Origin of the sequence: Gracilibacillus marinus (assembly GCF_042651725.1) — a bacterium.
In the GTDB taxonomy this organism is placed as follows: domain Bacteria; phylum Bacillota; class Bacilli; order Bacillales; family Amphibacillaceae; genus Gracilibacillus; species Gracilibacillus marinus.
This window is the reverse complement of sequence record NZ_JBHSDV010000001.1, coordinates 294,157-351,827: the sequence shown is the minus strand read 5'-3', so window position 1 is coordinate 351,827 and position 57,671 is coordinate 294,157. Positions and strand designations below refer to the sequence as shown.

General features: G+C 36.0%; 53 protein-coding genes (2 of these 53 only partly in view). 10 read left to right on the top strand and 43 right to left on the bottom strand.

What is annotated here, in order from left to right:
- The 19 genes from ACFOZ1_RS01660 to ACFOZ1_RS01570 form a co-directional block, all read right to left on the bottom strand.
- A protein-coding gene (locus ACFOZ1_RS01660; RefSeq protein ID WP_390195164.1) for a TIGR01440 family protein crosses the window boundary here: on the bottom strand, positions 1–221 show its 5' portion. It extends 322 nt beyond the left edge of the window; the window shows 221 of its 543 coding nt (coding positions 1–221); its start codon is at positions 219–221; the stop codon falls past the left edge of the window.
- Positions 222–251: 30 nt separating this feature from the next.
- Positions 252–692: a ribose 5-phosphate isomerase B gene (gene rpiB, locus ACFOZ1_RS01655; RefSeq protein WP_390195162.1), complete on the bottom strand. Its 441-nt coding sequence runs from the start codon at positions 690–692 to the stop codon at positions 252–254.
- Between the two features lie 35 nt (positions 693–727).
- On the bottom strand, positions 728–2,026 hold the full coding sequence (locus ACFOZ1_RS01650) for a methyl-accepting chemotaxis protein (RefSeq protein ID WP_390195161.1): 1,299 nt from the start codon (positions 2,024–2,026) through the stop codon (positions 728–730).
- A gap of 24 nt (positions 2,027–2,050) precedes the next feature.
- Positions 2,051–2,614, bottom strand: coding sequence for a low molecular weight protein arginine phosphatase (locus ACFOZ1_RS01645; protein WP_390195159.1), 564 nt, complete (start codon positions 2,612–2,614; stop codon positions 2,051–2,053).
- A 75-nt stretch (positions 2,615–2,689) separates the two neighbouring features.
- Positions 2,690–3,241 (bottom strand): manganese efflux pump MntP, encoded by a 552-nt coding sequence (locus tag ACFOZ1_RS01640; protein ID WP_390195157.1) that lies wholly within the window; start codon positions 3,239–3,241, stop codon positions 2,690–2,692.
- A 73-nt stretch (positions 3,242–3,314) separates the two neighbouring features.
- Positions 3,315–4,322 carry an L-threonylcarbamoyladenylate synthase gene (locus tag ACFOZ1_RS01635; protein ID WP_390195156.1) on the bottom strand — a complete coding sequence of 336 codons (1,008 nt, stop codon included), beginning with the start codon at positions 4,320–4,322 and terminating at the stop codon, positions 3,315–3,317.
- Positions 4,323–4,548: 226 nt separating this feature from the next.
- A complete protein-coding gene (locus tag ACFOZ1_RS01630) occupies positions 4,549–4,971 on the bottom strand; it encodes a hypothetical protein (RefSeq protein ID WP_390195155.1) in 423 nt (140 codons plus the stop codon).
- 70 nt (positions 4,972–5,041) lie between these two features.
- Positions 5,042–5,644: a stage II sporulation protein R gene (gene spoIIR, locus ACFOZ1_RS01625; RefSeq protein ID WP_390195154.1), complete on the bottom strand. Its 603-nt coding sequence runs from the start codon at positions 5,642–5,644 to the stop codon at positions 5,042–5,044.
- Positions 5,645–5,712: 68 nt separating this feature from the next.
- Complete coding sequence (gene prmC, locus ACFOZ1_RS01620; RefSeq protein ID WP_390195153.1) at positions 5,713–6,567, bottom strand: peptide chain release factor N(5)-glutamine methyltransferase; 855 nt, start codon at positions 6,565–6,567, stop codon at positions 5,713–5,715.
- A 2-nt stretch (positions 6,568–6,569) separates the two neighbouring features.
- On the bottom strand, positions 6,570–7,640 hold the full coding sequence (prfA, locus tag ACFOZ1_RS01615) for a peptide chain release factor 1 (protein WP_390195152.1): 1,071 nt from the start codon (positions 7,638–7,640) through the stop codon (positions 6,570–6,572).
- Between the two features lie 87 nt (positions 7,641–7,727).
- Positions 7,728–8,300 carry a thymidine kinase gene (locus tag ACFOZ1_RS01610; protein ID WP_390195150.1) on the bottom strand — a complete coding sequence of 191 codons (573 nt, stop codon included), beginning with the start codon at positions 8,298–8,300 and terminating at the stop codon, positions 7,728–7,730.
- A 121-nt stretch (positions 8,301–8,421) separates the two neighbouring features.
- On the bottom strand, positions 8,422–8,667 hold the full coding sequence (locus ACFOZ1_RS01605; RefSeq protein WP_390195149.1) for a type B 50S ribosomal protein L31: 246 nt from the start codon (positions 8,665–8,667) through the stop codon (positions 8,422–8,424).
- A 117-nt stretch (positions 8,668–8,784) separates the two neighbouring features.
- Positions 8,785–10,068, bottom strand: coding sequence for a transcription termination factor Rho (gene rho / locus ACFOZ1_RS01600; RefSeq protein WP_390195147.1), 1,284 nt, complete (start codon positions 10,066–10,068; stop codon positions 8,785–8,787).
- A 461-nt stretch (positions 10,069–10,529) separates the two neighbouring features.
- Positions 10,530–11,816 (bottom strand): UDP-N-acetylglucosamine 1-carboxyvinyltransferase, encoded by a 1,287-nt coding sequence (locus tag ACFOZ1_RS01595; protein WP_390195145.1) that lies wholly within the window; start codon positions 11,814–11,816, stop codon positions 10,530–10,532.
- A 256-nt stretch (positions 11,817–12,072) separates the two neighbouring features.
- Positions 12,073–12,927, bottom strand: a complete 855-nt coding sequence (locus ACFOZ1_RS01590; protein ID WP_390195143.1) for a class II fructose-bisphosphate aldolase — start codon at positions 12,925–12,927, stop codon at positions 12,073–12,075.
- Between the two features lie 200 nt (positions 12,928–13,127).
- Entirely contained in the window at positions 13,128–13,484 is a 357-nt protein-coding gene (locus ACFOZ1_RS01585) for a response regulator (RefSeq protein WP_390195141.1), read from the bottom strand.
- Positions 13,485–14,269: 785 nt separating this feature from the next.
- Positions 14,270–15,868 carry a CTP synthase gene (locus ACFOZ1_RS01580; protein WP_390195139.1) on the bottom strand — a complete coding sequence of 533 codons (1,599 nt, stop codon included), beginning with the start codon at positions 15,866–15,868 and terminating at the stop codon, positions 14,270–14,272.
- A gap of 425 nt (positions 15,869–16,293) precedes the next feature.
- Complete coding sequence (rpoE, locus tag ACFOZ1_RS01575; protein ID WP_390195137.1) at positions 16,294–16,860, bottom strand: DNA-directed RNA polymerase subunit delta; 567 nt, start codon at positions 16,858–16,860, stop codon at positions 16,294–16,296.
- A 205-nt stretch (positions 16,861–17,065) separates the two neighbouring features.
- Positions 17,066–17,653 (bottom strand): P-loop nucleotide/nucleoside kinase family protein, encoded by a 588-nt coding sequence (locus ACFOZ1_RS01570; RefSeq protein WP_390195135.1) that lies wholly within the window; start codon positions 17,651–17,653, stop codon positions 17,066–17,068.
- Positions 17,654–17,805: 152 nt separating this feature from the next.
- On the opposite strand from ACFOZ1_RS01570, the gene ACFOZ1_RS01565 reads away from it, so the two are divergent.
- A complete protein-coding gene (locus ACFOZ1_RS01565; protein WP_390195133.1) occupies positions 17,806–18,957 on the top strand; it encodes a phospholipase D-like domain-containing protein in 1,152 nt (383 codons plus the stop codon).
- 2 nt (positions 18,958–18,959) lie between these two features.
- Here the strand turns inward: ACFOZ1_RS01565 and ACFOZ1_RS01560 are convergent, their stop codons facing one another.
- From ACFOZ1_RS01560 to speE, 6 genes are all read right to left on the bottom strand, one after another.
- Positions 18,960–19,751: a GNAT family N-acetyltransferase gene (locus tag ACFOZ1_RS01560; RefSeq protein ID WP_390195131.1), complete on the bottom strand. Its 792-nt coding sequence runs from the start codon at positions 19,749–19,751 to the stop codon at positions 18,960–18,962.
- A gap of 173 nt (positions 19,752–19,924) precedes the next feature.
- On the bottom strand, positions 19,925–21,592 hold the full coding sequence (gene argS, locus ACFOZ1_RS01555; RefSeq protein WP_390195129.1) for an arginine--tRNA ligase: 1,668 nt from the start codon (positions 21,590–21,592) through the stop codon (positions 19,925–19,927).
- A gap of 341 nt (positions 21,593–21,933) precedes the next feature.
- A complete protein-coding gene (locus ACFOZ1_RS01550) occupies positions 21,934–22,374 on the bottom strand; it encodes a YwiB family protein (protein ID WP_390195127.1) in 441 nt (146 codons plus the stop codon).
- A 15-nt stretch (positions 22,375–22,389) separates the two neighbouring features.
- Positions 22,390–23,439, bottom strand: coding sequence for an AimR family lysis-lysogeny pheromone receptor (locus ACFOZ1_RS01545; protein ID WP_390195125.1), 1,050 nt, complete (start codon positions 23,437–23,439; stop codon positions 22,390–22,392).
- A 121-nt stretch (positions 23,440–23,560) separates the two neighbouring features.
- On the bottom strand, positions 23,561–24,436 hold the full coding sequence (speB, locus tag ACFOZ1_RS01540) for an agmatinase (protein WP_390195123.1): 876 nt from the start codon (positions 24,434–24,436) through the stop codon (positions 23,561–23,563).
- Positions 24,437–24,451: 15 nt separating this feature from the next.
- Positions 24,452–25,279: a spermidine synthase gene (speE, locus tag ACFOZ1_RS01535; RefSeq protein ID WP_390195121.1), complete on the bottom strand. Its 828-nt coding sequence runs from the start codon at positions 25,277–25,279 to the stop codon at positions 24,452–24,454.
- 168 nt (positions 25,280–25,447) lie between these two features.
- On the opposite strand from speE, the gene ACFOZ1_RS01530 reads away from it, so the two are divergent.
- Complete coding sequence (locus ACFOZ1_RS01530; RefSeq protein WP_390195119.1) at positions 25,448–27,568, top strand: transglycosylase domain-containing protein; 2,121 nt, start codon at positions 25,448–25,450, stop codon at positions 27,566–27,568.
- Positions 27,569–27,708: 140 nt separating this feature from the next.
- Here ACFOZ1_RS01530 and ACFOZ1_RS01525 read toward each other — a convergent pair whose 3' ends face one another.
- Complete coding sequence (locus tag ACFOZ1_RS01525; protein ID WP_390195117.1) at positions 27,709–28,233, bottom strand: YwhD family protein; 525 nt, start codon at positions 28,231–28,233, stop codon at positions 27,709–27,711.
- Positions 28,234–28,355: 122 nt separating this feature from the next.
- On the opposite strand from ACFOZ1_RS01525, the gene ACFOZ1_RS01520 reads away from it, so the two are divergent.
- A complete protein-coding gene (locus tag ACFOZ1_RS01520) occupies positions 28,356–28,538 on the top strand; it encodes a 2-hydroxymuconate tautomerase (protein WP_390195115.1) in 183 nt (60 codons plus the stop codon).
- Positions 28,539–28,592: 54 nt separating this feature from the next.
- Positions 28,593–28,793 carry a DUF4083 family protein gene (locus tag ACFOZ1_RS01515; RefSeq protein WP_390195113.1) on the top strand — a complete coding sequence of 67 codons (201 nt, stop codon included), beginning with the start codon at positions 28,593–28,595 and terminating at the stop codon, positions 28,791–28,793.
- A 2-nt stretch (positions 28,794–28,795) separates the two neighbouring features.
- Here the strand turns inward: ACFOZ1_RS01515 and ACFOZ1_RS01510 are convergent, their stop codons facing one another.
- Both ACFOZ1_RS01510 and ACFOZ1_RS01505 read right to left on the bottom strand, forming a co-directional pair.
- Entirely contained in the window at positions 28,796–29,293 is a 498-nt protein-coding gene (locus ACFOZ1_RS01510) for a YwgA family protein (protein WP_390195111.1), read from the bottom strand.
- Between the two features lie 18 nt (positions 29,294–29,311).
- Positions 29,312–30,613 (bottom strand): HD domain-containing protein, encoded by a 1,302-nt coding sequence (locus ACFOZ1_RS01505; protein ID WP_390195109.1) that lies wholly within the window; start codon positions 30,611–30,613, stop codon positions 29,312–29,314.
- A 76-nt stretch (positions 30,614–30,689) separates the two neighbouring features.
- On the opposite strand from ACFOZ1_RS01505, the gene ACFOZ1_RS01500 reads away from it, so the two are divergent.
- A complete protein-coding gene (locus ACFOZ1_RS01500) occupies positions 30,690–31,511 on the top strand; it encodes a lipoate--protein ligase family protein (protein ID WP_390195107.1) in 822 nt (273 codons plus the stop codon).
- A 100-nt stretch (positions 31,512–31,611) separates the two neighbouring features.
- On the opposite strand, the gene ACFOZ1_RS01495 is transcribed toward ACFOZ1_RS01500, so the two are convergent.
- The 3 genes from ACFOZ1_RS01495 to pta form a co-directional block, all read right to left on the bottom strand.
- Positions 31,612–36,873, bottom strand: a complete 5,262-nt coding sequence (locus tag ACFOZ1_RS01495) for a family 43 glycosylhydrolase (protein ID WP_390195105.1) — start codon at positions 36,871–36,873, stop codon at positions 31,612–31,614.
- Between the two features lie 455 nt (positions 36,874–37,328).
- Positions 37,329–38,438 carry an o-succinylbenzoate synthase gene (gene menC, locus ACFOZ1_RS01490; RefSeq protein WP_390195104.1) on the bottom strand — a complete coding sequence of 370 codons (1,110 nt, stop codon included), beginning with the start codon at positions 38,436–38,438 and terminating at the stop codon, positions 37,329–37,331.
- 78 nt (positions 38,439–38,516) lie between these two features.
- The gene (pta, locus tag ACFOZ1_RS01485) at positions 38,517–39,488 is read right to left on the bottom strand and encodes a phosphate acetyltransferase (protein WP_390195102.1); all 972 of its coding nucleotides are present in this window, start codon (positions 39,486–39,488) and stop codon (positions 38,517–38,519) included.
- 231 nt (positions 39,489–39,719) lie between these two features.
- Between pta and hemQ the strand changes: the two genes are divergently transcribed.
- The 3 genes from hemQ (at position 39,720) to ACFOZ1_RS01470 (ending at position 41,644) form a co-directional block, all read left to right on the top strand.
- Positions 39,720–40,466: a hydrogen peroxide-dependent heme synthase gene (hemQ, locus tag ACFOZ1_RS01480; protein WP_390195100.1), complete on the top strand. Its 747-nt coding sequence runs from the start codon at positions 39,720–39,722 to the stop codon at positions 40,464–40,466.
- Between the two features lie 166 nt (positions 40,467–40,632).
- Positions 40,633–41,055 (top strand): spore coat protein GerQ, encoded by a 423-nt coding sequence (gene gerQ / locus ACFOZ1_RS01475; protein ID WP_390195098.1) that lies wholly within the window; start codon positions 40,633–40,635, stop codon positions 41,053–41,055.
- A gap of 334 nt (positions 41,056–41,389) precedes the next feature.
- The gene (locus ACFOZ1_RS01470; protein ID WP_390195096.1) at positions 41,390–41,644 is read left to right on the top strand and encodes a hypothetical protein; all 255 of its coding nucleotides are present in this window, start codon (positions 41,390–41,392) and stop codon (positions 41,642–41,644) included.
- Between the two features lie 10 nt (positions 41,645–41,654).
- Here the strand turns inward: ACFOZ1_RS01470 and ACFOZ1_RS01465 are convergent, their stop codons facing one another.
- The 5 genes from ACFOZ1_RS01465 to ACFOZ1_RS01445 all read right to left on the bottom strand — a co-directional run bounded on the left by ACFOZ1_RS01465 (position 41,655) and on the right by ACFOZ1_RS01445 (position 46,338).
- Positions 41,655–42,023, bottom strand: a complete 369-nt coding sequence (locus tag ACFOZ1_RS01465) for a DUF423 domain-containing protein (RefSeq protein WP_390195094.1) — start codon at positions 42,021–42,023, stop codon at positions 41,655–41,657.
- A gap of 12 nt (positions 42,024–42,035) precedes the next feature.
- On the bottom strand, positions 42,036–42,302 hold the full coding sequence (locus ACFOZ1_RS01460; protein ID WP_390195092.1) for a DUF5327 family protein: 267 nt from the start codon (positions 42,300–42,302) through the stop codon (positions 42,036–42,038).
- A 42-nt stretch (positions 42,303–42,344) separates the two neighbouring features.
- The gene (locus ACFOZ1_RS01455) at positions 42,345–43,685 is read right to left on the bottom strand and encodes a sodium-dependent transporter (RefSeq protein ID WP_390195090.1); all 1,341 of its coding nucleotides are present in this window, start codon (positions 43,683–43,685) and stop codon (positions 42,345–42,347) included.
- 183 nt (positions 43,686–43,868) lie between these two features.
- A complete protein-coding gene (locus ACFOZ1_RS01450; protein WP_390195089.1) occupies positions 43,869–44,894 on the bottom strand; it encodes an acyltransferase family protein in 1,026 nt (341 codons plus the stop codon).
- Between the two features lie 211 nt (positions 44,895–45,105).
- The gene (locus tag ACFOZ1_RS01445; RefSeq protein WP_390195087.1) at positions 45,106–46,338 is read right to left on the bottom strand and encodes an aminopeptidase; all 1,233 of its coding nucleotides are present in this window, start codon (positions 46,336–46,338) and stop codon (positions 45,106–45,108) included.
- A 130-nt stretch (positions 46,339–46,468) separates the two neighbouring features.
- On the opposite strand from ACFOZ1_RS01445, the gene ACFOZ1_RS01440 reads away from it, so the two are divergent.
- Positions 46,469–49,519, top strand: a complete 3,051-nt coding sequence (locus ACFOZ1_RS01440) for an efflux RND transporter permease subunit (protein ID WP_390195085.1) — start codon at positions 46,469–46,471, stop codon at positions 49,517–49,519.
- 57 nt (positions 49,520–49,576) lie between these two features.
- Here ACFOZ1_RS01440 and ACFOZ1_RS01435 read toward each other — a convergent pair whose 3' ends face one another.
- The 4 genes from ACFOZ1_RS01435 to ACFOZ1_RS01420 all read right to left on the bottom strand — a co-directional run bounded on the left by ACFOZ1_RS01435 (position 49,577) and on the right by ACFOZ1_RS01420 (position 54,453).
- A complete protein-coding gene (locus ACFOZ1_RS01435; protein WP_390195084.1) occupies positions 49,577–50,971 on the bottom strand; it encodes an L-cystine transporter in 1,395 nt (464 codons plus the stop codon).
- A gap of 157 nt (positions 50,972–51,128) precedes the next feature.
- Positions 51,129–51,584: an OsmC family protein gene (locus tag ACFOZ1_RS01430; RefSeq protein ID WP_390195082.1), complete on the bottom strand. Its 456-nt coding sequence runs from the start codon at positions 51,582–51,584 to the stop codon at positions 51,129–51,131.
- A 51-nt stretch (positions 51,585–51,635) separates the two neighbouring features.
- Positions 51,636–52,451, bottom strand: a complete 816-nt coding sequence (locus ACFOZ1_RS01425) for a TerC family protein (RefSeq protein WP_390198011.1) — start codon at positions 52,449–52,451, stop codon at positions 51,636–51,638.
- Between the two features lie 283 nt (positions 52,452–52,734).
- Complete coding sequence (locus tag ACFOZ1_RS01420) at positions 52,735–54,453, bottom strand: phospho-sugar mutase (RefSeq protein ID WP_390195081.1); 1,719 nt, start codon at positions 54,451–54,453, stop codon at positions 52,735–52,737.
- Positions 54,454–54,572: 119 nt separating this feature from the next.
- On the opposite strand from ACFOZ1_RS01420, the gene ACFOZ1_RS01415 reads away from it, so the two are divergent.
- Positions 54,573–55,664, top strand: a complete 1,092-nt coding sequence (locus tag ACFOZ1_RS01415) for an AI-2E family transporter (RefSeq protein WP_390195079.1) — start codon at positions 54,573–54,575, stop codon at positions 55,662–55,664.
- A 77-nt stretch (positions 55,665–55,741) separates the two neighbouring features.
- Here the strand turns inward: ACFOZ1_RS01415 and ACFOZ1_RS01410 are convergent, their stop codons facing one another.
- From ACFOZ1_RS01410 to ACFOZ1_RS01400, 3 genes are all read right to left on the bottom strand, one after another.
- Positions 55,742–56,257, bottom strand: coding sequence for a GNAT family N-acetyltransferase (locus ACFOZ1_RS01410; RefSeq protein WP_390195077.1), 516 nt, complete (start codon positions 56,255–56,257; stop codon positions 55,742–55,744).
- 181 nt (positions 56,258–56,438) lie between these two features.
- Complete coding sequence (gene dctP / locus ACFOZ1_RS01405) at positions 56,439–57,554, bottom strand: TRAP transporter substrate-binding protein DctP (protein ID WP_390195075.1); 1,116 nt, start codon at positions 57,552–57,554, stop codon at positions 56,439–56,441.
- Between the two features lie 69 nt (positions 57,555–57,623).
- Positions 57,624–57,671, bottom strand: partial view of a TRAP transporter large permease gene (locus ACFOZ1_RS01400; protein ID WP_390195073.1) — the 3' portion only. It continues 1,227 nt past the right edge of the window; 48 of the gene's 1,275 nt are visible here — the last part of the coding sequence; its start codon lies beyond the right edge, outside the window; it ends in the stop codon at positions 57,624–57,626.

Here is a 57,671-nt window from a genome sequence, read left to right as displayed (position 1 = left end):
CATTGAAAAGCAAGTGATACACCTGTTTTTACAGATAAACGAACAAGTTCATTATAAATCACCGCAGCTATCTCTTCGCTACCTGCAGTTCCGATTTTTTCTCCTGCTACTTCACTTGTCGAACAACCTACAACAAAAATGTGCTCCTCAGAAAGGATACCGAGATTGATCCATTCATTTACAATTTGTGACATATCTTGCTTTAATTGTTCTAATTCCAATGTGAGCCACCCTTTCCTAGCACGAACTTCTTATTTATTTTCGTAATCCGCTACTTTTCCGATACGATTCTGATGGCGACCACCTTCAAATTCCGTACCTAACCATGTACGCACAATTTCACGCGCAAGTCCTGGGCCAATCACACGTTCACCCATTGTAATCATATTGGAATCATTATGTTCACGAGTCGCCTTCGCGCTGAAAAGGTCATGTACAAGCGCTGCACGAATGCCTTTTACCTTGTTTGCTGCAATACTCATTCCGATTCCTGTCCCGCAAATTAAAATACCGCGATCAAATTCTCCACTTGCTACGCGCTCTGCTGCTGGGATTCCGTAATCAGGATAATCGACAGAATCTGCACAATTACAACCAATATCTTCATACTCTACTTGCAATTCTTCTAATAGTGATGCAATTTCTTTGGATAAATTTATACCACCATGATCTGAAGCTAAAATAACTTTCATTATTTGATGATCTCCTTTACGAAAAAAAGTATTGTTTAGTTAAGCTTAAATTGTGCGATTTGTTTTTTCAAGTTTTGCGATTGATTTTCTAAATTAATTGCTAAATTTTCTAAATTCTCGGCAAAATTCGCCTGTTCTTCAATCGTTGCTAGAATTTCTTCAGCACCAGCTGATGTTTCTTCAGCAATTGCCGCCACATTTTGTGATTTTGCTTGTGTTGATTCAATTTCTTTTACTTGTTGGTCAACTAAAGAGGAAATTTCACCAATTACATCTGCTACGACATGGACAGAATCCGCCATATTTGTAATGACAGTCGTCGTTTCCTTACCTTTTTGCACTTCTTCTTGGGTCTTTGTTACTTGTGTATTAATATTACCAACAACAAGTTCGACATCTTGTTGCATCGCTTTTATTAAATCAGAAATACTTTGCACTGCTTGTGAACTTTGGTCTGCTAATTTTCTTACTTCTTCTGCAACTACAGCAAATCCTTTTCCTTCTTCTCCAGCTCTAGATGCCTCAATCGATGCATTCAATGCAAGTAAGTTTGTTTGCTCACTAATGTTTCCAACAAGTGAAATGACATTTTCCACTTCTTTTGCTTTTTGTGACAAGCGATTGACATCATTTAATGCATTTTCTTGGTTTTTAGCGATTTGAGCAATACCATCCACTAACCCATTAATCACTTGATTCGATTCCTCTAATTGGCGAACCATATCATTCGATTTTGTTTTTGATTCATTCGCTTTCGCGTCTACTTGTGTAGCAAATTGTGACGATGTATCAATCGATTCTGCTGTTTGTTGAATGGCTTCAGATGTTTCTTCTGCACCTTGTGAAATTTGACCTATTGTATCTTCTAATGCATCTATTTGCTGCTTCGATTTTACTACCGCTTCTTTCATAGTATGTACGGAGTGTGTCGTTTCATCTGCATGCTTGTCAATCCCGACTAATACCGCTTTCAATTGCTCCACCATTTTTTGAAAAGCGATGGTTAGCTCACTAATCTCATCACCTTTTGACCTTGGTGTCTCGATTTCTTGATTTAAATTTCCTTCTGCTACACTTTGCGCCACATTTTTTAACTTAATTAACGGTTTAGTTATTAAACCAGCGGCAACAAATGCAAGAACTCCTGACCAAAATATCCCTAAAAATAGTGTAATCAATACAAACGTAACTTCTGATACCCCTAAAATTGGTTTGATTACATCTTGTAAGACATAAATAAACACACCACTTGTTGTATAAGTAATAAGTGCTAGCAGCGTCGTAAAGATTACCAATCTTACTCGTAGACTTAATCCCTTCTTGCTTTTCTCCATTATGTACCTCCTGTATATGACAAATTATCTATTGCTATTGTCCAACTTTTTGACTAATTTATCAAGATATTTCTCTAATTCGTCATAAGTTTGTTCATATACAGTGATATCTGCACCATAAGGATCACTAATATCTGTATCTTGAATTGCTTCTTCCAATTCATAAATCTTAAGCATCCATTCTTTTTGTGCTTCTGAATTAGAAGTTAACTTTAGTTCTTCTAATTTTGCATATGCCTCTTTTAGTTGTTGCCATGTCTCTTCATATGCTTCATTTGTATATTCTTTTAATGTAAAAATTTTGCTTGATGCATTTGGAAATTGTTGTTTCAATAGATCACGATGTCCTTTTGTCATTGTTAGGAGTAAATCTGCCCAGTCGACTAAATGGTTGTCCACTTGTTGCGAAAAGTGCTTCTGCTCGTATCCTTTATTTCTTAATACCGCAGCAGTCCCTTCAGATGCTGGAAAGCCATCCGCTGCCATTATTCCAGCAGACTTCACTTCATGTGTGCTTTTAGATTTCATGATTACTTCTGCCATTGGACTTCGGCACGTATTTCCTGTACAAACAAATAATAATTTCATTTTTGAATTGTTCCTCCAATATGTTAGAAAAAAATACCCATTTACTCTATTATAGCATAGAAAAGTTGTCCATTATTAGAATAAAACAAGTAATCCTAATCCACACAATATGACGCCACCAATCACTTCACTATATGTCCCAAGTAAATGATGTGTTTTCCTGCCAATTAGTAATGCCGTCCATGTAAAAACAGTACTAAAGATTCCGAATAGACTAATCGCAAGTGCTGTTGCAATTCCTGACATACCTAGAGATAAACCAATCGAAAAGCTATCTAGACTTACCGTAAATGCAAAAACAAACAAGCCGAGTCCTACAGGTGCAAGTAATTGATTGTCTTTTTGATGTAATGTATGAATAATCATTTGTATCCCAATACCAATTAACAATAGTCCTGCACCAATCATTGCAATGCCTTCAATTTTTACAGATATATAGGAACCAAGTAAAATACCAATAAACGGCATCAAAATATGAAAAATCCCTACAGTTAATCCAATGAGTGCGATTCGTTTCAGTCGAATTGCTTGCATCCCAATTCCTAATCCGACTGAGAATGCATCCATCGATAATGCAAATGCCATCATTAAAATAGACATAAATTCCCCTAAAGGCAATGAAGTCAAATCAAAAACCCCCTATACTTGTGGACATGCTTCTTCTTATGCATATGCACATATAGCGGGTTATATGTTAGATTTATTCCTTTATCTCGCCAGTTGCGGCTTTCGTCAGACGATTCATGATTGCTTGACCAATTCCTTCTGTCGTAAAGGATTCAGCAAGGATAATATCCACATCTTTTTGTTTAAAATGACGCAATGCATCATATAAATGTGTTGCCACTTCAGGTAAATTTGTGACAGAACCACATCGATACACTTGTGGTGCTACTACTTGTTCTGCTAACTCTGCACTTGCGATCACAGCCACACGTTTTCCCTCATTTGTTAATTCATCAATGCGCGATTGAATAAATCCAACTTTTCCTTTTATTAAATATAAAGGTACTTCAGGTTCATAGTGGTTATATTTCATGCCTGGTGATTTAGGTTGGTCTTTTTCTATAATCTTTTTGTTTGCTACTTGACCTACGACCGCTTCAATTTGTTCTTGCGTAATACCACCTGGACGTAAAATAACAGGTAAAGGACCTGTAGCATCCACTACAGTCGATTCAATTCCAACACCTGTTGCTCCCCCATCAATGATTCCTTTAATGCGTGATTGTAAATCCTCAATGACATGGGCCGCTTTCGTTGGACTTGGTTTTCCTGATAAATTTGCACTTGGAGCTGCAATTGGTTTCTTTGCTGTCTCGATAAATTTCCGTGCGATTGGATGATTCGGAATTCTAATTGCAACGGTATTTAGTCCTGCAGTCACAGTTGGTGCTATTTTTCCATTACTTTTTAAAATAATCGTAAATGGGCCTGGCATAAATGCATCGATTAACTTGTGAGCAATTTGCGGAATATCCTCTACATATTTTGCAATTTGCTCTTTTGAATCCATATGTACAATCAGCGGATTGTCTGATGGTCGTCCTTTTGCTTCATAAATCATTCTTACTGCCTGTTCATTTGTCGCATCTGCACCTAATCCGTAAACTGTTTCTGTAGGAAATGCGATTAATTCACCTGCAACAAGATGTGCTGCCGCTTCTTGTAGTGCTTCTTCGTTTGCTTGATAGATGGTTGTTTTCATTTTCAATCCCTCAACTATTTGATTTCTGTATTCTATTATGGAGAGATTTTGTTCATTGTGCAAGCATTTGAGCACATATACACAACTTATGCACATTATCCACATATGTAAATCCTTTTATTTCGGGATTTTTATTTATTATCCACAAGTGTCAAGGGCGAAAAACACACTTATACACATACTTATACACAAATTATACTCATTTTGTTAATAACTTAGTGATTTATCAACATGTTTTACTGAATTCATCATGATGTAATCTTATACTTATCCACCATTGTCCACTTTCCATATTTGTCGGTGCTCTATCTGTCTGTGTATAACCTAATTGACTGACTAAATCTGTGACTAACTGTGACTTACTATGTATAAATAATTGATTCGCACCATATTCTTTTACTAATTCTTCTGCCAATTGAATGAGTGTCATCGGGAATGTGAGTGGCATTCCTTGTTTCATCACAAATGCACGCAGCCAGTAACTATTTTTGTCCACAGGAAATAAAGAAAAGAATGCAACAGGTACTTTGTTGTCATAGACAAAATAACCAAATTGCTTCATCTGTATATCATCTGTTAACCCAATTTCTTGACCAAAGAATGCTTGAAATTGTTCCATCGTTATCTTATTTGTTGCTGCTACTTGCAAATCTATCACCTCATCAAAAAGAATATATAGTATATTCTATGAAACAAATGATAGATTTAGTACGATTTTTTCAAATCCATGATTTAAACCATTCTACAAGAAAGAATGTGTATGTTACTTCTTCTTCCTCCTCCTCTACTTCTTCTTGTTCATCCGCTTCTTTCTCTTCTTCATCTACGGTTGTTCCAAAGGAGAAATCTAGGAAACATAATGGTGGGAAGACCACACACCACCAATTTGAGCCATCTCCTTCGCCTAATGTCACAAGAATTGCTTCATATTCCCCTTCTGGATATAAGTAGTTTCCATAGAGTTTTGCTGGAAATGTGACATTTTTATTGTATTCTACTGTATATGTATAATCCGATTGGTTTTCTACTAACACGTTATCCACAATTTGTTCAAGTACATCCACCCTTGATGCAATCAGTGCTCTTGCATCTTCTATTTGATCCATCTTTTCGACCCATTTCGTTACTTCTTCATTTATCGCATCACGCACTTGGTGTTTTAATGTTTGATCTTCTTCCGTATCACTATTTGCTAAAATCCGTAATCGAATCGCCTCATCAGGGATTACCTGTACATCCATTGATGATTCGCTTGTTACCTTTTGTGGAAAAAAACCAATAATAAGAAAAATAAGTCCTAGAAATAAAATAAGCTTTTTCATTGTACACCCTCCTGTAATCTTCGCTAGTCACAGTGTGGACAATTTCAAAAGCTTTTAAACTAGTAATCTTATTTTTGTGGATAATTTTTCATCCACACGATTCTGTCTTTTTTATTGATATCTTTGATTATCTTCACATCACTTTGAGGAAAATGGTGCTTCAATAACTGTGCGACAGCTTCACCTTGTTGATGACCTATCTCAAAAAGAATCCATCCATCCTCTGCTAACACATCTTTTGCCTGCAAAACAATTTCTTCGTATGCCGCTAATCCATGATGGTCTGCAAATAATGCAAGTGCAGGGTCAAAGTTTATCACTGTATCTGATAATGTTTCTTTGTCTTCATATGGAATATATGGGGGATTGGATACAAGAATATCTACGACTATTTCATTTTTTTGTAATGGTTCTAAAAAGCTTCCCTGATAAAAAGTCACTGGCGCTTGATGGATACGGGCATTTTCCTTTGCTACAGTTAAAGCTTCTGGAGATACATCTACTGCATGTACATGACATTGCTCCAATTCTTTTGCGATCGTTACCGCAATGACACCACTACCTGTACCTATATCTGCAATAATCGGCTTTTCTTTACTTTGAGCTGCTTCTATTGCGTACTGCACTAATTCTTCTGTCTCTTGTCTCGGGATAAGCACATGGTTATTTACACAGAATTCTCTGCCATAGAAATACTCGATTCCCGTCAAATGTTGGACAGGAACACCTGTCTCTGCATGTCGCTTCACTTTTTCTTGAAACGATTGTAATATTTGCTCGTCAAGCTCTTCCCTTAAGCTTGTAAGGAGCTTTGTCTTGTTCCAATTTAATTCATGTAATAAAACAATTTCTGCAATCCGATGTTCTCTACCTGCTTCTTCTAAAAAAGAAGAAGCCCACTTAAGAGCTTCATAAATTGTCATCATTATTCCCCGATTTGTTCCATTTTCTTTGTTTGTTCTTCGATAATTAGTGCATCAATTACTTCTGCTAGCTTACCTTCCAATATTTGATCTAGCTTCTGGATGGTCAAGCCAATTCGGTGATCTGTTACACGGTTTTGTGGGAAATTATATGTGCGAATACGTTCCGAACGATCTCCTGTTCCAACAGCTGATTTTCTTGTTTGGTCATATTCTGCTTGCGCTTCTTGTTGGAATTTGTCATAAATACGCGCACGCAATACTTTCATTGCTTTTTCTTTGTTTTTAATTTGTGACTTTTCGTCTTGAATCGATACGACGATACCTGTTGGCATGTGTGTTAATCGAACAGCTGACATTGTCGTGTTGACACTCTGTCCACCAGGTCCACTTGATGCAAAAGTATCGACACGAATATCTTTTTCATGAATATCTACTTCCACTTCTTCTGCTTCCGGCATAACTACAACCGTTGCAGTAGATGTATGAATACGGCCACCAGATTCTGTTTCAGGCACACGTTGGACACGATGTGCACCATTTTCGAATTTTAATTTCGAGAATGCGCCTTTTCCGTTGATCATAAAAATGATTTCTTTATATCCACCAACACCTGTACTACTTGAATCCATAATATCAATTTTCCAGCCTTCTGATTCTGCAAAACGAGAGTACATACGGAATAAGTCTGCTGCAAATAATGCCGCTTCATCTCCACCTGCTGCACCACGAACTTCCATAATAACGTTCTTGTCATCATTCGGATCTTTTGGAAGTAATAATATCTTCATCTCTGCTTCTAATTCTTCTTTACGATCAGATAATTCCGATATTTCCATCTTCGCCATATCTCGCATCTCATCATCTAAATCATCTTCCAACATTGCTTTCGCGTCATCTAATTGTGACACGACATCTTTATATTCGCGATATGCTGTAATTACATCTTGAAGGTCTGATTGTTCTTTTGAATATTCGCGTAATTTCTTCGTATCATTAATGACTTCCGGATCACTTAATAATTCATTTAACTTATCATAACGCGCTTCTAACGATTCTAAACGATCTAACACGTTCTCCACCTCTTTCTTCACATTACACAGTAAGTACATTATAGTATAGGATGATAAAATGCGTCAAAACTCATTCGACTCATGCATTTATAATGGCGGATTCGCATGACATTTTCTACATACAGGGTAATACGTATCATTGCCACCAATATGAATTTGTTCTCCTGTGTATATAGGATTTCCATTTTCATCTATTCGCAAATTCATGACAGCTTTTTTCTGACAGAACCAACAAATCGTCTTCATTTCTTCTATTTTATCGGCATAGAGCAATAAATATTTACTACCTTCAAAAAGTTCATTTTGAAAGTCATTTTTTAATCCAAAGCCCATTACCGGTATATTTAATTCATCTACAATTTTCGCTAATTGAAGGACATGATGTTTATGAAGAAATTGCGCTTCATCAATAAGAACACAGTATGGTTTTTCATGATAACTTTTCACTACTTCAAAAATATCTGTTTCTTCAAAAATAGAGAGTGCTTTTCTTTTAATTCCTATACGACTAGAAACATAGCCTACTTCATCGCGAGTATCCAGACCTGATGTAAATAATAAGACAGGTTTATCTTGTTCTTCATAATTATGTGCGACTTTAAGAATTTCAATCGACTTACCACTATTCATTGCACCATATTTAAAAAACAACTGTGCCATGACTTGATTCCCCTAACGTTTCCTACTTTTTTTGACATAAAAAACAGGCAAATACGACTTGCATTTGCCTGTTTTAATCGGAGTTTGTATCCTGTTAATCTGTTTACTTGAAAAATATCCCTTAGCCAAGGTTGTATTTTTTCTTGAAACGATCCACACGTCCACCGACTTTATCAGCTTTTTGCTTACCAGTATAGAACGGGTGTGAAGCTGAACTAATCTCTACACGGATTAATGGGTATGTGTTACCATCTTCCCATTCGATAGTCTCATTAGAAGTCTTAGTAGATCCGCTAAGAAATTTGTAGTCAGAGCTTGTATCAAGAAATACAACTTTTTGGTATTCTGGATGAATGCCTTGTTTCATGTCTGTCCACTCCTTTTGCCCTGAATCCTTTGGAAACAGAGTTAGATTATGCGTTGTGCGCATTTTTCATACAGAAGAATTATAACAATGTACGAGTTGGATTGCAAGAAGAATTTATTATTTCTTCGCTGTTCCTTTTCTTTTCATTTCGTCATCAAGCACTTGCAAGAATTCTTCGTTGTTTTTTGTTGAACGTAATTTACGTAAAAATCGCTCAAGAAACTCAGGTGAATCTTGCATACTTTTACGAATAGCATACATTTTGTCTAAATGCGGCTTCGGTAAAAGCAATTCTTCTTTTCTTGTACTTGAACGCAAAATATCAATTGCAGGGAAAATACGTCGTTGAGCAAGATGACGATCCAAATGTAATTCCATGTTACCTGTCCCTTTAAATTCTTCGTAAATAACGTCATCCATACGAGAACCTGTTTCTACTAAAGCTGTAGCAAGAATCGTAAAACTACCACCATCTTCAATATTACGAGCAGCACCAAAGAATCGCTTCGGTCTATGGAATGCAGCAGGGTCAATCCCACCTGATAGTGTACGACCACTTGGCGGAATGACTAAGTTATATGCACGCGCAAGTCTTGTAATACTATCCATTAATACAACAACATCTTTCTTATGTTCTACTAAACGCATTGCTCTTTCTAATACTAACTCAGATACTTTAATATGATTTTCTGGTACTTCATCAAATGTAGAGCTAACTACATCCACATTATCGGCTACAGATCGTTCAATATCTGTTACTTCCTCAGGACGTTCATCTACTAAAAGGATAATTAATTTAGTATTCGGATGATTGGTCGAAATACTATTTGCTATTTGTTTAATCAACATTGTCTTACCAGCTTTTGGTGGTGCAACGATCAATCCACGTTGTCCATAACCAACTGGTGTTAATAAATCCATAATTCGGGTAGATATCTGTTTTGTTTCTGTTTCTAAATGCATTAAGCGATCAGGATATAATGGTGTTAACCCTGGGAAATGCACACGTTCTTTCGCAGCTTCTGGATCTTCTCCATTTACTGCATCGACATGTAATAAGCCATAATATCGTTCATTTTCCTTTGGCGGACGTACTTTACCAGACACTTTGTCCCCATTACGCAAGTCAAAACGACGAATCTGTGATGCAGATATATAAATATCTTCGGCACTTGGCGAATAATTAATTGGTCTTAAGAAACCAAATCCCTCTGTTGGAATGATTTCCAAAATCCCATCCATAAATAAATACCCACTTTTTTCAGCTTGGGCCTTTAATATCGCAAAAATTAATTCCTTTTTTGTTAATTTAGCATAATAAGATACTTTAAAATCTCTTGCTTTCGCATAGAGGTCTTTCAAAGTCATTTGTTCTAATTCCGAAATTGTTACTTCACTCACAAAATCACCACACCTATATTAATTTGTATTTTTGTCTATAAAACGGTTCCATCCAAATCTTTCTTTTTTATAACAAAATGCTAGGAATAATCATCATTTATTCCAATGTAAATGAAGTAAGAGACATACTCCTACCACTTACATGTAGCATATATCCATACCATCTATTATAAAAGATAGATGCATGTCGCATTCTCTCTAGTTGAACAATAGTTGGAAACTCAAATAATGGGAGTACCGAGATTTAGTTAGAAAATCTCAAGAAGAGTACGAGATGGAAGCTAATTTCTTTACTAAAGGAATCTAGCAAAGCATATAACTATAAGTAGATTTATATCCTCCCTATATAGTACATTGTTCTATTTAGATATTCAATCATTATTTTGAAAAGTCTGTTGCTAATTTTGAGGAATATTGGAGAAAAAGGTGAGCTTTCCATGTAAGAAAGTCACCTTTTACTATTATAAATTCTCGAATTGAATCATTTCTGCTTCTGACATCTCTTCACGCCAAATATTTGCACCGAGATTCTTTAATTTATCTGTTATTAAAGAATACCCACGATCGATATGTTCTAATCCTGTAATTTCTGTTACACCATTTGCCATTAGTCCAGCGGCAATTAATGCAGCACCCGCACGTAGGTCACTCGCTTTCACTTTCGCACCTTCAAGTTGGACAGGACCTGTGATGATTGCAGACCCACCTTCCACCTTAATTTGTGCATTCATGCGTCTCAATTCATCAATATGCTTGAATCTTGCTGTATAAATCGTATCTGTAACGACACTTGTCCCTATCGCTTTTGTTAAAAGAGAAGTAAATGGTTGTTGTAAATCTGTTGGAAATCCTGGATGAACAAGTGTTTTGATATCAACACTTTTTAGCCGATCGCTTCTGTATACAAGTAGTTGTTCTTCTCCTTCTTCAATCACAACACCCATCTCACGTAATTTAGCGAGTAATGGCTCTAAATGTTGTGGAATGACATTATCTATCAATACCTTTTCACCTTGTGCTGCCGCCATAATCGTATATGTACCTGCTTCAATACGATCTGGAATAATTGTGTGCATACAACCAGTTAATTCGTCGACACCTTCGATACGAATGACATCTGTTCCCGCACCTTTAATTTTTGCACCCATGCTTGTTAATAATGTAGCAACATCGATAATTTCAGGTTCTCTAGCAGCATTTTCGATAATTGTCTTTCCTTTTGCCTTTACTGCTGCAAGCATAATATTAATTGTTGCACCAACACTTACGACATCTAAGTAAATTCGTGCACCTCGTAACTCTTTTGCACGAAGATATATCGCACCTTGTTCATTTGTCACTGTTGCACCTAATGCTTCAAAGCCTTTAATATGTTGGTCAATAGGTCTTGGTCCTAGATAACACCCACCTGGTAATCCAATTACCGCTTCTTTAAACCGTCCAAGCATTGCTCCCATAAAATAATAAGAGGCACGTAGCTTTTTGACACGGCCATTAGGTAATGGCATTGCCGTCATATGTGTTGGATCAATATGTAATGTTTGTCCACGCTTTTCTACCGTGCCACCAATTTCTTCTAACAAAAGACTTAATGTTTCGACATCAGAAATGTCTGGTAATCCTTCGATGATTACCTTCGAATCTGCTAATATTGCTGCTGGAAGTAATGCCACTGCACTGTTCTTTGCCCCACTAATCCGTACTTTACCATTTAACCAATGTCCACCTTCGACAAGTAACTTTTGCATTTACAATCCCTCTTTTCAAAAGGTAATATTTTACACGTTATTTTCTCTTATATCTATTGACATCCCTGATTCTCTGTCATTATAGTCACATTTAGTTTGACCAGTTTTTCCATTATCATGCAAGAAATGAACTGTATTTTGCGTATATTTACAGACTTCTTTCTTGTCCAAACAATCATTACCATTATAACGTAATGTAACTAAAAAAAGCTACTCTTCCATATAAGAAAGAGTAGCTTTATTGTAAAAAATGTAATTAAGCTTTTCCAGCAGAACCGAATTCACGCATTTTACCGATAACAGTATCTTTAATTGCATCGCGGCTTGGTCCAAGATATTTACGAGGGTCGATCATATCTGGGTTAGCTGCTAATACTTCGCGAACTACTTTAGTTTGTTGGATTTGGTTTTCTGTGTTTACATTGATTTTAGAAGTTCCGTAAGAGATTGCTTTTTGGATATCTTTTGTTGGGATACCAGTACCACCGTGAAGTACTAATGGCACACCTGCAACTGTATTGATTTCTTCCATTTCTTTGAATCCTAAGTTAGGCTCACCTTTGTAAGGACCATGTACAGAACCTAATGCTGGTGCTAAACAATCAATACCAGTACGTTCTACAAGTTCTTTACATTCGTTTGTGTCAGCATAGATGATGTCACCTTCTACATCGTCTTCTTGTCCACCAACAGTTCCAAGTTCTGCTTCAACAGAAACTCCGTGGAAGTGTGCAAGTTCTACTACTTTAGAAGTTACTGCAATGTTTTCTTCAAATGGATCGTGTGATGCATCGATCATTACAGATGTGAATCCTGCATGAATTGCTTTTGCACAAGCTTCGAAGCTTGAACCATGATCTAAATGGATTGCTACTGGCACTGTAGTACCTTGTGCTTCCATTGTTGCTTTTACCATTGCTACAACAACATTAAATCCACCCATGTATTTTGCTGCACCTTCAGATACACCAAGAATTACTGGAGATTTCTCATCTTGTGCTGCTTGAAGAATCGCTTGTACGTACTCTAAATTGTTAATGTTGAATTGTCCAACTGCATAACGTTCTTTATTTGCTTTTTCTAGCATTTCTTTCATTGATACTAATGGCATTGTTTGTTCCTCCTTTAAGGTATGTATACACAAAAAATTACACAACAATCAATCACACTGCTTTAATTATTGTATCCATTAATAGAATACCAATTACTAACGAAAGGTGCAACAACTCAATTCCAAGAAAACGGTTACGAACAAAAAAATCCGCAAATTTGTTAATTAATCTTAACAATTCTACACATTTTTTAAATATTTTATTGTAATAACTCTCTTACAATCGCACGAATATCATTTAATTGAAATGGTTTCCCGATAATTTTTTTTACCATCTGCATTTCTTTAGCTCTCTCTTCCGCTCTGTCCGGTAATCCACTCATGATTACTGTAGGAATATCTAATCCTATTTCCTTTATTTTCATAACAAATGTATAACCATCCATTATTGGTAATTGATAATCTAAAATAATTAAGTCTGGTATTTGCTTATTCATCTTTTTTAATGCTTCTTCCCCGTTCATCGCTAATACAACACCGTATCCTTCTTGTTTAAATACTTCCTTTAACAATAAACGTATACCAACCTGATCATCCACAACAAGGATTTTTTTCACTATGTACCTCTCCCTTTTTTGTATCTGTATATTTTAGGTGTTGACTCCCAATATGTATTTATACTTTTTCTTCATTCATGGTGCTTTAATTATTATTCGATATCTTTTGTCTATTTCCTGCTAAAAAGAAAAATTTCATTATGTATTGACTTTATATTATAATACCTTTTTTTACAATATTATCTTTTTTTGAGAATGTTGTAAATTTTTATTATTATATTTGTTAATGGGATTATTTGGTGAGGGGGGGTTCTTGGCCACGCAGGGATTCTCTGTGCCACACTGGAATTCTCTTGGTCACGCTGGAATTCTCTTAGCCACGCAGGGATTCTCTTGGCCATGCTGGGATTTCCAGACATTAAGATTAATATGAATAAATAGTGATCATAAATTATTTAAATAAAAGCATTTTGTAAACAGCAAGTGAATAGGAATCTCTTTGTAGTGCTGTTTTTCCCTGTGTGGCTCATGGAATTCCTGCGTCGTGCTAATTTTCCCTGCGTCGCTCATGGAATTCCTGCGTCGTGCTGATTATTCCTGCGTCGCTCGTGGAATTCCTGCGTCATGCTAATTTTCCCTGCGTCGCTCATAGAATTCCTGCGTCGTGCTGATTATTCCTGCGTCGCTCATAGAATTCCTGCGTCATGCTAATTTTCCCTGCGTCGCTCGTGGAATTCCTGCGTCGTGCTGATTATTCCTGTGTGGCTCACATATTCCCTGCGTCACATTAAAACTGCTAAAAAAACTGTCAATCATCCAATGTGATTGACAGTTTTTTATTAAACTTATTTATTTACTGTAGCACCAATAAACCCTTTAAATAATTGTTGTGGTCTTGTTGGTCTTGATTTGAATTCTGGATGGAATTGTGAAGCAACAAACCATGGGTGGTCTTTTACTTCGATTGTTTCGACTAATTTTTCGTCTGGGCTTGTACCAGAGAAGATAAATCCTTTTTCCTCCATTTGATCACGATATTGATTGTTAAATTCAAAACGGTGGCGGTGGCGTTCGTATACAATATCTTCATTTTCATATGCTTCTTTTGTTTTTGTACCGTCTTTTAAGCGGCAAGGATAGATTCCCAAACGTAATGTACCACCTAAATCAGATATGTCTTTTTGTTCTGGTAATAAGTCGATAATTGGATATTTTGTTTCTGGATCGATTTCTGCGGAGTTTGCTCCTTCTAATCCCAATACATTACGTGCAAACTCTACTGTCGCAAGTTGCATACCTAAACAAATTCCTAAAAACGGAACTTTGTTTTCTCTAGCAAAGCGAATTGCTTCAATCTTTCCTTCTATACCACGGTCACCAAATCCACCAGGTACTAAAATACCATCCACGTCACCTAAGTACATATTGACATTCTCTTCTGTAACATGCTCTGCGTTAATCCATTTCACTTCTACATCTGCATCATGAGCAAATCCTGCGTGTTTTAATGCTTCTACTACAGAAATGTATGCATCAGGTAATTCTACATATTTTCCTACTAAGCCGATTGTAACTTTTTTCGATAAATGTAACACACGTTCTACTAATTCGTTCCATTCTGACATATCTGCAGGTCCACAGTCTAAACCAAAATGGTCACAAGTTAATTGATCTAATTTCTGTTCTTGCATTGCTAATGGCACATGATAAAGTGTATCTGCATCACCAGATTCTACAACTGCACGCTCATCAATATCACAGAATAGAGCAATCTTTTCTTTCATTTCTTGACTAATATTATGTTCCGTACGTAATACAATCACATCTGGTTGGATACCTAATGAACGTAATTCTTTGACACTATGTTGCGTTGGTTTTGTTTTTAATTCCCCTGCTGCTTTAATGTATGGCACTAATGTACAGTGAATGTACATTACATTTTCGCGGCCAATATCACTTTTAATTTGACGAATCGCTTCAATAAATGGTAATGACTCGATATCTCCAACTGTTCCACCGATCTCTGTAATAACGATATCTGCATTTGTTTGTTTTCCTGCTTGGAATACTTTATCTTTTATTTCATTTGTAATATGTGGAATAACTTGTACAGTTCCACCTAAATAGTCGCCACGACGTTCTTTCTTAATAACAGTTGAATAAATTTTTCCTGTTGTTATATTGCTATATTTGTTTAAATTAATATCAATAAACCGTTCATAGTGACCTAAGTCTAAATCTGTTTCTGCACCATCATCTGTTACAAAAACTTCCCCGTGTTGGTACGGGCTCATTGTTCCTGGGTCCACGTTGATGTATGGATCAAATTTTTGGATTGTTACATTCAATCCTCTATTTTTTAATAAACGACCTAGTGATGCTGCTGTAATACCTTTCCCAATTGAAGATACTACCCCACCTGTTACAAAGATATATTTCGTCACACTTATCCCTCTTTCTTTAAATTATCGACTTTTTATATATTGAGCTTACATGTCAGAAAACATACCAAGCTACGAAAAGCAAAAAACGCTAACTTCAACAAATTCAACTCAACAAATTCCTCTTATCATGAATAAGAGTGTCTGCATATATAGTAATTAGTAAAGTCGAATTGTTTATAGCGTTCTATGCTAAGCAAAAACTATCTAAGGCTATCTACTGAATGAAAAATAATAGATGGCTTCACAAAACAAAGCCATTACTCTCCGCATACAACGACATCGCAATCGTACTGCGCGTATTTATTTCATTCCTTAATCAAACAAAAAAGCGTCCCCCTACTTGAGGGGAACGCCATATTATCCATAATTAATGGAGCCCAAGTAAAATTGTACTCAGTTCACGATGGAAAGTCAAGCATGTTTTGTTATTTTTCTTCTTCTTCCTCATCGTCGTCTAAATCTTCATCTTCTTCTTCAAAGTCGTCATCAAAATCTTCTTCATCTTCTAAATCATCGTCGTCATCATCAAAGTCGAAATCGTCCTCTTCAATGTCTTCCGCTTCCACGTCATCGTCTTCTTCTTCATCTAATTCAATGATATCTTCGTCAAGTGTTAACTCATCTTCTTCTTCGTCGATATCTTCGTCGATATCTAAATCATCGATAACAGCTTTTTTCGTTGCTTTTTTCTTTTTCTTCTTTTTCTTCGGCTCTGTTGTGATATCTTCATCAATTTCTTCAACAGGGTACCAACGTTTCAATCCCCAAATATTAGATCCTTTTGTCATAAAGCGACCATCAATATTTAAATCAGTATAAAATTGATTAAGTGCTTCTTCCTTTTGATTTTCACTAAATCCTTTTAATTTTGCAATGCGATTAAAAATTTCGCGGAAATCTAGTGCCTTATTTTCTTCTTCCAACAGTATTGCTGCAATATCAATCATTGCCATGTCATTAATTTTTTCTTGAGAGAGATCTTTTAAACTCACGACTACGCACTCCTTTATCGTAAAATCTATGTCAATTAACATATGTATGCATTAGTACCATAACATTATATTGCTTAAAGAATTGAATTGCAATTAGAAATAATCATTCTTTACTTCTACTAATAGCATCTGCATCTATTTCTGATACACTACCAAAGATTGTGTAGTCGTTCTGCATCGTGTTATTTTATCGTATATCCACTTCTTACGCTTCAATGAAAGATACTAAGTTGTTCACCTTTTCTTCTGAAAGGTCTCCTGAGTTATCAAATACTAATATGTTATCTTGTGCAATATCCCAATTAATTGTTGGGACAAAGTCCACTCTTGTTTCGTATTGATCCCAGTTTTCTAATTTCCATGTATCTCTGACTGTTCCGCGTTCTTCAATTCGATTACGTTGTTGTTCGATATCTTGAAGTGTAACGACAATCACTTTCACATCGACATCATTTCTAGTCTTGCCACTAGCTGCAATGACACCCTCAATCCATTCTTTACTTTTCAATTCTGCTGTAAATGGTGAAATCATAAATACATTCTGTCCAACTCTTAGATTTTCAATACAAATATCTTTCGTAGTATCATATTCTAAGTCTCTTAAGTTTTCTTTATAAAAAGAAGAATCACGATCATTTGGATCTAAATTATTCATTTCAAGAAAACGCTCTACAAATCGGCCGCCAACTGTATCGCGATCTAAAAATGCACATGGAATCTCTGCAGCAATTTTTTCCGCGACTGTCGTTTTCCCTGTACCTGCTACCCCAACAAAAAATACTAATTTTTGCATAATACCACCTCTAATTAATTATGTATTCCATTCCTATGTTAACCGATTCCAACAAAAAACGCACGAAAAAATACATGATTTTTAAACATATAGTGCATGATAAAAAAACAGGTATACAATTTGACACACGCTACAACAAAAGGAGTATTCATATGATTCTCATCATTATTATCGCATTGCTCATTTTATTCTATTTAGATTACCAACTAGGCGTGTATTTAACAAAAAAGACAAATAAAAGTGAACAATGGTTAAGTTATTCTGACCATATTTCCATTTATACAGATGGTACTTCATTATATGAACAATTATGTAAAGATATTGAACATGCCAAGCATTCCATTGATATCCAATTTTATATTATACGTCAAGATAAAATTAGTAATCGTCTTTATGCATTATTGAGTCAAAAACAAGACGAAGGGGTAGAAGTACGTTTTTTAACCGATTGGGTTGGGAGCTTTTTTTTTCGAAAGAAATGGTTACAAGATCGTTTTGCATTCAAAAAAGCCAATCGGCCCAAAGCACCTTTTTTCTATCATCTGCAAAAGCGAAATCATCGCAAAGTTGTTGTCATTGATAAAGAAATCGCCTATTGTGGCGGATTTAATCTAGGAGACGAATATTTAGGTAGAGATCTGCATTTAGGAAAGTGGCGTGATTATCATGTTCGCCTTACTGGAGATGTCGCCTATTTGTTCCATCATGTCTTTACAGAGGATTGGAACAAATCCAAAGTTGTCATCCCTTCACCCACATTGGAAGGCGATTTAATTAGAATTGTGCGAAATGAAGGTGGGTCACTAGAGGAGAGCATAGTTCACCTCATACGCCGTGCAACAAATCAGATTGAGATTGGCTCACCATACTTTATCCCAACAAAGAGAGTACTTACTGAATTATTCCATGCATTAGACCGTGGTGTTCATGTGAAAATTGTGATACCAGAAAAAGCGGATCATCTGTTAACAAAAGCAGGTGCATTATCGTTTTTAACCAAAATGAATAACAAAGGAGCACAAATTTTTCTATATATGGACGGCTTTTTTCATGGGAAAGTATTGTTTATTGATGACCACTTCTGCGATATTGGAACGAGCAATTTTGACCAGCGGAGCTTTCGATTGAATGAGGAGTTAAATATGATTGTGGACAACTCTCATCCTATTTATCAAAAAATGAGAGAAGTGTATGATGCGGATTTAGTCCAATGTAAAGAAATGACGGAACAATGGATTAGACACCAACCACTATGGATGAGGCTACTTGGCTTTATTAGTCCATTATTCCGTCCTTTTCTTTGAAGTTACTCATATGTGTACATCATCCAATGCTCAATTTGTTGGAATCCTAATCGTTTATAGATTTTACCTGCGTCTTCATTTTCATAAAATAGACACAATTCTTTACCTTCTGCTAACAAATCTTGGCATAATTTACTTAAACAAGCCGTTGCGTACCCTTTTCTTTTATACGCACTATTAGTACCTACTGCAACAATCATTGCAGAGTTCTTATTTTCAGCACTTGTGGAGGCAGTGGAGACCATCACTCCATCTTCTTCCACATAGTAGCATCTCGCTACGCCATTTTGCATATTGCGTTTTTTAATTTCTAAATTGAATGGCTTATCTCGAAATTCTGGAATAGTTTGTAACAATATTTTTAGACGGTTGATTTCTTCTGGATTTAAAAGATGCACATTAACAGAAGGTGTAACTTGTAACATGTGATGATTCGTCAATTTCACATAATACAATTGTCGCTTCGATATTTGGGTTTTATGAAGAAAGGCTTCGATTGGTTCTGTATATGTGATTAGTCCAGATAACATAGCAAATTCGTCATCTTGGTTGATAATATTTGCAAATCCTTCTGCATCTAGTTCACCAATTGCAAATGGGATATAGTTTCTTTCATATTTTAATAGAATGGCGATTAGCTCATTCTGTTCATTAAATTGCCCCCATACCTTTTGGAAGTCTTGTTCATAACCATATGCCTCTATATCGCCAATAATAAATAGATTCTCTGCAGGCTTTGTCTGTATTAATGCTTGACATTTCTCATTATCTGCTTCTGTTAGCTGTCGTATCATCTCATTGTCACCTCACATGATTACACCATTTGTTGTTATACGTTTTCATAGGAATGATAATCAAGGCACATGATAACAAAATGATGTTCTTCATGTGCCTTTTTTAATTGCAAATAATGTGTAGTTACCTTACAGTCGCTACGTTTCTTATCGGGGGGCTTTCGCTTTTGTACTTACATACTCTCTGGTGCGTTTACTCCTATTAATTTTAATCCGTTATGGATGGTGATTTTTACTGCTTGCATTAGTGCTAATTTGGCTTTTGTTTCTTCTAATGCATCTTCTTTGATGACTTTTTCTGCATTGTAGAAGCTGTGTAAGCTTGATGCTAGGTCAAATAAATATTGTGGTATGCGATGTGGTGTACGGTTTATCGCTGCGTCTTCAATTGTTTGACTGAATTCACCAAGTTTTTTCAATAGCTCTTCTGCTTTTTCTGATTGGGCAAGTGATTGATCATATGATGTAAAATCAATTTGTTTCTCTTCTGCTTGTTTTAACATTGTACAAATACGTGCATGTGCATATTGAACATAGTAGACTGGATTTTCGTTAGACTGTGATTTTGCTAAATCCATATCAAAATCTAAATGAGAGTCCGCTGAACGCATCACAAAGAAATAACGCATTGCATCAATACCGACTTCTTCCATTAATTCGCGTAATGTGACAGCTTTTCCTGTACGTTTACTCATCTTCACTTTTTCGCCATTTTCAAATAGATTCACCATTTGGATGATTTCTACTTCTAACGTATCTGCATCATAGCCAAGTGCTTGAATTGCTGCACGCATACGTGGAATATATCCATGATGATCTGCACCCCAAATATTAATTAGCTTCTCAAATCCACGATCTAATTTATTCTTGTGGTATGCAATATCTGGTGATAAATACGTATACGAACCATCTTGTTTAATTAATACACGGTCTTTATCATCACCGAAGTCTGTTGAACGGAACCATGTCGCACCATCTTGTTCATAAATATACCCTTTTTCTCGTAATACTTCGATTGCTGGTACAACTTTGTCTTCTTCATATAAAGATGTTTCTGAGAACCAATGATCAAATGTCACACGGAATTGTTCTAGATCTTTTGCTAATTTTGCTAATTCATATTTCAATCCATATTCACGGAAAAAAACATGTTGTTCTGTCGGCGCTTTTTCTAATAATGACTCACCATATTGCGCTTTTAAATCTTCCCCAATTTTAATAATATCTGCGCCATGGTACCCATCTTTAGGCATTGGGAAATCTTTACCTAATGCTTGGTTGTATCGTGCTTCTACCGACAGTGCTAAATTATTAATTTGATTTCCTGCATCATTAATATAATATTCTCGACTTACATCATATCCTGCCTTTTGTAAAATATTACATAAACTATCTCCAACACTCGCCCCACGTGCATGACCTAAATGAAGATCACCTGTTGGATTAGCTGAAACAAATTCCACTTGCACTTTTTCGCTTTTCCCTGCATTAGATGAGCCATAAGACTCACCTTGTTCTATAATCGTTGGAATTAGATTCGTTAAATAACTGTTGTCCATAAAAAAGTTAATGAATCCTGGTCCTGCAATCTCTACTTGTTTGATTGATGCTTTGGTGTGATCTAATTTTTCTATGATTGCATCTGCAATTTGACGTGGTGCCTTTTTTGCTACACGCGCTAGTTGCATTGCAATATTTGTTGCATAATCACCATGTGCTTTATCCTTTGGTTGTTCTAAGACAATCGCAGGAATCTCTTCTTCTTTGGCTAATTCCGCATTCAGTACTGCTTGTTTTATTGCGCTTTTTAAATTTTCTTGCATTTCCTGCATTACATTCATTGTGATGCCCTCCATTTTTGTTTTTACAATTTAACCGTTACGTTTCTAAACGGGCGTATTTGCTTTTGTCTCATCCAGCTCTTACGCCCAGAAACTAGGTGACTTCGTGAATCATCCTTCAATAAGTCATCATCGATTCGCATGCTCATCGTGATTCCTTTATTTTGGTTGCTTCACTCCAGTCACTACGTTTCTAAACGGGCGTATTCGCTTTTGTCTCATCCAGCTCTTACGCCCAGAAACTAGGTGACTTCGTGAATCATCCTTCAATAAGTCATCATCGATTCGCATGCTCATCGTGATTCCTTTATTTTGGTTGCTTCACTCCAGTCACTACGTTTCTAAACGGGCGTATTCGCTTTTGTTATTACAATAGTCAATCGTTGTCTTCTTGGGTTTTCTCCGTCTAGACTTGTTGTGTAGCTCATAAATAATTTGCCTTGCTTTCTTTCTGTTGGTTTTTCATACATGATTTGGTCTGTTTTTGTTTCCATATGCATGGTACCAAACGGGTGTCTGTACATATTTTCTGTTATTTGTTTCTGTTTAAATTTTTGTAACATTGAGATGGCGCCAGACCTTTTTACTGAGACACTGTCTTTCGTTATCGTAATAAAAGAATCAATTGTTTCGTTATTTTCATCTTTCTCACTAAACTTTAGAATAGTTGTTGTTTCATTTTCAATGAGTTGTCCTTGTTCTTCGATCACTGTTTTCATTTTGTTACCACGATCATGTATTTCCACAGTCATCTTTACATTTACCTTACTTTTTTCTGTCATTACATTCGTCATCCTTTATTGATCCATTTCTTGCAGTGCTAATAATGGTAATCTCGCATAAAAATAATCATCGCGTTCTTCGATAAAATGACGATAAGATTGGCGTAATAGTGCTTTATCTTTTTTCGCTAATCCTAAATAATATTCTTGAAATGGGGTTAGAGTAGGAAGTGCTTCTAAAAGTTCGATGCATGTCTTATTATCTCCCTTCCTTAATGCAAGATGTGCTTGTTCTGCTACATCCTCTGTCTTCACCTCGTCTGTTTTTCCGTGGTAAGAAGAAATAAATGGGATGGTATAATTCTCTAACCCGTAGATTGCGCGCTCGTCCTGAATCGATTCAGCTAATTCTAATGCTACTGTTGCATGGTGGATTGCTTGTTCGTAACTTTCTAATACATATGTCTGTGCGAATATGTTGTGCAAATCAATTTTCTTTCTTTGGTTATTTGTATTAGCTAAGAGTTTATACCCATATTTCCTTGATAAGATGACTTCATTTCTTTTCCAATGATAAATGCATAAAGTTTCATCAAGTCTCGCTTCAAGTAATTCACGTAATAATGGATCTGTGAGCATATCTAATCTCTCTTTAATGCGATCATTATAATTACCTATTTTACCGTATTGATGAACATCAAAATAACTATAAATATGGATTAAATCTTTTAATATGTGAAAAACATTGTCCGTTGAAGTAGAATCAATACGATTACTCATTTTAACATAACGCATCGGTGCATCTGGTTTAATTTGCTTCTTCGATAATGTCTTTCGTTCATACATTATCTGATAAAGAAGTGCATAATTACGAATAGTGGAATGAATGGAGGAACGATTTTTTTCAATTACTGTATGTAAATCTTCATATAGACCATTTGTATATAAATACTCCATTGCTACATGTTGATTGGAAGCATCTTTACAATGTAGACATATCAATCGCATTGTATCGATTTCATCTGGTTGTGCCTTGATTTGTTGATAAATGACATACAACGGTAATTCTGTTGAACTATTTAGAAATTGTTCCATAATTGGGTGGATTTTGTTATCTCTTGTCATCTTGATATACCCCTATTTAAGAAATGTTTGTAACATATTCTATCATATTTTGCGATAGAGTTGCATTAAATCATATCAGAAATAGGGGAGATTTTACTCATAACAAGATGTCAAACAATCATTATTTCTTTACCCATCCTAACAATATTTCACGAATGAATTTACTTGCTGCAATTGGTGTCTTTTCTGAATGGTCATAGACTGGTGCTACCTCAACTAAATCTGCACCTACTACACGAACATCTGACTTTGCAATTGCATGAATTGCTTCTAATAATTCTTTCGATGTAATCCCACCAGCTTCAGCAGTTCCTGTGCCTGGCGCAAATGCTGGGTCTAGTACGTCAATGTCAATAGTCACATACACAGGACGATCCTTTAATGTCGGCAAAATCTCTTGAAGTGGTTTTGCTACTTCATATCTTGCCATATACATTCCGCTTTCCTTCGCATACTGGAATTCTTCTCTCATTCCTGAACGAATACCAAAGGAATATACGTTTTCCGCTCCATAATTCTCACATACTTTGCGAATCGGTGTAGAATGTGACAATACTTCCCCTTCATATTCCACCCTTAAATCTGCATGTGCATCGATATGAATGACAGCAAGGTCTGGGTACTTGTCAAACATCACTTCAAATATTGGCCAACTAACTAAATGCTCTCCACCTAATCCAAGCGGGAATTTCCCTTGATCGACAATTTTTTGTACGTATTCCTTAATCATACCAAGACTTCGCTCTGCATTCCCGAATGGTAATGGAATATCCCCTGCATCAAAATAATGCACTTCTTCTAAATGACGATCAAGATATGGACTATACTCTTCCAAACCAATCGATGCTTCTCTTATACGATTCGGGCCAAAGCGTGAACCAGGTCGAAAGCTTACAGTCCAATCCATTGGCATTCCGTAAATAATCGCATCCGCATCTTCGTGTGTATCGCGCGACATAATAAATACTTTTCCTGAATATCCTTCATCAAAGCGCATCCGTATATCCCCCTATTACTTCGTTAAATCTTGAACGAATTTTGGTAAAACAAAGCTCGCAAAATGAATTTCTTTTGTATAATATTTCGTATCTATTTCAGCGAAACGTTCTTCACTTACCTCAAGTGGATGATACTTTTTACTACCTAATGTAAATGCCCATAGACCACTTGGATATGTTGGAATATTTGCTAAATATAATTTCGTGATTGGGAAAATTTCCTTCACATCTTGTTGTACTTGGCGAATTAAATCTGCTTTGAACCATGGATTGTCAGATTGTGCTACAAAGATACCATCTTCTTTTAATGCTTTTGAAATTCCTGCATAAAATCCTTTTGTAAATAGGTTTACTGCAGGTCCTACTGGTTCTGTTGAATCTACCATAATGACATCATATGCATTTTCGCTTTCTGCAATATGCATGAAGCCATCTCCTACCTTCACTTCTACTCTTGGATCTTCTAATTTCCCTGCAATAGATGGTAAGTATTGTTTAGAGTATTCGATTACCTTCCCATCAATATCCACTAATACCGCTTTTTCGACTGACTTATGTTTCAACACTTCTCTGATGACACCACCATCTCCTCCACCAACTACTAGAACATGCTTCGGATTCGGATGTGTAAATAAAGGAATATGTGCAACCATCTCATGATAGACGAATTCATCCTTCTCTGTTGTCATTACCATATCATCTAGTAAGAGCATATTGCCCCACTCTGCTGTTTCTACCATATCTAATTTTTGGAAATCTGTTTGTTCCGATACATATGTGCGGTTAATTTTTGCTGTAATCCCAAAGTTCTCTGTTTGTTTTTCTGTAAACCATATTCCCATTTTGTCATCTTCTCCTTATATATGTGAACTCGAATAATTATTGATAGTGTAAACACTATTATTCTAGAGATTTTTCGTAAAAAATCAAGTATTTCTTTAGCTAATGTTTATTATTTCGCTATTTTCCCCATAATACGAATGTATATGTAAAAATAGGAGGAAATTAGCATGCGAAAAAGTAGACGTCGATATAAAAGAAGAATGCGAACAATTAAATTATTTTTATTCGTATTTTTTTCTGCCGCTTCTTTTTTGATTGTTATCTTAGGTGCTAGCTTCTTCTTAGGTCCACCTTCTCTAGAACGAGAACAGAATACCATTTACTATAGCGCAAGTGGCGAAGTATTCGGAGAAGAATTCGGGAAAGAAAAACGATACTGGGTAGGCCTTGAAGCGATTGATGATAAAGTAGAAACAGCGACAATTAAGACAGAGGATCAAACATTTTATGACCATTTTGGCTTTGACTTCAAACGATTAGCAGGTGCCATTCTCAAAGATATCCAAACATTATCCTTAAAAGAAGGTGCAAGTACGATTACCCAACAATATGCTCGAAATCTGTTCTTGTCACATGAAAAGACATGGAAACGAAAATTATATGAGGCATTTTATACAGTGAGATTAGAAATGTTTTATGAGAAAGAAGAATTACTAGAAGGCTATTTAAACACCATCTATTATGGACACGGTGCTTACGGGATTGAAGCTGCCAGCAAATATTATTTCAACAAGTCTGCAGATACATTAACATGGGCAGAGGCGAGTATGCTAGCAGGAATCCCTAAAGGTCCTTCGATTTATTCTCCTTTTCATAATATGGATAAAGCTAAGGCACGCCAAGAACTTATTTTAACCAATTTGTTTCATCAAGGTGTATTAGATGAAGCGACATATAGAGAAGCAATAAATGAAGCATTACAATTCTCAGATTCTCGAACGATTGTTACTAAAGGTATCGCACCATATTTTCAAGATGTTGTCGAAAAGGAACTCGTTACACTTCTGGATATGGATGTAGAAAGTATTAAATCAGGTGGCTATAAAGTATACACAACACTGCAAATGGATCAACAATTAGCCATGCAGCAATCTGTAGAATCTACCATTACAAATACGGATATTCAAGTAGGCTCTATGGCAATGGACCCTTCATCTGGAGCAATTACTGCATTAATTGGTGGACAAAATTATGAAGACTCTTCGTATAATCGTGCAGTGCAAGCGAAACGAATGCCTGGTTCTTCTTTTAAGCCATTCCTCTATTATGCCGGTCTTGAAAATGGGATGACTGCAGCAACAACAATGATGAGTAAACCAACAACATTCGCGCTTGCAAATGGTCAAAGCTATCAACCAAGCAATTTCAACGACTATTATGCAAATGAACCGATTACGATGGCTCAAGCAATCGCACTTTCTGATAATATCTTTGCAGTAAAAACAAACCTATATGTCACACCAGAACGATTTGTACGTATTGCAAAAGAAAAATTCCTTATTGATAGCGAACTAGAACCCGTTGCATCTTTAGCACTAGGCACAGAGGTTGTTTCTGTTGAAGAAATGACGAGAGCATACAGTATTATTGCAAATGGTGGCAAAGAAATTACTCCACATACCATCACAAAAGTAATCGATGCGCAAGGGAACATCGTCTATGATCGCACTACAGAAGAGGAAGAAGAAAAGAACAGTTTCTTCCCGTTCTTTTCAGAAAAGGTCGATCCAAAACAATTGCTACAACCAGAGCTTGCCTATATTCTTACAGATATGATGAAAGGGATGTTCAGAAAAGATTTGAATGGCTATATGAGTGTGACTGGTGCGACAATCGCCGATCAATTAACACACGACTATGCAGGAAAATCAGGCACCACTGATTCGGACAGTTGGATGATTGGCTTCTCCCCATCTATTGTGACATCTGTGTGGATTGGATATGATGACAATCGTCCAATTGAAAAAGTAGAAGAACATCACTTTTCTAAAGACATTTGGGCTAATTTCATGGAGAAAGCACACGAAGATATGATTGTCACAAATCCAGAACGCCCATTGAATGTCATCGAAGTACCGATTGACTTACAAACAGGATTTGTCGCGTCAGATGCATGCACGAGTGCCTACCCTATGCTATTCGTAAAAGGAACAGAGCCAACACAACAATGCACGGTTCATCTAAATAATTATTTGAGTGAAGATATCAAACAAGCCGTCGAAGAACATCCTTTTCTAAAGAAATGGTGGGATTGGTTATGGATAGGAGAAGAACCACCGTCAGAATGAAAAAAAGCCGGAGCATGCGCTCTCGGCTTTTTTCCAGTCCTAGTAACAATAAGAGTGTTACCATGTGTGTTCATTTTAATCAATAATCGTATCCTCCGACAAGTATTTTAGAAAATTGTCAGAAAGTGTTCACAAAATGTTCATGAATTAGGAAAAATTTGTTTTAATTCTTCTGGTGAGTTGTTCCACATTTCTGGTTTGTATTCCTTAAGAAAATCTCCAAGCAATTGTTTCGATTTCTCATCCATATGGTCCACAATGTAATGTCCTTTCATTGACTTATCCATATGATTCACGTGTTCAGGCATGGATTTATATGCACGCTTTATCGAACGGTCGACACGAATCTCACTTCCTGCAACACCATAATAATATGGCCCATTCTCTCCACGTTCTACTGTTACCCATACAATCCAATATAATAAGCCATTCGGTACTTCATCTTTGTTTGGAATAAATTTAACTCGACGTTCCACTTCACTTCTTGCATGCATCGCACCCATATCTACAAATGCACGCTCTTCATTCGGATCCACGATGACTGGAGAAATATTTTCTAAACTAATAGAACCTACACCATATCCACCATGCCCATCTGTGGAATCATCTTTCATTATTGTAAATTGTGTTGATTTTTTCTTTTTTTCGTTATTTTGTTCACTCATCAAGATTCCTCCTGCTTAATTTATTCTGTATCGTTATTGTAGCATTTTGTTTTCCTATTTTCACATTTACGATACAATAGTGATATATTATGCATTTACATATAAGAAAAGGAGCGATTCAAATGCCATATGTAACAATCCAAATGTTAGAAGGACGAACAGATGAACAACGCAAAGCATTAATCGAAAAAGTAACAGATGCCGTTGTAGAAACAACTGGAGCTACACGAGAAAAAGTCGTCGTGTTTATAGAAGATATTGATAAAAACAATTATGGAGTTGGCGGAAAAAGATTAGTTGACTAATTGTATTTTTTTACAATTATGTGGTATCATTCCCTTATGAGAGGGTGTGTTACAATGAGTTTAATTATTTTTGCAGGAATTGGCGGGTTCCGTATTGGTGACATGCTTTTCGCACTTGTTTCATTCAGTATGTTACTCGGAATCATTATCGGAATCGTTCTACTGTTCACAAAAGTGATTCCAAACACCAAGGCAAAGCGCACACAATTGAACCGGATCGAAGAAAAAATGGATGAAATATTAAAAAACCAGTGAAATCACTGGTTTTTTAATGTTTGAATATAATGCCATCCTGCCTCTAAATCCTCGAGTGTATAATTGGATTTTTTCTTTACTTCTTGGACTTTCTGCTCTACTTCTTCTTTGCTCAAATCATCGAAATATAACATTGTCGCAACTAATTCAAGGAATCTGGAACTTTGATTTGTCATATCATTCACAAGCATGTCCACATCTGGAATCGATGCATTCGAATGTGTTAAAAAGTCTTCCCCTTGTTCTGTCACTTCATATCTATATTGATAATAGTTACTCTTTTGTTCATGTACTTCTGAAACAAAACCCAAATTTGTTAATTCTTCCATTCTTAGTGTCAATTCTTCAGAATATGGCCCATAAAAATGGAATGTATACTTTTCCTCAAAAGGATAGCCTAATTTCTTTAAAATATAGATGATTTTTTGTAATTTCTTACGTCCAACAATTCCATCTGAAGAAGCAATCACTTTCACTAGTTTTGCATGATTATCTAACAATGAAAACACCCCTATTTTCTATTCTGTTTGATATAATAGTTCAAATATTTTCTTTTTTTCTGGTTGGCTGTCACTTAATTGAATAATAGCATCACGGGGATAATATAATTTATGATCCGTTCTTTTTTTACCTGAAATTGCTTCAACTATTTCAGATTGACGTGATAATTCTTTTAATTCTCGATTTGGCATAAGTAAATGAATTGGAAGACGCTCCTCCTCTTCACCTGGACGGTAAAAGTCATAAGGTAAGTCTGAAGAAGAATCGACAACTAAATAATAATCTGGATCCAATCCGATTTGATTAAATAATCGATATAATTCCATCCATTCTTTCATCTGTAAGTTCGGGTTAAATTCTACATATTTGAACAATTTTCGATTAATAAATCGATAGGATAAATCGCGCAAAATCGCATCATCTTCTTGTGCCCACATTTGAAAATAATAGTATACCACAGCTTCATCTAACAAAATATAATCTTCTAATGATACCTTTTCTTCAAAAAAGGAAACAAAATGTGTTGGTTCCATTTTAAATATATAGCCTTGTTCGTATAATTGCTTCACACGATGAAGGATTTTCGTGAGAATAACTTCTGCACTTCTTGTCACAGGATGGAAGTAAACTTGCCAATACATTTGATAACGACTCATAATATAATCTTCTACTGCATGCATTCCTGATTCTTTTACAACAACTTGGTCTTCATATGGTCGCATGACACGTAAGATTCTCTCCATGTCGAAGTGGCCATAACTCACACCAGTAAAATAGGCATCTCGTTGTAAATAATCCATTCTATCTGCATCGATTTGACTTGATATTAAACTAACAACCAATTTGTCTTTATACGTCTTATTAATCACATCTGCTACTTTTTGTGGGAAATCATTCGCAACTTTACTTAATACAACATTTACTTCTGTTTCCCCTAAAATAATTTGCTTTGTGAATTCTTCATGATCTAGTTTAAACACTTTCTCAAAGGAATGGGAAAAAGGACCATGACCTAAATCATGTAATAATGCAGCGCATAGACAGAGAAGTCGCTCTTCTTTATTCCAATTCGGTCGATCTTCAAAATTTACTAAAATACGACGAACAATCTCATAGACACCTAATGAATGATTAAAACGACTATGTTCTGCACCATGAAAGGTTAAGTTACTTGTCCCCAATTGTTTAATACGTCTTAATCGTTGGAACTCTTTTGTTCCAATTAAATCCCAAATAACACGGTCACGTACATGTACATAACGATGGACAGGATCTTTAAATACTTTCTCCTCATGTAACTTTTCATCTTTATACGCCATATCATTTACCTTCCTCTTTTTTCTTAGTATTAGTATAATATAATTCGAGTCGAATGAAAACGGACGGAGGAACAAAATGAAAGATTGGCACACATATTTCACAAACAAGAAAATACGTTTCCTTGATCATAGTGACCCGAATTATCTTCAAACAGCGATGGCTTCTTTCGCTGTAGATGATACATTATGTGAAACGATTGGCAAAAATACCGATACTTGTGCATGTCGTTTTTGGGTACATGACAAAACAATCGTATTAGGTATTTTGGATACACGATTACCCAAATTCCAAGCAGGCATTTCTTTTTTAAAACAACGCGGCTATGATGTGATCGTTAGAAATTCTGGTGGGCTTGCTGTCGTCCTTGATGCTGGTGTACTTAACTTCTCATTTATCTTGCCAGATACAGAAGAAATGGGGATTCATTCTGGATATGAATTAATGACTAGCTTTATTCAGTCCATGTACGAAGATGTTACATCAGCTATCGAGGCATTCGAAGTGACAGGTTCTTATTGTCCTGGAGATTATGATTTAAGTATAGATGGCAGAAAATTCGCAGGTATCTCTCAACGACGTGTAAAAAATGGAATTGCAGTGCAAATTTATTTGTGTATAGAAGGAAATGGAGAAGAACGCGCAGCACTTATTCGAGACTTTTATCAAAAAGGCGATGCATTACATGATGATCGATTCGATTATCCTATCGTCAACCCAGAAACGATGCGTTCATTGGCAGATTTAACAGGCCAGCCGCTTACTGTTCATGATGCAAAAGAAAGAATCAAGCAATTGCTTCTATTAAATAAAACAGAAGACATTGATAACAATGAATTACCTATTTTTGAAAAACGTATGGAACAAATGGTACAGAGAAATGAGAAAGCATTCAGTTAAACTGAATGCTTTCTTTAATTTAGAACTTAAACTATGAACAAGTTTGTACAAAGATCAATGAGCTGAATTGGCATTGCCCAGAAACTAGACGCTACCTCTATTAGTTTTTACGTCTTGCAAATAACGCGTATCCACCAATTAATAAGAATAACGCCCCTACCATCGCATAATTAAACATATTTGTTGCTGTTGATGGTAGTTGATTGTTTTCTGAATTGGAGTTGTTATTTCCATCATTATCTTGGCCGTTTTGTCCATTTTGGCCGTCTTGACCGTTCTGGCCGTCTTGACCATCTTCTCCATCTTGACCGTCCTCGCCGTCTTGACCATCTTCTCCATCTTGTCCATCACCATCACCTGGATTTGTTTCATTCTGTAATGCAAACACGCCATATGCAGAGAAATGACTTACATCTAGTGTGATTACAGCATCAGATTCGTTTATTTCTCCACCTTTGTTCACCCAAGTATCATTTGCTTCATCATAATAATATATTGCTATATTACTATGGTCTTCGGCTTCTACACCTAATGATAAGGTGAATAATTCTGTAGGAACTGTCGCTCCACCAGGATATTCAAAGATAAACTCTAATACATCTCCAGCTACAGTTAACTTGTCATGATTTGTTTCTGTTACATCTTTTTCAAATACACTTACTTTTGTTCCTTCAGGTAAATCTGTTGGCATTGTAATTTTTGAATTTGTGCCCTTAATAACATATGTCTTTCCTGCCTTCACTATTTTACCTTCTTGTTGATTTACTTCTAATTCTAAATCTTCTTCTACAGGGACTTCTACTTCCTCTGCTTCTGTAAATTGCCAGTAATCAAATGTGAACAATTCTTCTTCACTATCACCTTGGAACATAAAGAAGACATTGTGCACACCAGTCACATTTGTTATATCCGCTTTCACTAATTCGGCATTTGTATTTGAACCATCTACTTCGACCGTTCCAATCACTTCACCAACAGGGCTATCTAATCTAATTTCAATTGTACCACCTGCAAGTGAGGAGACATTTGCTTCAAAGGAATCCGCACCATTCTTGCCGAAGTCTACATTTGAAACAGCTATCCAATCCCCATTATGAATATCTGTTACTTGTAAATTAACATTCTCATGGAAAGATCCTGGATTACTTGATTCTTCTGTCTTAATACCTGCATTCCAAGCAATTGTTTCTGCTTCTGTTCGTTGATATGGATTTAAATGTTTCACTGCTGAGACACCTTCCATATCTGCAGTAATGTCTTTTATATTACCATTCTCATAGTACTCCACTTTGTTAATATGTGGTGAACGATAACCTTTTGCAGCACCTAATGCTTTACCTAAAGTTTGTGCATGGTATGCAATATACCACTGATTATTCAATTCAAAGAAATCTTGATGGTTATTCCCACCAACACCAAAGAATTCTGAACCATTCTTCAAAACTGCGTCTACATACGTAAATGGCCCCATTGGATTATCGCTGACCATGTATGCAATCTCTGCGTATTTAGGATCATCACCTTGACGAACGCCAGAGAAATTCGTGCTGTAAGAATAATAATATTTTCCATTATGTTTGTGAATACCACTTGATTCAAAGTGATATGGTGAATCAATTACTTGTGCTTCACCTTCTGTATGAATCATATCATCACTCAATTTAATGACTCGAGCTGTCTTTGGATGTTTTGCCTGTTCTTGAGTAGGATTACTACCACCAGGCACTCCACCACCATAATATAAATAACCTTCCCCATCATCATCAATTAATACAGCAGGGTCGAAAACCCAGACTACCCCTTGTGTACCAGGTGTACTTCCAGTAATTAATGGTTTCCCAATCGGGTCTTCCCATGGACCTAGTGGAGAATCTGCTTGTAATACACCAATTCCTGAACCATTGTTAGAGAAATACATGAAGAACTTATCTTTTCCATCTATTTCTTTATACCCAACGGCTACTGCCCATGAGTTCGTCGCCCATGTCGCTTCCCCGTTTGGTCCAGCAACTGGTATTGCTCCATGATCTGTCCAATTGACCATATCATCGGAAGAAATTACTGTAATTGTATTAATGCTTCCATAATTGTTATCAATAATATTACCATTATCGTCATATTCCACTACGTCATTTGTAAGGAATAGATAGACCCTGTCATCATACACGAGTGCATTCGGATCTGCTCCATATTTATGGCTAACTAATGGATTATTGTAACCAGGTATTTTAGCGATTGCATCTGTCTGTAATTGTTTCAATCCAATTGTACCAATTACATCATGTACATTATATGCCACATCTTTCGTTCCCTTCACTTCGATGTAATTAAATCGTAGTTTCTCTGTCTTGTCCGCTGTAGCAAAGGCTTTCACCTTTAATTTTAATGTCGCAAATGCATTAGATACTGCATTCGTAATATCTACATTCTCTCCAGTTATGTTTAATAATAATTGATTATTTTTAAACATAAAGGACGTATTACCACTGATATTATCTGTTGCAAAATCTACTCCAACCACATCAAATGCTTGTGGAATATCAATAGATACCTGAACAGATTCATATTCACCTTCTGGAAGTGCATCTAATAATACAGGTACTTCTAATTCTGTATTCGGTGCACCGATTACCTCATCTACATTCCCTAAATTCGCTGTTAATAATTGCGGTGTAGCATCTGTATTCGTAATGGTATCTTTCACTCTGAAATAATCAAAATCTACATACCCATCTTTAGCTTTTGTTCCATAGTTAAATAACGCAAAACGATACCCCATAAAGTGTGGCAGTGTATATTCCATTTGTAATGCATCACCAATTTGCTCCCATGTGACACCATCTAGACTATAGTAGAAATACGCTTTATCTGTTCTATTCTTAAAGTCAAAATCAACTTTTAGATAGACTCTCTCTTGATTTAAATCCATTTGCGCTATTTCCTCTTCAGATTCTGAATTTCCTTTTACCATCACAATCGATTTAGAATCCGCTTCCATTTTCACTCCGACAAAACCATAATTCTCTTGGAATGCAGCTAAACCTGTCACATCGCCATTTTTCATATTACTTACTTCTATTGCTACTTCTCCAGAACTCTCTGGTCCAAATGAACGTTGTGTCAAAGTATTTCTCGCATCTAAAATACTATTACTTATCTTTCCATTTGTTAATCTTAAAAATCCTGTTCGATCTGTTAATGACCAATTGTTGTTATCAGGGTTATGGTTCCATTGCCATGTGAGACCAAGCTTCGATCCATTGTCATCATACTCGCCATCTTTGTCCTCTTCTGGTAATTCTTCTGGAAGCTTCTCAAGAACAAAAGACACATCATCAATATAGAAATCCATTAAATCATTTGTTGGATTCGCTGGATTGGCATAAGATGTCTCTATGAAAATAAAGGATGTAGAAAGGTCTGCATCTAAAGGAATGGTATATGTTCCTTCAATTGTACCCCATTCTCCTTTTTTCATTTGACCTGACTTCATTACTTGAATCGACTGCCATGTCGGTCCATTTTGGATATTAAAATTAAAATTCTTTACATCTGGACCATCACTGTATTTAATTTTTGCTTGGAATCGATATGTCGCTCCAGCAACTAATTTATTAGTTAAATCTTGCTGTGGTCCATCTACTGTTGCAACACGGTCATGTATTAAAAGACTATGTGTACCAGTATGTGCTTCAGCATCTGTCACTTGTATTTTCGCATCACGATATTCAACCCACGGCTCTTGTCCGTCTTCAAAACTACCATTCACAATTAAATTCGGGTCTGGAGTCACATCTTGGAAGGAAATATCATCAATATAAAAATCCATTAAATCTGTCTCTGCACTCGGCGAAGCTACCCATGGTGTTTCCACAAAAATAAATGTTTCTGATAAATCCGCACCCTCAGGGAAAGTATAGGATCCTTTAACTTCTCCCCATTCCCCTTTCTTAATTGTTCCAGATCCAATCACTTCAATACCTTGCCAACTTGGCCCATGTTGAATATTAAAGTTAAAAATTTTCTCTGCTGGACCTTCTGTATATTTCACCATTGTTGTAAATTCATATGTGTTTCCTTCTTTTACTTTTCCTGTAATGACTTGTTTCGGGCCATCACCTGTAGCAACTCTATCTTGTACAAACAGACTATGACTACCTGTGTGGAATTCGTCTGTCCTTACTTCTACACTTGCTGCACCATTTGCTGACCATGGTTCTTGACCATCTTCAAAATCTCCGTTTAGCAAAAGTTCTGCTCCACTACTTTGTACAGCTAATGGTTCCACATCTGAAATCATATTTAATGCTTTTGCTTCTTTTACTGTAGTTACAGCTGTTTTCGCTTCTTTCGTACTTTGTTGATAGAATTCATCTGATTGCACGATATTATGAACAGAATGATTTCCATCTACTCCTATAGATAATTGCTGAGGTACTTTACCATCGATTCCAAATACAGGCCAATCATTCTCCCATGTAACTGGAACTAAATAAGGAATTCGACCAACAGCTCCGCGATCACCAAACAAGAATCCATACCATTCTCCACTCGGTGTATCTACCATGCCACCTTGTGCAATCCCTTCGTCTTGTAAAACAATTTTCCCTTCATACTCTCCATTTATCGTATCAGATTTGTATACCACTTGCGTTCTCCCGCCACTATTCGGCCAAGAAATTAAAGAGATATAATATTTTCCATTTATTTTTTGAATATGTGCACCTTCTGCATTAATAATATGTTCATTTCCAGTAACAGACCCTGCATTAGGTATAATAATTTCATTCAATCCGCCTTCTTTAACCGCTGTTGCGTCAGAAGTTAACTCAATAATGCGAATATCTTTCCCACCATAAACTAAATACACTTTTCCATCATCATCAAATAACAATGACATATCATGATATAAGTTATCTAATGTATGCTTCTCCCATTCTCCATTTTCTATGTCTGTTGTCGTCATGATATACGTCTTTCCAGTTGTATTAGAAGCAAATGCTAAATAAAAGACGCCGTCATGATAACGAAGACTACTAGCCCATGACCCCTTACCATACTCATTCTCTCCATTTTTTAGAGAATGCGCATCTTCTGTTTCTAAAATATCATATGCATAATTCACTATCTCCCAATTTACTAAATCCTTTGATTTCATAATTGGTACACCTGGATTCATGTGCATTGTTGTACTAGACATATAATACGTATCATCCACACGTATTACACTAGGATCTGGAACATCTGCCCATATTACAGGATTCTCTGCATTATTTGTTGTATTAGCAAAAGAAATATTGCTTGGCATATACGCGATTATCATTGTAAGCGTTAACAAAATTACTAACCATTTGTTCCTCATGTAAACTTTCTCCTCCTCCATTTACTAGAATACACATTACTCTCCTTACATTTGTTAATAATCATGCTTTCCCTCCCTTATTTTTTCTCTCTAAAGCTGTAAGTTGTCTAAGCTATCCACTATTATTTCATGTAATATCTTTTTATTTAATAGAATTTCTTTCAGAATAATTACATTATTTTATGAACTTAGTATATCTGAGCAACAAACTTTGGAAATTTGAATAAATATTGGAGGGGAATGTAGTTGGAGGATGATGGGGACACTTAGTGATTCTGTGAGTCACGCAGGGATTTCTCGAACCACGCAGGAATTCCCCGAGCCATGCAGGAATTCCACTAACCACGCAGGGATTCTCCATGCCACGCAGGAATTCTCCGTGCCACGCAGGAATTCCCCGAGCCACGCTGGGATTCCCCGAGCCACGCAGGAATCGACAATCACCCCAACAAGAATCACACCTTCACAATTTCTCGATCTATTTGATAATAAGCTATCGCAGCTTTGTCCACCTCATATCCAATGCCTGGTCTTTGAGGCAATGTAATCATTCCATTTTCCGCTATTATTTCCTCTGATAGAATATCTTTTTCCCAATATCTATCCGCACCTGCTTGATCTGCAGGATAGGTAAACCCAGGTAATGTTGCTAACGCTAAGCTTTGTGCTCTTCCAATTCCTGCTTCTAACATACCGCCTGTCCATAACCCAATTTGATGCTTTTGACAGAGATCATGAATGGTTAATGCATTTCTAAATCCTCCGACTCTTCCTAATTTCACACTAATAATACGACAACTTTCTAACGCAATCGCTGTTCGAACATCTTGTATCGTATGAATACTCTCATCTAAGCAAACAGGTGTATGTAATTGCTCCTGTAAATACTTATGATCAACAAAGTCTTCAGGGTGAAATGGTTGCTCAATCATTAATAAATTGTAGTGATCGAATTTCTTCACGTGTTCTATATCATGGATTGTGTAAGCTCCGTTCGCATCCATCATTAATGGCATCATCGGAAATTTTGTTCGTATTTTTTTTATCAAACGAAGATCATTTTTCTTGCTAACTTTTAATTTTATTCGTTTATACCCGTCTTTTTCCGCTTGTCCGATTGCATCTAATGTCTCATCATCTGTTTGTTTCATTCCAATAGCAACACCTACATTTACCTTTGGATTTTTCCCGCCGAGCACTTGATATAATGGCATTTCTAATCTTTTTGCAAATATATCCCATAGTGCTCCTTCCACCATCGCTTTAGCCATATGATTCCGTTTAATAACGTTAGCCCGTTCAATAAATTCGCTTGGGTGTAAAAAAGGTTCCTTTAATAGCTGTTTTAAATATGTCTTTGCTATATAATGGACGGTTTCTGTAGTTTCCTCTGTATACCAAGGAGAATCAAATGCAACAGATTCGCCATATCCAGTCACACCATCTTGGTCTACTAGTTCACAAATATACAAATCCTTTTCTTTCACTTGCTCTCTCCAATTTAAAAAAGGGGTACGTAATGGCATTCGTAATCTATATAGAGTCATTTGTTTGATTTTGATCATCGCAATCCACCTCTCATATAGCATTTTACTACATATTAGAAAACAGCGCGTCATTAAAAAAACACAGCGAGAAAATTCTCACTGTGCTTGTGCTGCTGTAATTAGGGCTAGTTTGTATGCATCATCCGCGCTACATCCACGCGATAAATCATTTACTGGTTTATTTAATCCTTGTAAAATTGGTCCAACTGCATCAAATCCACCTAGACGTTGTGCAATTTTGTAACCAATGTTACCAGCTTCAAGGCTCGGGAAAACAAATACATTCGCATCCCCTTTAATTACAGAACCTGGTGCTTTTTTCTCTGCAACAGATGGAACAAATGCTGCATCAAATTGGAACTCACCATCTAATACTAATTCTGGTGCTAATTCTTTTGCAATACTTACTGCCTCTGCTACTTTTTCCGTTTCAGGTGATTTTGCTGATCCTTTTGTAGAAAAACTTAACATTGCCACACGCGGATCAATATTAAATAATTGTGCTGTTTCTGCACTCGTCACTGCAATTTCTGCTAAGTCTTGGCTATCTGGTGAGATGTTGATTGCACAATCTGCAAAAACATACTTTTCTTCTTCACGTGCCATAATAAATACACCAGATGTTTTCTTTACACCAGGTTTTGTTTTTATAATTTGTAATGCAGGGCGCACAGTATCTGCAGTAGAGTGTGCTGCACCACTTACAAGTCCGTCCGCTTCATTCATGTATACTAACATTGTTCCAAAATAGTTCTCATCTAATAGAATCTTGCGTGCATCTTCTTCTGTTGCTTTCCCTTTACGACGCTCTACGAATGCCTGTACCATCGCATCGAAGTCTGCATATGTTGCTGGATTAATGATGGTAACATCGGATACATTCACACCTAATTGTTGTGCTTTCTGTTCTATTTTTTCTTCTTCCCCAACTAATACAGGTTGTACAACTCCATCTTCACTTAACTTGCTAGCTGCAGTTAAAATTCTTTCATCTAAACCCTCTGGGAATACGATTTTTCTTACGTTTCCTGCTAATCTATTCTTCACATCTGTAAATAAATCACTCATTGGTTAACCCTCCAAATTATTCATCTGTATTATATGATACGATACTTTGTGTAATAATAAAAGTAAAAGACAAAATGTATGCGTTTTTAAATGCAAATTTCTTTTTCTGTTCAAAAAATGGACATAAAGCTACATCGCATGCTTGTATATCTAATGATTATTTTTCCCCAAATATGTTATATTAAAACGAGAAGCAATAGATACTTTTTATAGAGAAAAGGAGCGAAAGTCATGCCAGAAGCAGTAGAAACAATGGACGGTTGGTATTGTTTACATGATTTACGTACAATTGATTGGACAAAATGGAAACAAGCCACTGAAAAAGATAGAGAACAAGCAGTCACAGAATTACAAGAAATGCTCACATCATGGGAAGTCGTTGCGGAAGCACGAGAAGGTAGTCATGCATTTTATTCTATTATGGGACAAAAAGCAGATATATTATTAATGATATTGCGACCAACGATGCAAGAACTTGGTGAAATCGAATTAAAATTTAACAAATCTAAATTTGCAGAATTTACAAAACCAAGCTATTCCTATGTTTCTGTCGTAGAATTATCTAAATATATGACTAAAGAAGGCGAAAACCCTGAAGAAAATCCAGGAGTTCGTGCTAGATTGAAGCCAAAATTACCAGATTGGGAACATATTTGTTTCTACCCAATGGATAAGCGACGTGAAGGTAATGACAACTGGTATATGTTACCGTTTGATGAGCGTCGTCAACTTATGTATGAACATAGTTTCACCGGACGCAAATACGCAGGCCAAGTAAAACAAATTATAACTGGTTCTATGGGATTTGATGATTGGGAATGGAGTGTCACACTTTTCGCAAAAGATGTATTGCAATTAAAGAAAATTGTGTATGAAATGCGCTTCGATGTCGTGAGTGCACGATACGGTGAATTCGGTCCATTCTATGTCGGCACAGTTTTACCAATAGACAAAATCCCAACATACATGGAAGTTTAATGAATGACACACGCAAAAAAATGCGTGTGTTTTTTTGTTTAAGTAAGCATCTTATCAAGAAAAACCTCCACTACTTTTCATGCATAAATCCCCCATTTCGTTCATATAGATGGCTAGTAGAGTATAGCTCGATATTTTTTTGGAGGAAAGAAGGGAGTTTTTCTATATGAACCAAGATCAATTAAGACAGCAAGCTGGTATGACATATACACCACAAAGCTATTACGGTATGCAAGGCTATCCACAAGCCACTTATTATCCAACACAACAACAGATGCCTCAACAAAAGGTTTCAGATACACCCGGCATGCTACCTGTTGAAGAATCGTATGTGGAGAATATTCTACGATTAAACAAAGGCAAGCTTGCAACAGTATATATGACATTCGAAAACAACGAGAGATGGAACGCAAAAATATTTAAAGGCATTATTGAAGCAGCAGGACGAGACCATATTGTTCTAAGTGATCCAGAGACCAACAAGCGTTACATTCTGTTAATGGTGTACTTAGATTACATTACATTCGATGAAGAAATCGAATATGACTATCCATATAATCAACAATTAGCAAATTACGCCCCGAGGTAATAATGAAAAGCGGAAACGCCCGGTTAGAAACGTAGTGACTGGAACGCATCAAACAAAAATTAAGGAATCACGATGAGGAACGAATCGATGATGACTTATTGATGGTTGATTCGTGAAGTCACCTAGTTTCTGGGCGTTGGAGCTAGCCAGATGAAAAGCGGAAACGCCCGGTTAGAAACGTAGTGACTGGAACGCATCAAACAAAAATTAAGGAATCACGATGTTATTTCATTTAATCATTATCTAAACTAAAACAAAACCACGATCGCCATATAATCGTGGTTTTGTCAAATTTATTTTCGCTTCCACCTACTAATAAACGGAGGTATCTAGTATGAACAATAATCGCGCCACATCGAGTGATATTTCATTCGCATTGTCTGTCATTATGCTCACAAGCCTATTTGTTTTATGGAAGCTTCATATGATTTTTTTCTTATTTTTATCATTGAGCTTATTTAGCATGATTTTGCTCATTGAAGCAAGACAAGCATACATCAAAAAACAAACCTACTATTTCTCACAACAATTGCTCCGCGGATTAGCGGTAATTGGTGCCATTGTTATGTTAGTCTATTTCAGAATCTAACAAATCATGATTACACATATTTCACGATTGCGTAACCGAGTAAAATCCAACCTATTAAGAAAGCAACTCCACCAATTGGTGTAATCATTGCAAATGTCTTTATTGCTGTTGTGGAATAAATATATAAACTACCAGAGAACAACAAAATCCCCGCAAAGAAGAACCATCCAGCTGTTGCTACACTTGTTACTTGCATTTTTTGCATCAGTATTGCAGTTACGAAAAGAGCAACAGTATGGAACATTTGATATTGTACTGCCTTCTCCCATGTTGCTATCATTTTCTCTGATAACTTTCCTTCAAGACCATGCGCACCAAATGCTCCTAATGCCACGGCTAGGAAACCATTGATTACACCTAATAATAAAAAGACTTTCATCTAAACCTCTCCTTAGAAATCGAGTAATGAACCACCATTGCCTTCATCATCTTCCTCTTTTTGAAAATTCTTTATAGAAGTGTTGTTACCAATCATTGCTTTCCATTCTGACGCTGTTACTTGTTGATCGATTGCTTTCGGGCTTTTTTCTTCTGAATCAAGTAATAAATCTGCCAATACTTGAATTGCCTTTGCATGTTCTCGTACATGACCAGATTGTATCGCTTGTTCACATTCTTTCATTATTCTACTTAGTATTTGTTGATTAGAAATCGCCAACTCTATCGCCTCCTCGTCCATTTCCAATATGATGTATGTTGTCTATTTTACAATACCTAATGCATTAAGGAAAATGATGATGATTAAGATTGGTGCGATATATTTAACTAATACATACCATACTTTACCGATAAAGTGACCATGTAAATCAGCTGCTACTAATGCTTCTTTCTTTGTGAAGTACCATCCAACAAATAAAGCCATTGTCAAGCCACCTATTGGCAAGAAGACATTAGATGAAAGAAAGTCCATCGAATCGAGAATATTGCGATTGCCAATTGGTGTAATACGACTCCATCTTCCCATACCTAAAGATACCGTCACACCTGAAATAAAAATAATGATACTTGTAATAACAGATGCTAATTTGCGGGAAATCTTCGCTCTACGCATTAAATACGCTACAGGTACTTCTAAAAGAGAAATGGAAGAAGATACCGCCGCAAAGCTTAATGCTAAGAAAAAAAGAATTGCAACGAAATGGCCATATCCCATTTGGTGGAATATTTCTGGTAATGTAATAAACACTAATTTAGGTCCAGAACTTGGGTCAATACCAAAGGCAAATACTGCTGGAAAAATAACAATACCTGATATGACAGCAAAAAGAGTGTCCATAATACTAATTCCTACTGTTGCACCAGGTAACTTTTGCTTTGATGATAAATAGCTCCCATATGTCATCATTGTCCCAACACCAAGACTAAGCGAGAAGAATGCTTGACCCATTGCTGCGATATAGATGGATGGATCTGTTAATACAGACCAATCAGGACTGAAGAGAAATTTTAACCCTTCTTCTGCGCCAGGTAACGTCACACTATAAATCGCTAGTCCAATCATTAATAAAGCAAGAATTGGCATTAAAATTTTATTAGCTAACTCAATCCCGTTCTTTACTCCACCTAGTACAATCAGCATTGTAATAAATAAAAATAATGCATGCCAGAATATCGGAGCATAGTCTTCCTTAATAAATGTATCAAACGCCTGTCCGTACCCATTTTCAGGTAAATCGGCCATTGTTCCTGTCAGATACCCCCATAAATAGTAAAGCGCCCATCCTGCTACAACACTATAAAAACTTAAAATCAAAAAAGCACTTGCGATTCCCAAAAATCCACCTAAATACCATGGCTGTTTTGGCGCTAACTTTTGATATGATCCTACAACATCTTGTTGTGCCTTTCGACCAATACTAACTTCAACTAATAATAATGGCACACCTATCACAAACACACTCAATAAATAAATAATTAAAAATGCGCCACCACCGCTTTCTCCAGCTACATAGGAGAAACGCCATATATTTCCTAAGCCTACCGCTGATCCCATAGCAGCTAACATAAAGCCGAGACGCGAGGCCCAATTTTCTCTTTGCATTTCTTTTACACCTCATTTTATAGTTTCAAACGCTAGTAATTATACATGAAAATTACACATTCGTCATGCTATACTTTACACGAAATGATGAAAAGGATGCAACAAGCATTTTTATCCTGTTCAAACGTTTGGAAGTCTCAACCAAAAATATGGATTAACCAACAAAATAGAAAAGCCATCATACTAAGATGATGACTTCTCTTTAAATGTATATTTTTTATGACGTTGTCTGTTCCATTTTTGAATCTCTGTTATTTTACCTTCTACAATTGGTTGGGTAAATGTAGAGACAAAATCGGATGACAATAACCAGACGATTGATGCAGCAATCACTGCTAACCCTATTGTATCTAAATTGTGATCTAATTGGAGTAGATTAGCTTGGCGAATATACTGAATAATCACACCATGTAATAAATATACATACATTGTTTTTTGACCAAGACGTGTAAAATGATAGTTTTTTCTCGGAATTAACATGAAAACAGCCCAGACCATTAATAGTGCAACACTATATAAAAGCAGGCGTACAATTCCTCCTTCAACTGGCATGCCTAAATCTTGAAAAGAATGCGAGCCAAATAACCAATGTGCATGTATTTTCGGTCCTATATAACTAATGACAAACACAGTCAGTAACAATAATGCTGGAATCCAACGTTTTGTTTTCTCCATCGCTAAAAACAGTCGTTCTTTCGTTAACCAAAACCCAATTAGGAAGAACGGAAAGAAGACAAATGTACGTGATAAACTGAATGCCTCACCGATAAATGGTACGTATCCAACACCGATTCCAACTAATATTGCAACAACAAGACTTGGTAATGGTTTCATTTGTTTAAATACAATTAATAATAAATGCCAACTGAATAAACTAAGTAAAAACCATAATCCCCAATGCGGGTCATATAACGTGGTATCCCAGTTATTCTTACCAATTCCGTAATAATAAAGTGTATAGAATATATGAAACAACAAATAAGGAAACAATATTCGTTTTGCTAATTTTATTAAATACCCCTTCTCACTAGAGCCTTTTGCAAAGAAACCACTAATCAGAACAAACGCAGGCATGTGCATTAAATAAATGGTTTGATACAATGCATCAATAACCTCAATCTCTTGTTTTAATGGTTGAATCAAATGACCAAAGACTACTAGAAAAATAAACAGGAGTTTTGCATTATCAAAGTATGCTTCTCGCTGCATATAACTCAATCTCCCTTTCCCATCACTTTTCTAAAATGATACCCCAATCCCCCCAACAACCAAACCCAAATAACCCAAATGTAAACAGAATGTAAGAAACATGTAAAAAAAGCAAAAGCGGAAACGCCCGGTTAGAAACGTAGTGACTGGAGTGAACCAAAAACGAAGGCATATCTACTATTAGTAGTTGCCTTCGCTTATTACCTCATCGTTAAAATGTAATCGCCCATGTTCCATTTCGAAATATTGCTTCTCTTTTACCATCTTCCGTAATACCGTCAATATCCATTTTATCTGACCCAATCATAAAATCTTCGTGCACAATACTATCATTCACACCATTTGCATCCATTGCTGCTTCATCCATGTTAGAACCATCTTTAATATTAGTAGGATATGCTTTACCTAATGCAATGTGACATGATGCATTTTCATCAAATAATGTATTAAAGAAGATGAGGCCAGATTCTGATACTGGTGATTCATGTGGGACAAGCGCCACTTCTCCTAATCTAGATGCACCATCTTCATCTGCTTCTAGTAAATTCTTTAATGCTTGCTCCCCTTTTTCACATGTATAATCCACCACTTTACCATCTTTAAACGTTAGCGTAAAATTTTCGATCAATTGACCTTGAAAACTTAGTGGTTTCGTACTTGTTACAACACCATTTACATTATACTTATGTGGCATTGTAAAAACTTCTTCTGTCGGCATATTCGGATTGAAACTTACTCCATCTTCTGCAACAGCTGCCCCACCATGCCAAATGTGACCATCTGTTAAACCAATCGTCAAATCTGTACCTGGTGCAGTAAAATGCAATGCTTTATAACTTTTTTCATTCAAATATTCACGTGCATTTTTTAACGTTTCATTATGCTTTTGCCATGCAGCAATTGGATCAGCTGTATTTACACGACCAATCCGGAAAATCTCATCCCACAGTTGCTTCACCGCTTCTTCCTCTGTGATGTCAGGGAATATTTTGCTCGCCCAACCTTTCGTTGGATATCCGACGATTGACCATCTTGCACGATCATTCATCATGTAATCACGATACTCTTTTAACGCAACAGAACTTGCTTTTGTTACTGCAACCATTCTATTCCCGTCAATGTCTTTCAATAAATCTGGATTTTCTCCGTAAATATTTAGTACAGCATAACCATCTTTCACCATTGATGTGAATGCGTCTTTTCGCCAGTCTGGGAATGTTTCTAATACATCCATATGTGCATGTTTCATTTTTAAGTATGTTAACTCGTCATCTTTCCATTCGATATGTACATCAGATGCACCTAATTGATATGCCTTTTCGACAACGATTCGAACAAATTCAACCGCTTCAATTGATGTTTGAATGAGCAATCCTTGCCCTTTTTGTAAATGCACACCGACTTCTAATGCTAATTGTGCATATTTCTCTAACTGATTTTTCATTTTTATTGCCTCCTTCTTCTACTATAAGAATATTTGTTAGAGTGGAAAAGTCAAGTTAAAAGAATTGCTTAAAAGGGTATAGAAGAACATAATATAACTTAGAAAGAAAATAATTGCATGAGGTGAAGCGATGGAAACATTATTAAAATATCGTAAAATTGTTTGGATTTTTGTTCTGTTATTTATTATTACAGGTATTTTTACTTACATACAAATCCCGAAAAGAGATATTCCTGAAATCTCACAAAACATTGCATCTGTATCCACTGTGTATCCAGGCGCGAATCCTGAGGTAGTCGAACAAGTGATTACAAATAAAATAGAAGACGAATTAGAAACAGTGGATGGTGTGGATCAACTAACATCTGCATCTACAAATGGATTCTCTACTATTACAATCTCATTAACTGAAACAGACAATCCTACTAGTATCTATGCGGCTATTCGTCAAGCGGTTCAAAATGCACAAAAAGATTTTCCAGATGAGGCCTTAACACCTGAAGTAAAAACAGATTTAGTTCGTTCCAGTGTTGCAACCTATCATTTGCTAAATGAAGACACAGAAACATTGTTAGCAATAAGAGAAACGATTGCTAGTTGGGAAGAGGAATTCACTTCTATCAGCGGTGTAGATAGTATTGAATGGAAAGGTATTCCTGATCAATATGTTGAAGTTCAACTAGACCAAGAAGCCTTAGGCGAGTATCGTGTGCAGCCAGGACAAATTATTGAAGCAATCCAAGCAGAACTCGGACCTGTTGCACTTGGTACAGAAACAACGGATGATCAGAACTTTTTGCTTAATATTGCAGAAGAAGATGATTTCACACGTTTAGAACAGACCTATATTACAACAAACGGTGATGAACCAATCTATTTGGTCGATATTGCCTCCATTGCAATCGTTGATGAGAAAGTAAGTGACATCATCACATATGATGACAAACAAGCACTTTCTTTGACGATTTATGCAAAAGATGGCGTCAATATTACAAACTTACAAAAACAAATTGATGACAAAATGACAGTATTACAGCAAGATTTACCTGAAGAAGTGGTTGTTGACAATTTTTATACACAAAGCACGATAATTGATGAGGTATATACTAGTTTATTAGTATCATTTGCAATTTCATTCTTTGCAGTAGTCATTATCATGGTATTAGGATTACCTATTTCTTCTGCAATTTTAGTGGCATTTGCTATTCCGTTGTCTATCATTATCGGGTTCATACCATTACCATATACGGGTGTAGACCTAAACCAGATATCGATTATTGGAATTATTGTCGCAATTGGTATCTTGGTGGATGATGCCATTGTTGTAAATGATAATATTATGCGGCGGTACCAACTTGGTGACAGTCCACTAGAAGGAGCAAGGAGAGGTATAAAAGAGGTTGGTGTTTCGATTGTTACATCGACACTTCTGATTGTATTTAGTTTTCTACCATTGACATTCTTATCAGGTAGTAATGGTGAATTCATTCGCGCTTTACCTATTGCATTAATGGGAACAATTATTGCTTCAACCATTTTAGCTTTAACAGTCATTCCTTCCATTCAATATGTAAGACAACTGAGAATACAACAAACGAAAAAGCGTCGAAAAGGTGGACTATTAACGAACTTTTTCCGCTTTCTCGAGAAACATTATGCAGAAAACATTATTCCATTTACGATTAAGCGACCATGGCTTACTGTACTAAGCGGAATCATTATCTGTCTATTACTTCTATCCTTAGCGCTGAAAGTTCCATTTGAGTTCTTCCCTGCTGCAGACAGACAAGAAGTAACCCTTTCTTTAACATTAGATGAAGGTACAAAAATAGAAGATACAGATGCTATGCTCGACGAAATCGAAGCATACATTCTAGAGCAAGAGCCTAATGTAACAGAGACCGTTCGCTATACTGGAAGTGGATTACCGAATATCTTTAATTCTAGCCTAACAAGGTCTGGAGAGAACACAGGTCAGCTAGCTATTCGAATTAATCGTGACAATTATAGTGCACAGACATTTATCGAAGATTATGAACGAGAATTAAGAGAAACATTCCCAGAAGGGCAAATTTTCTTAGAAACGATTGTATCAGGTCCTCCAGCATCTGCTGCATTAGAAGTGAAATTACAAGGTCCAGAATTGGATACATTATTATCAACCGCGACAGCATTACAGGAAGATTTAAATGCATTAGATGCTGTTGAGATTGCTACAATTAATACTGGAACGAGTCAACCCGTAAAAACATATGAGATTGACAAAGCATTTCTAGCGGAGAATGGGATTGATTTGAATCAAGTAAAGAACACATTACAATTAGCTAATACTGGCGTTCCTTTCACAGAAATATCTGTAGACAATCAACGATATACGCTTGAAATTAGTCTTGATGAAGGGTTGGAAGATGGGATTGCTTTAGATCAATTACAAGCTGTTGTACCATCAGAACGTGGCGCACCGTCTATCTTCACATATGACAAATTCATAACAGAAACAGTCGATGAACAAATTGCCGCAATTACACATTTGGACGGAGAACGCACGATTACGATTGAGGCATATGAGAATAGTGATGTAGCTACATTCACAGAGGATACAGAAGAAATAATAGATACATTACAAGCAGAATTGCCTGAAGGATATACATTGATAGAAGATGGCGAATCTAGTGCAGAAACAGAGTTCTTTATTGAAGTAGCTAAATTGTTCGTCATTGTCCTGTTTTTAATTTATGTGACATTAGCTATACAGTTTAACTCATTACTTACACCATTATTAATTACGAGCACTGTACTCATTGCAGTTACTGGTGCGATTGCAGGCTTATTTGTGAGTGGGCAGCCACTTAGCTTCTTAGCAGTACTTGGTATTGTTTCACTATCCGGAGTTGTTGTTCGTAACTCGATATTAATTATTGAATTTATTGAGCAAAATAAAGCCCGTTATCAAGGAAATATTAAAGAAGCCATTATTGCTGCAGGGAAAGCAAGGCTTCGACCAATTATTTTAACAACATTAACATCAATTGCTGCATTAGCTCCAATCATTTTCACTGGAGATGTATTGTTCAAACCTTTAGCAGTATCTATCGTTGCTGGACTTATCTTCTCCACAACGCTCACATTACTATTATTGCCAGCAAGTTATGTCACAATGGCAAAAATGATTAAGAAATAAAACAATTTTAAGCGTACAAAAAAGCAGGGCAATCAAATGCCCTGCTTTTTCTATCCATTACATTGCAATATCTTTATCTACTAAATCTTTGTCATTGTACTTTTTAATATTTAATTTTTTCATAATTTTTGATGTTAATGTACCAGATAGTATAGAGTCATTCACATTTAATGCTGTACGACCCATATCAATTAATGGCTCTACAGTAATAAGTAGACCTGCTAATGCAACTGGTAAATTCATAGATGATAGTACGATTAATGCAGCAAATGTTGCTCCACCACCGACACCTGCAACACCAAATGAACTTACACCGATAATTAACACTAATGATAATAAGAAACTTGGTGATAAAGGATCAATACCTTGTGATGGTGCAATCATGACAGCTAGCATTGCTGGATAAATACCTGCACATCCATTCTGCCCGATTGTTGCACCAAATGATGCTGCCATATTTGCAGTACCACTATGCACACCTAAACTTTCTTTTTGAACTTGTATCGTTAAAGGAATCGTCCCTGCACTTGATCTAGATGTAAAAGCAAATGATAATACAGGTAATACTTTCTTCACATACAATAATGGATTTAAACCAAATACCGCTAGTAAAATTAAGTGAATGATGAACATCGCAATTAAAGCAACATAAGATGCAGCAACAAATTTACCTAGTTCAATGATTCCTGCAATATCTGTTTGTGCAACCGTATTTGCCATCAATCCTAAAATACCATATGGTGTAAGACGTAAAATAATTGTTACAATACGCATTACAACAGCATATAACGCATTAATTATTTCAACGAATTTCTCCGCTTGTTCTGGTTGCTTTTTACGTACACCTAGTACTGCTATCCCTACAATAATAGAGAAAATAACAACAGCGATAGTGGATGTTGCACGCTGACCAGTCATATCTAAAAATGGATTCGACGGGATAAACTCAAGAATCTTCTGTGGTGTCGACATTCCTTCAATCGAACCAAGTCTTTCTTCTAACGCGAGCCCTCGTTCTTCTTCTGCTTGCCCTATTTCAATTTGATCTGCATTTAAATCAAATATTGTTGCACTTGTTACACCAACTAATGCTGCGACCATTGCAGTTGTAACTAAAATACCAATAATCCATGCAGACATCTTCCCTAATTCAGAAGATTTCTCTAAATTAATAATAGATTGGATAATCGACACTAAAATTAGCGGGATAACAATCATCATTAGTAAGCGAACATACCCTCTACCAACGATGTTATACCAATCTGTCGTTGTACCAACAATACTTGAGTCTGCTGAATAAATAATTTGTAAAAATGCCCCAAGTAAAATACCAAATAGTAAACCTGCAAATACACGCTTACTAAATGAAACGAATTTCTTTTGCATATAAAATAATATTCCGATAAATGCTAAGAATATTGCAATATTAACGATAATCAATAATGTTTCCATAAATAACCCTCCAGTCTATTATTCCGATTGAAATACTTTGAATATATTAACCTTTATTTCGAGATTTGTCAACAATCAAATATTCAAATGTAAAAAAGCAAAGAAAGATATTGGTTGTATCTTTCTTTGCTTTTATTTTATGTGATAGATCACTTTTTTAGTCCTGTGCTTCGATTGTTATATTTTCTTCAACTACTACTTCTACATTGCCTTTTATCGCTCGTGATATCATACAAGAAGATTCGGCTGCATGTACGATTTCTTTTACTTTAGCCAAGTCTGTTTCTGTTGCTTTTGCTTGTAACTTCACAACAGGTTTGTGCGTGATTTTCTTGTACGTGTATACACCTTTTGTCACATCTACATCACCTGTAGAATCTATACTTAAAAGCTTAATTGGTATACTGCTTCTCTCTATCATTGCAGCTACAGTAATAATGTAACAAGTAGACGCTGCACCCAATAACATCTCATCAGGATTCGTTCCAACACCTGGACCATCCATCTCTTTCGGAATCGAAATCTTTGTTTTTAAATTACCTGCATCTATCGTCCCTACTTCATTTCTGCCACCAGGCCAATCCGCATGTAATCTGAATCTATGAAGTGCCATATGATCATCCTTTCTACAACTATTGTAGAAAAAATGTCTGCTAAGTGCAAATTATGCTTTCACTTCTTCTTTCTTCGGACCTGATAAGAACCATCCCGCAACAGCAATACCTACTAATACTAAATAAAATGTTAATTTCCATGCAAGTGAATGGGCGAAATCATGTGGCAAAATGTGTACATCATCGTGTGCAAGTACACTTACAACAAGCTTCACACCCACCCATCCTACAATGGCAAATGCTGCAACTTCAAGTCCTGGGCGATCATGTAATAATTTCACAAATACATTTGCTGCAAAACGCATGATAATTAAACCAATCATTCCACCTGCGAATACAACTAAAAATTGTCCTGTATCCAAACTACCAACTGTACCTAAGCCAGTTGGTGGTAAAGCTACAGCTAGTGCCACAGCTGCTAATATAGAATCCACAGCAAAAGCTAAGTCAGCGAACTCTACTTTTAGTACCGTCATCCAGAAACTACTACCTTGTTTTTCTTTCGCATTTTCCGCTTCCACTAATTCGTCGTCTGCAATTTTCGGTTTCTTCAAGAATTTATCATACAAATGTTTACCAGAGATAAATAATAAATAAAGTGCTCCGATTGCTTGTACTTGCCAGACATCCACTAAGAAGGAAATAACAAATAATGAACCAAAGCGTAAGATAAATGCTCCTGCTAATCCATAAAATAATGCCTTTTTCCTTTGTTCGTCAGGTAAATGTTTTACCATGATTGCTAATACTAACGCATTATCTGCAGCTAGAATACCTTCTAATCCTATTAATACTAGTAATACCCAACCATACTCTAAAAGTAATTCCACAGTTCCATCTCCTCTTATATATGAAAGATAATCCATCTTAGGATAAAAGCTCACAAAAATAGCGAGACCTTTACCACAGATGGTAAAGGTCTCGCTAACAACGTCAAGTTGCCAATGATGCCGGAGGATACATCCTCGAAATGACGACATCTACTGTACAGCTACTCCCCTTTATGTATGTTTTTACTATAATTCGAAATCACTCATTTGTCAATAACTTATATTTTTTTTACCAAAAAATAGTGTTCCATTCATTCTATTATATAACAAAAACCTACTGTCACATCTGTAACAATAGGTTTTACATGATAAGCATATCTTATGCAATAATTTGATTAATTCTTTCTTCTACTTGTGATTGAATTGCTTGAAGTAGATCCTTACTTTTTGTTTCTTCTGTTGTTTTCACACCAAAATAGCTCTTAATCTTAGGTTCTGTACCAGAAGGACGGAAGCATACCCATGCATCCTCTTCCAAAATAAATTTCATTACATTTTCTTTTGGTAATTCGATGATTTCATTTTTATCTTCTACTAAAAGTGTTCGATTACTTGTATCATAATCTTCGACAGCTAGTACTTTTAGTCCGCCTAGTTCTGTAAATGGATTCGCTCTAATGTCTTCCATAATAGTAGCAATTTGTTCTGCTCCATCTTTTCCTTTTAATGTTAATGACTTCATTCCTTCTAAATAATAACCATGTTGTTCATATAAGCCATCAAGAGCTTGAAGTAGTGTCTTCCCTTGTTTCTTCCAATAATTAGCCATCTCACATGCAACGATTGCCGCTTGTACTGCATCTTTATCGCGGACAAAGTCACCAATTAAAAAGCCATAACTTTCTTCAAAACCAAATAAATAATGTTCTTCTGTTGATTCAAATTCTTTAATTTTTTCTCCGATAAATTTGAATCCAGTTAATGTATCTATTGTGTCTACACCATAAGATTTAGCTACAGTTCTTCCCATTTCTGTTGTTACAATTGTTTTAATCAATTTACCATTTTTTCGTTCTTCTTCTGATAAATGAGATAGTGTATAATCCAACATCAATGTACCTAATTGATTTCCTGTAAGTACTTGGTAGGCACCATTTGCGTCTATCACTGCTACTCCTAGACGATCTGCATCTGGATCTGTACCAATAAGAATGTCTGCATTGATTGCTTGCCCTTGCTCTATCGCCATTGTGAATGCTTGATGCTCTTCAGGATTTGGAGACTCGACTGTCCTGAACTCTGGGTCTGGATTCGCTTGTTCACGAACGACATGTACATTCGTAAATCCAACTTGATTCAGACCTGCAAGTACTAAATCATGTGAAGTTCCGTGTAATGGTGTGAATACAATTGTTAAATCATCTGATGCATTTTCTTGTTTTTGCAAACCTTTTAATGCTTGTAAATAGGCCTTGTCGACTTTTTCGCCGACCCACGTTAATAAACCATTTGCTTCTAGATCTTTTTGTTCTGCTACATTGACAGACAATTCATCTGCTACTAAATCTACCTTTTCAATGATTGCAGCAGCTTCTTTTAATGGTACTTGTCCTCCGTCTTCATTGTAAACTTTGAATCCATTATATTCTGGTGGGTTATGGCTTGCTGTAATCATAATCCCTGCAGCTGCATGTAAATAACGAACAGCAAAGGATAACAATGGTGTTGGGCGTAATGATTCAAATACATATGCCTTAATTCCGTGTGAGCCTAACACACGCGCAGCCTCTATCGCAAACTCTTGAGACATATAGCGTGAATCATATGCAATGGCAACTCCACGTTCTTCGCAATGTTGTACGTTTTCTTTTATGTATAAGCTAAGTCCTTCTACAGCCTTACGCACTGTATATATGTTCATACGATTGGTCCCAGGCCCTAATACACCACGCATTCCACCTGTACCGAATGTTAAATTCTTATAAAATGCATCTTCTACCTCTTTTTCATCTTTTACTACTTCATTTAATTGTTTCAATAATGCTTCATCCAATGCTGCGAATGAAGTCCATTTCTTTAATGTTTCTTGCCATGACATAAGATTATCCCTCCAACATACTTTTTAAATTATTTTAACATACTCTACTATAACTTACATACCATATTTATATTTAATATGATAGAATAAAATCACTATATATTCTACAAAAGGTCGTGATGATTACATTGTTCGAGAAAAAGAGTATACGAATTCTACTAACACTCATCTTAATTTTTACATTAATTCTGTTAATACACTTAACACGATTTATTTTCGAACCTGTCGCAGCATATTTGACGGCAATTGCTGTACCCATTATCGGTGCTGGTGTCATTTTTTACATAACTAACCCTATTGTTAATTATCTAGAGAAAAAGAAATTCCCACGAATCATTGGTACATTTATTGTATTTATATTAATTGCGCTAATTATTACAATCATTATTCAATTTGTCGCACCAATTGTCCAAAAACAATTTAGTAATTTCTTTGATAGTATTCCGAAAATGGTGAAGAATGCAGAACAATTAGTAGATATGTGGCAGAGCAACCAAAACATTATTCCACCACAATTAGAAGATGCTATGAAGAATATGCTAGATAATATAAGTAATTATGCGGAGAATATTACTGCAAGTATCATTAATATCATCGCACAAGTGTTTAGTTTTGTTTTCTCCTTTTTGCTTATTCCATTTTTCTTGTTTTTCATGCTAAAAGATGGCCATCGTTTTGTTCCTTTTATTTCACAATTTTTAAGTCCGAACAAAGCAAGGAGTTTTCGAACATTAACGACAAATGTAAACCACACATTAGCATCCTTTATCCAAGGACAATTTATTGTTAGTTTATGTGTCGGTTTCATGTTATATATCGGATATTTAATTATCGATTTAGATTATCCATTATTTCTAGCGTTATTTGGACTAATCATGAATTTCATTCCATTTATCGGTCCATACTTATCTGCAGTACCTGCTATCATCGTTGGTTTTTTCCAAGATCCAATCTTAGCTGTTTGGGCATCTGTTGTTATGTTAATCGCACAACAAATCGAAAGTAACTTTATATCTCCAAATGTGATGGGACGTGCATTATCGTTACACCCTTTAACAGTGATTACATTAATCTTAGCAGCGGGAGGAATTGCAGGGTTTCTTGGGTTGTTATTTATCATTCCAGCATATGCTGTCGTGAAAACAATTATTGCACATTTTTATCATGAGTGGAAAAAGAAGCAACCAGAGGAAGATCCAGATTTAATATAAAAGGATAACATACGGTCTTTCGCCATATCTATTGGCGAAAGTACCACGTTACCTCTATCTTAATCTAATAGAAAAGATTACAACTGTTTAACCATAATATTATTTACTTGTTCATCATCACCAATTAAGATGGAATACGAACCTTTGATTTCAAATCCCATGTTCTTGTGAAAATCAACTGCATTTTTATTTTTTTGCCACACACCTAACCATACTTCACTTTTTTGATGTTCCTTTGCATAATCAATTGCCGTTTTTAATAGTATTCTTCCAAGCCCTTTGTCTTGAAACATCTGTCTCACATAAATTCGTTCAATTTCTAATGCATTTTCACTAATTTCGTATGTTTGTGCACCGTTTTCATTTAACTTTAAATAACCAGCTAGCACATCATTGACGTACAGGAATAAAAATGTTGAGGATGGATTGGATAATTCTTTTTTTAATTGATGTAAATTGAAGGCACTATCTAAATATTCATTCATATCTTCTGGTGTATGCAAATGACTGTAAGTTTCATTATATGTTTGTGTACCAATTTCCTGGATGATTTGCAAATCTTCTAACGTACATTTCCTAATATTTGTCCTCATTCTCCCATCTCCTTACAGTTTTATTTAGTTAAATTTTGTTATTCAAACAAAATTTAGACACTTACCTATATTAATTATATTGGACAATATAGATTTCAGTCAATGAAAACGAATACATTTTGTGAAGAATTTTTTTGAGAAATAGAAAATCACTCAGGTTTCCCGAGTGATTTTCTACTTCTTATTCGCCAGTTACTTCAGCGATTTCTTCTTTTAACTTATCATAAATAGCTGGGTCTACACCTTCTGTTAACTCGCCATTACGGTATTTCTCATGTACTGGCAATGCAACTTCTTTAAATGCTTCAATTTGCTCATCTGTTAATTCAATAATTTCTGTTGGGTTTTCTGTATCAGCTTTAATTGCTTCAAGCCCTGCTTCGTTTTGCGCTTTTTGTTCTTCGAATACCCATTCTTGCATTTCTTCCACTGTTTCATCAATTAATGCTTTTTCATTTTCTGGTAATCCATTATACCAATCTGTATTTACTGTTGTCATCGCAACATAGTTATTATGATTAGAAATTGTTAAAGTATCTTGCACTTCATAGAAACTTGCTGAATTAATAAAGAATATTGGGTTTTCTTGTGCATCCACTGTCTCACGGTCTAATGCTGTATATAATTCGCCCCAGCTGATTGATTGTACTGTTGCACCATATGCAGCATATGTTTCACGCATTAGCGGAGATTCTTGTACACGTGTGTTTAACCCTTCCCAATCACTTGGTTCTTCAATTCCTACATTACTCGTCCAAGCCATTGCACCTTCTGTCCAAAATGCAAGTGGAGTAATATTATGCTCTTCATATTTCGCACGTAAATCTGTATTTAATGCTTCACTATTTGTTAATACTTCCTGTGTTTGTTCTGGATCTGCAGGGAAGAAATAGTGTAGTGAGAAAATCTGTCCATCAGGAACTTGCCCACCAGTAAAACCTGGTGACATTACTGCAAGTTGCACTGCACCTTGTTGTAATGATTGTGCTTGGTCTACTTCACTACCTAGCGCACCATATTCATATGGAACGACTTCAATTGCACCATTTGTTTTTTCATCAATACGCTTTGCAAATTCTGCAGCATATTCGTACTGTACTTCACCTTTTAACTCTTCTGTAATAAACATCCACTGTGCTTCATCAAATTCACCTGAAGCCTCTTCTCCATTATTATCTGAACCTTCGTTGTTGTCCGTTGAATCTTCGCCCTCTTCACCACCACAAGCTACTAATACAAAGCTTAGTGATAGGATTGCTAGTAACATAAGTACATACTTTTTGTTAAAAATGATCATTACCCCCTAAAATTTTTAGTGAAATATATTTTAAGTAAATAGCTATTTCAGCATTTACTTAATAACAAATTAATCAATCAATACTAATGATAGTTCTGGAAATAGTATTAAAGCTAC

Excerpts from the sequence above, each read along its gene's own strand:
- ACFOZ1_RS01645 (WP_390195159.1), bottom strand. The coding sequence starts at position 2,614 with ATGAAATTATTATTTGTTTGTACAGGAAATACGTGCCGAAGTCCAATG.
- ACFOZ1_RS01635 (WP_390195156.1), bottom strand. The coding sequence starts at position 4,322 with ATGAAAACAACCATCTATCAAGCAAACGAAGAAGCACTACAAGAAGCG.
- ACFOZ1_RS01455 (WP_390195090.1), bottom strand. The coding sequence starts at position 43,685 with ATGCAAAGAGAAAATTGGGCCTCGCGTCTCGGCTTTATGTTAGCTGCT.
- ACFOZ1_RS01500 (WP_390195107.1), top strand. The coding sequence starts at position 30,690 with ATGAAAGATTGGCACACATATTTCACAAACAAGAAAATACGTTTCCTT.
- ACFOZ1_RS01515 (WP_390195113.1), top strand. The coding sequence starts at position 28,593 with ATGAGTTTAATTATTTTTGCAGGAATTGGCGGGTTCCGTATTGGTGAC.
- ACFOZ1_RS01530 (WP_390195119.1), top strand. The coding sequence starts at position 25,448 with ATGCGAAAAAGTAGACGTCGATATAAAAGAAGAATGCGAACAATTAAA.
- ACFOZ1_RS01595 (WP_390195145.1), bottom strand. The coding sequence starts at position 11,816 with ATGCAAAAGTTACTTGTCGAAGGTGGACATTGGTTAAATGGTAAAGTA.
- ACFOZ1_RS01605 (WP_390195149.1), bottom strand. The coding sequence starts at position 8,667 with ATGAAACAAGGCATTCATCCAGAATACCAAAAAGTTGTATTTCTTGAT.
- ACFOZ1_RS01610 (WP_390195150.1), bottom strand. The coding sequence starts at position 8,300 with ATGGCACAGTTGTTTTTTAAATATGGTGCAATGAATAGTGGTAAGTCG.
- menC (WP_390195104.1), bottom strand. The coding sequence starts at position 38,438 with ATGATCAAAATCAAACAAATGACTCTATATAGATTACGAATGCCATTA.
- gerQ (WP_390195098.1), top strand. The coding sequence starts at position 40,633 with ATGAACCAAGATCAATTAAGACAGCAAGCTGGTATGACATATACACCA.
- ACFOZ1_RS01465 (WP_390195094.1), bottom strand. The coding sequence starts at position 42,023 with ATGAAAGTCTTTTTATTATTAGGTGTAATCAATGGTTTCCTAGCCGTG.
- ACFOZ1_RS01590 (WP_390195143.1), bottom strand. The coding sequence starts at position 12,927 with ATGCCATTAGTATCAATGAAAGAAATGCTAGAAAAAGCAAATAAAGAA.
- ACFOZ1_RS01550 (WP_390195127.1), bottom strand. The coding sequence starts at position 22,374 with ATGACAGAAAAAAGTAAGGTAAATGTAAAGATGACTGTGGAAATACAT.
- pta (WP_390195102.1), bottom strand. The coding sequence starts at position 39,488 with ATGAGTGATTTATTTACAGATGTGAAGAATAGATTAGCAGGAAACGTA.
- spoIIR (WP_390195154.1), bottom strand. The coding sequence starts at position 5,644 with ATGAAAAAGCTTATTTTATTTCTAGGACTTATTTTTCTTATTATTGGT.
- dctP (WP_390195075.1), bottom strand. The coding sequence starts at position 57,554 with ATGATCATTTTTAACAAAAAGTATGTACTTATGTTACTAGCAATCCTA.
- speE (WP_390195121.1), bottom strand. The coding sequence starts at position 25,279 with ATGGGAATATGGTTTACAGAAAAACAAACAGAGAACTTTGGGATTACA.
- ACFOZ1_RS01565 (WP_390195133.1), top strand. The coding sequence starts at position 17,806 with ATGATTCTCATCATTATTATCGCATTGCTCATTTTATTCTATTTAGAT.
- prmC (WP_390195153.1), bottom strand. The coding sequence starts at position 6,567 with ATGACAATTTATGAAGCTCTTAAGTGGGCTTCTTCTTTTTTAGAAGAA.
- ACFOZ1_RS01415 (WP_390195079.1), top strand. The coding sequence starts at position 54,573 with ATGATTACATTGTTCGAGAAAAAGAGTATACGAATTCTACTAACACTC.
- ACFOZ1_RS01525 (WP_390195117.1), bottom strand. The coding sequence starts at position 28,233 with ATGAGTGAACAAAATAACGAAAAAAAGAAAAAATCAACACAATTTACA.
- ACFOZ1_RS01560 (WP_390195131.1), bottom strand. The coding sequence starts at position 19,751 with ATGATACGACAGCTAACAGAAGCAGATAATGAGAAATGTCAAGCATTA.
- ACFOZ1_RS01450 (WP_390195089.1), bottom strand. The coding sequence starts at position 44,894 with ATGCAGCGAGAAGCATACTTTGATAATGCAAAACTCCTGTTTATTTTT.
- ACFOZ1_RS01520 (WP_390195115.1), top strand. The coding sequence starts at position 28,356 with ATGCCATATGTAACAATCCAAATGTTAGAAGGACGAACAGATGAACAA.
- ACFOZ1_RS01650 (WP_390195161.1), bottom strand. The coding sequence starts at position 2,026 with ATGGAGAAAAGCAAGAAGGGATTAAGTCTACGAGTAAGATTGGTAATC.
- ACFOZ1_RS01425 (WP_390198011.1), bottom strand. The coding sequence starts at position 52,451 with ATGGATTATCTTTCATATATAAGAGGAGATGGAACTGTGGAATTACTT.
- ACFOZ1_RS01445 (WP_390195087.1), bottom strand. The coding sequence starts at position 46,338 with ATGAAAAATCAGTTAGAGAAATATGCACAATTAGCATTAGAAGTCGGT.
- ACFOZ1_RS01505 (WP_390195109.1), bottom strand. The coding sequence starts at position 30,613 with ATGGCGTATAAAGATGAAAAGTTACATGAGGAGAAAGTATTTAAAGAT.
- ACFOZ1_RS01440 (WP_390195085.1), top strand. The coding sequence starts at position 46,469 with ATGGAAACATTATTAAAATATCGTAAAATTGTTTGGATTTTTGTTCTG.
- ACFOZ1_RS01410 (WP_390195077.1), bottom strand. The coding sequence starts at position 56,257 with ATGAGGACAAATATTAGGAAATGTACGTTAGAAGATTTGCAAATCATC.
- ACFOZ1_RS01545 (WP_390195125.1), bottom strand. The coding sequence starts at position 23,439 with ATGACAAGAGATAACAAAATCCACCCAATTATGGAACAATTTCTAAAT.
- ACFOZ1_RS01420 (WP_390195081.1), bottom strand. The coding sequence starts at position 54,453 with ATGTCATGGCAAGAAACATTAAAGAAATGGACTTCATTCGCAGCATTG.
- rpiB (WP_390195162.1), bottom strand. The coding sequence starts at position 692 with ATGAAAGTTATTTTAGCTTCAGATCATGGTGGTATAAATTTATCCAAA.
- ACFOZ1_RS01470 (WP_390195096.1), top strand. The coding sequence starts at position 41,390 with ATGAACAATAATCGCGCCACATCGAGTGATATTTCATTCGCATTGTCT.
- ACFOZ1_RS01430 (WP_390195082.1), bottom strand. The coding sequence starts at position 51,584 with ATGGCACTTCATAGATTCAGATTACATGCGGATTGGCCTGGTGGCAGA.
- ACFOZ1_RS01435 (WP_390195084.1), bottom strand. The coding sequence starts at position 50,971 with ATGGAAACATTATTGATTATCGTTAATATTGCAATATTCTTAGCATTT.
- ACFOZ1_RS01495 (WP_390195105.1), bottom strand. The coding sequence starts at position 36,873 with ATGAGGAACAAATGGTTAGTAATTTTGTTAACGCTTACAATGATAATC.
- argS (WP_390195129.1), bottom strand. The coding sequence starts at position 21,592 with ATGAATGTAATGCAGGAAATGCAAGAAAATTTAAAAAGCGCAATAAAA.
- hemQ (WP_390195100.1), top strand. The coding sequence starts at position 39,720 with ATGCCAGAAGCAGTAGAAACAATGGACGGTTGGTATTGTTTACATGAT.
- speB (WP_390195123.1), bottom strand. The coding sequence starts at position 24,436 with ATGCGCTTTGATGAAGGATATTCAGGAAAAGTATTTATTATGTCGCGC.
- ACFOZ1_RS01570 (WP_390195135.1), bottom strand. The coding sequence starts at position 17,653 with ATGCAAAAATTAGTATTTTTTGTTGGGGTAGCAGGTACAGGGAAAACG.